This is a genomic window from Streptomyces tremellae (assembly GCF_039540215.1).
Classification (GTDB): Bacteria; Actinomycetota; Actinomycetes; order Streptomycetales; family Streptomycetaceae; genus Streptomyces; species Streptomyces tremellae.
Genome location: NZ_BAABEP010000043.1, coordinates 1 through 56,436 on the forward strand (window position 1 = coordinate 1; position 56,436 = coordinate 56,436).

Here is a 56,436-nt window from a genome sequence, read left to right on the forward strand (position 1 = left end):
GGCCCCGCCGCGCCCGCGCCGCCCGGTCCGTCGCGCGGCGCGGGCGCCCGCTTCGACCTGCTGCCCGGCAGCCCCACCCTGGCCCACTTCCCCCGCGCCCGGTGGCTGGCCGCCGCCCGGCGCGCTCTGACGAACGCGCCGTACGAGGCGTTCGGCTACGGCGACCCGCGTGGCCGGCCCGAGCTGCGCGCCGCGCTCGCCGGCTATCTGGCGCGCGCCCGTGGCGTGCGCGCCGACCCCGAGCGGATCGTGGTGTGCGCGGGCTTCGTCCACGGGCTGCGGCTGCTCGGGGCCGTACTGGGCGCGCGGGGAGCCGGTACGGTCGCCGTCGAGCCGTTCGGGGTGCCGCAGTACCGCGCGCTGCTGACCGGCGCGGGTCTGCGGGCGCCAGCGCTGCCCGCCGACGCGCGCGGCACCCGCACCGACGCGCTCGGCGCCGCCGACGCGGTCCTCCTCACGCCCGCGCACCAGTTCCCCACCGGCACGGCGCTGCCGCCCGAGCGGCGCGCCGCCGCGGTCGACTGGGCGCGCGCCACCGGCGGACTCGTCGTCGAGGACGACTACGACGGCGAGTTCCGCTACGACCGCCGGCCGGTCGGCGCCCTCCAGAGCCTCGACCCCGAACGGGTCGTGTACTGCGGCACCGCGAGCAAGTCCCTCGCGCCCGGGCTGCGCGTCGGCTGGCTCGTGCTGCCGCGCGCCGTGGTCGCGGACACGGTGGCCGCGAAGGGCCACACCGACTGGGCGCCCGGCGCGCTCGACCAGCTCACGCTCGCCGAGTTCCTCACGTCCGGGGGGTACGACCGGCATGTGCGCGCGATGCGGCTGCGCTACCTGCGCCGCCGCGACCAGCTCGTCGCCGCGGTCGCGGAGCGCGCCCCGGCCGTCCGGGTCACCGGCATCGCGGCCGGGCTGCACGCCGTGCTCGAACTGCCGTACGGCACCGAGGAGTCGGTGGTCTCGGCCGCCGCGGCGCAGGGCCTCGCCGTGGCAGGCCTGCGCACGTTCGTCCACGAGGAGGCCCGCGACCGGCCCGGGATCCGCGACCGCGACGCACTGGTCGTCGGCTACGCCACCCCGCCGGACAGCGCGTGGCAGCCCGCACTCGACGCCCTCTGCCGCGTCCTGCCCTGAGGCCGCGCCCCCGGGAAGATCGGCGGGCAGCCCCGTCAGCCGCTCCCGGTGCCCTCCGGCTCGGCGGCCGAAGCCGCGGCGCGGTAGGCGCCCGGCGTCTGCCCCATCGTGCGGCCGAACGTGTCGACGAACGCGCTGGTCGTCGCCCAGCCGCAGGCGCGCCCCGCCTGCGTGACGGTGGTGCCGTCGGCCAGCCGCAGCATGGCGTGGAAGACCCGTACCCGGGTGCGCCACTGCGGGTACGTCGTGCCGAACTCGGTGCGGAAGAGGCGCGCGAGGGGCCGCTCGCCCGCCCCGACCCGCCGCGCGAGCCAGGCCGCGGTCCGCGGGCGGCTCAGGTCCTCGGTGACGAGCCGGCACGCCTCGGCGAGCCGCGGGTCCTGCGCCGCGGGCAGCGTCAGCGGCCGTACGCGTGCGCGGCGCAGCCGGTCCTCGACCACGGCGCGCAGCCGGCGGGCCTCGCCCGCCGGCAGGTCGGGCTCCGTGCAGACCAGGAGCAGCTCGCGGAGCAGCCCGTCGACGGCCACGACGGTCGGCGCTTCGACCGGCAGGGGCGCGTCCCCCGGCGGGAACCCCATGGTGTGCACGCGGCTGTGCCCATAGACGCGGTGCTCGTGCCAGAGGCCCGCAGGCGTCCGCGCTGTGCAGCGGCTGGATCGGGCGGGTGCGCCGCCAGGGCGCCGTGCTCGCCTGCGCGGTGGTCGCGTGGGCCGTCGCGATCGCGCTCGCGGGCCTCGCCGGGTCCCTCTGGCTCGCGGTACTCCTGCTGGCGCTCGCCGGGGCCGCCGACCTGGTCAGCGCCGTCTACCGGCAGACCATCCTCCAGACCTACGCGTCCGACGGCATGCGCGGGCGCATGCAGGGCGTCTACACGGTGGTCGTGGCCGGCGGCCCGCGCCTCGGCGACCTGCGCGCCGGAGGCATGGCGGCCACCACCTCGCTCGGCGTCGCCTGGTCGGGCAGCGCCCTGCTGTGCGCCGTCCTGGTCGCCGCAGCCGCCGTCGCCGTCCGCCCCTTCTGGCACTACCGGCCCCCGACGGAACCTGTCCCGTACCCGGCCGCGACCGCCACGCCCCCGGCCGCCCCCGCCGGGTCCGCGACGGCCTCCACCGCGCCGCCGTACGAGGCCGCCCCGCCGCCGGGTGCCCCCGATGCGCCGCCCTGCGCGGCTCCCGCGTCGCCGCACGACGCCGCCGCGGGACAGGTGGAGTAGGCGACCACCGTGCGGCGCGCGGACAGCCAGGGGCCCGCCTCGCCCCGCCGCCCCGCGGCGCATGGGGGCCACGCCAGGCGCCCTCAGCCCGCGAGCACCTCGCGCAGCCGGCCGAGCCCCCAGTCCAGGTCCTCTTTCGAGATGACCAGGGGCGGGGCGAGGCGGATCGTCGAGCCGTGGGTGTCCTTCACCAGGACGCCGCGCTCCATCAGGCGCTCCGAGATCTCCCGTCCGGTGCCGAGGGCCGGGTCGATGTCGACGCCCGCCCACAGGCCGCGCCCGCGCACCGCGCGCACCGCGCCGCCGCCCGCCAGGGCGCCGAGCTCGCGGTGGAGGTGCGCGCCGAGCTCGGCCGCGTACCCCTGGAACTCGCCCGTGCGCAGCATCGCGAGGACCTCAAGGGCGACCGCGCACGCCAGCGGGTTCCCGCCGAACGTCGAGCCGTGCTCGCCCGGCCGGTACACGCCGAGGACCTCGGCGGAGGAGACCACAGCCGACACCGGGACCACGCCGCCGCCGAGCGCCTTGCCCAGTACGTACATGTCCGGGACGACGCCCTCGTGCTCGCAGGCGAACGTGCGGCCCGTGCGGCCGAGCCCCGACTGGATCTCGTCCGCCACGAACAGCACGTTCCGCTCCCGCGTCACCTCGCGGGCCGCCGCCAGATAGCCGGGCGGCGGCACCAGGACGCCCGCCTCGCCCTGGATCGGTTCGAGCAGCACCGCCACCGTGTGCTCGCCCACCGCCGCTTCGAGAGCCGCCGCGTCCCCGTACGGCACGACGTCGAAGCCCGGCGTGTACGGGCCGAAGTCGGCGCGTGCCTCCTCGTCCGTGGAGAAGCTGACGATCGTCGTCGTCCTGCCGTGGAAGTTGCCCGCCGCGACGACGACGCGCGCCTCGCCCTCCGGCACGCCCTTGACCCGGTAGCCCCACTTGCGCGCCGTCTTCACCGCCGTCTCGACGGCCTCCGCGCCCGTGTTCATCGGCAGCACCATCTCCATGCCGCACAGTGCGGCGAGCTGCTCGCAGAACGCGGCGAACCTGTCGTGGTGGAAGGCGCGCGAGGTCAGCGTGACCCGGTCGAGCTGGGCCTTGGCCGCGTCGATCAGCCGGCGGTTGCGGTGGCCGAAGTTGAGCGCCGAGTACCCGGCGAGCAGATCGAGGTAGCGGCGCCCCTCGACATCCGTCATCCACGCGCCCTCCGCGGACGCCACGACCACGGGCAGCGGGTGGTAGTTGTGCGCGCCGTGCGCCTCGGCCGAGGCGACGGCCGCTTCCGTGCGGACGGGGACAGTGGGCACAGGCTCCTCCGATCGTTCGGTGCGGCAGCGCTCCTGCGCCGGTTTCTACCGTGTTCCTGCCCTCCCGGCCGGAAAATCCATCCTCCGCGCCGACGGCGATCCGCTCCGGCGCCCCGCCCCGCTAGGGTGGGTCGCGCAGGGTGACTGGCGTACGCGGAAACGACCGCGGGGGAGCCCTGCGGGAAGCAGCCGTGCGGACGCGCACGTCCGCACCGAGGTGTCGCCCCGCCTGGGCACCGGGACCCGACCGCTGACACGGACCGTCCCGGAGGACACCGCCATGGCCAGGACAGCACCCGCACCCGCCGCCCCGACATCAAAGCGCCGCCCCGCGCTCACCGCGGCCGACCCCGAGATCGCCGCGCTCGTCACCGCGGAGGAGCGCCTCCAGGCCGAGACGCTCCGCCTGATCCCCAGCGAGAACTACGTGTCGCAGGCCGTGCTCGACGCCTCGGGCACCGTCCTGCAGAACAAGTACAGCGAGGGCTACCCCGGCCGCCGCTACTACGAGGGCCAGCAGGTCATCGACCAGGTCGAGACGCTCGCCGTGGACCGCGCCAAGGCGTTGTTCGGCGTCGAGCACGCCAATGTGCAGCCGTACTCGGGCTCGCCGGCGAACCTCGCCGTCTACCTCGCCTTCGCCGAGCCCGGCGACACCGTCATGGGCATGGCGCTGCCGATGGGCGGGCACCTCACGCACGGCTGGGGCGTCTCCGCCACCGGCCGCTGGTTCCGGGGCGTGCAGTACGGCGTACGGCACGACACCGGCCGCCTCGACCTCGACGAGGTGCGCGACCTGGCGCGCGAGGAGCGCCCCAAGGTGATCTTCTGCGGTGGCACGGCCGTGCCCCGCACCATCGACTTCGCCGCGTTCGGCGAGATCGCCCGGGAGGTCGGCGCGGTCCTCGTCGCCGACATCGCCCATATCGCGGGCCTGGTCGCGGGCGGCGCCCACCCCTCGCCCGTACCCCACGCCGACGTCGTCTCCACCACCACGCACAAGACGCTCCGCGGCCCGCGCGGCGCGATGCTGATGGCGCGCGCCGAGCACGCCAGGGCCCTCGACAAGGCGGTCTTCCCCGGCCTCCAGGGCGGCCCGCACAACCAGACCACCGCCGCCGTCGCCGTGGCGCTGCGGGAGGCGTCACAACCGTCGTTCCGCACGTACGCGCACGAGGTCGTCGCCAACGCGCGCGCCCTCGCCGACGAGCTGCTCGCCCGCGGCTTCGACCTCGTCTCGGGCGGCACCGACAACCACCTGATCCTGATGGACCTCACCCCGAAGGGCGTGCCGGGGAAGGCGGCGGCGAAGGCGCTCGACAGGGCGGGGCTCGTCGTCAACTACAACGCCGTCCCCTACGACCCCCGCAAGCCCTTCGACCCCTCCGGCATCAGGATCGGCACACCCTCGCTGACCAGCAGGGGCCTGACCACCGCGCACATGCCGACCGTGGCCGACTGGCTCGACCGGGGCGTCGCCGCGGCCCGCACGGGCGACGAGGCCGCGCTCGCCGCGCTGCGCGCCGAGGTCGCCGAGCTGATGGCGGCCCACCCGGCGCCCGGCCTGCCCCTCGGCTGACGACCCGGCGGCGCCCCGGGCGCAGCGCGTCTCACGGGCCGTACGGCACGGCCCGTGAGACGCACCTGAGACAATGGCGGCATGCCTTCAGACCGTCCCCGAGCCCTCTCCGGCATCCAGCCCACGGCGGGCTCCTTCCACCTCGGCAACTACCTCGGCGCAGTCCGCCAGTACGTCGCCCTCCAGGAGACCCACGACGCCTTCTACATGGTCGTCGACCTGCACGCCATCACGGTCCCGCAGGACCCCGCCGACCTGCGGGCCAACACCCGCCTCGCGGTCGCCCAGCTGCTCGCCGCCGGGCTCGACCCGCAGCGCTGCACGCTGTTCGTGCAGAGCCACGTCCCCGAGCACGCGCAGCTCGGCTGGGTGATGAACTGCATCACGGGCTTCGGCGAGGCGTCCCGGATGACGCAGTTCAAGGACAAGTCGGCCAAGCAGGGCGCCGACCGCACCACCGTCGGCCTCTTCACGTACCCGGTCCTCCAGGTCGCCGACATCCTGCTGTACCAGGCGGACGCGGTGCCCGTCGGCGAGGACCAGCGGCAGCACATCGAGCTGACCCGCGACCTCGCCGAGCGGTTCAACGGCCGCTTCGGGCACACCTTCACGGTCCCCTCGCCGCACATCGTCAAGGAGACCGCGAAGATCTACGACCTCCAGGACCCGACCGTCAAGATGAGCAAGTCGGCGTCCACGCCCAAGGGCCTGGTCAACCTGCTCGACGAGCCGAAGGTCACCGCGAAGAAGGTGCGCAGCGCCGTCACCGACACCGGCTCTGAGATCGTCTTCGACCCCGCGGGCAAGCCGGGTGTGAGCAATCTCCTGACCATCTTCGCCACCCTGACCGGCACCCCGGTCGCCGACCTGGAGAACCGCTACGCGGGCAAGGGCTACGGGGCGCTCAAGACCGACCTGGCCGACGTGATGGTCGACTTCGTCACACCCTTCAAGGAGCGCACACAGGCCTATCTGGAGGACCCGGAGACCCTGGACTCGGTGCTCGCGGCGGGCGCGGAGAAGGCCCGTGCCGTCGCCGCCGAGACCCTGGCGGCCGCCTACGACCGCATCGGCTTCCTCCCCGCCAAGCACTGAGCGGCCTCCGGCGGGGGCCTGGGCCACTTGGCCGCAGGGGCCCCGCCGGGACTGCGCCGCACGGGCGCAGCGCGGCCGGGCGCCGGCCCGGCCCGCGCCCGCCGTGCGCGGAAACGGCCGGCGATCACGGACACTGGTCAGGGACCCCGTGCCGGGGCCACACTGGCGTGCGTCCGGGACGTCGGCCGACAAGTCCGGACGAAAAGTCGAAAGTGAGGAGATCGATGTGGGGACCGTAACGCTCGGCGTTTCGATCGCGGTCCCGGAGCCGTACGGCAGCCTGCTCCAGCGGCAGCGCGCGAGCTTCGGGGATCCGGCCGCACACGGCATCCCCACCCACGTCACCCTCCTGCCGCCCACCCGGGCAGACGCCGAGGCGCTGCCCGTGGTGGAGGCGCACCTCGCCGCCGTCGCGAGCGCCGCCCGCGCCTTCCCGATGCGGCTGTCGGGCACCGGCACCTTCCGGCCCCTCTCGCCGGTCGTCTACGTACAGGTCGTCGAGGGCGGCGCCGCCTGCACATGGCTCCAGAAGCGGGTACGGGACACCTCGGGCCCCCTCGTGCGCGAGCTCCAGTTCCCCTACCACCCGCACGTCACCGTCGCCCACGGCATCGCCGAGGAGGCGATGGACCGGGCCTACGAGGAGCTCGCGGACTTCGAGGCGTCCTGGGCCTGCACGTCCTTCGCGCTCTACGAGCAGGGCGAGGACGAGGTGTGGCGCAAGCTGCGCGAGTACGCCTTCGGCGGCAGCGAGACCCACGGCGTGCCGACCCAGGGCGGCGCCCCCCACCACCGGGCGCCCGTACGGCGCTGACCCGGCGCCGCCCCGCGGCAAACGGGTGTGCGGACGCGGCGCAGGCTTGGCAGGCTGCGCCCATGGACCAACCGCACACCCCACCGCGCACCCCTGCCGCCGGCCCGGACGGCGACCGGACCGCCACCCCGGTCACCGCGGCCCTGCTGCGCGGCGCGCTCGACCTCGAACAGACGGAGCACGGCCTGCTGCCGCACCGCCTGCCCGCACGGGCGCGCGCCCAGAACACCGACGGGCAGCTCGCCATGGCCGAGTCCCAGCCCTCCGGCGTACGGCTCGCCCTGCGCACCCGCGCCACCGCCGTCGAACTCGACGCGCTGCGCACCAAGGTCGCCTACGAGGGCGTGCCACCGCGCCCCGACGGTGTCTACGAGCTGCTCGTCGACGGCGAGCCCACCGCGCGGGCGAGCGTGACCGGCGGCAACGTCCTGCTGATCGACCTCGCCACGGGCGCCAGGCACACCACCCAGGGGCCGGCCGGCACCGTGCGCTTCGAAGGCCTGCCCGCCCGGGAGAAGGACATCGAGATCTGGCTCCCGCACAACGAGACGACCGAACTCGTCGCCCTGCGCACCGACGCGCCCGTACGCCCCGTGCCGCAGGACGGCCGGCCGGTCTGGCTGCACCACGGCAGCTCCATCAGCCACGGCTCCGACGCGGCGGGCCCCGCGAGCACCTGGCCCGCGCTCGCCGCGCGCCTCGGCGGCGCCGACCTGGTCAACCTGGGCTTCGGCGGGGGCGCCCTGCTCGACCCCTTCACCGCGCGGGCCCTGCGGGACACCCCGGCCGACCTGATCAGCGTGAAGTTCGGCATCAACCTCGTCAACGCCGACCTGATGCGGCTGCGCGCCCTCGGGCCCGCCGTGCACGGCTTCCTCGACACCGTCCGCGAGGGCCGTCCCGCCACACCGCTGCTTGTCGTCTCCGCGCTGTACTGCCCGATCCACGAGGACACCCCGGGCCCGAGCGTCCCGGACTTCACCGGCCTCGCCTCCGGCCGCCTGCGGTTCCGCGCGGGCGGCGACCCCGCGGAGCGCGCCACCGGCAAGCTGACGCTCACCACGATCCGCGAGGAACTGGCCCGCGTCGTACGGGAGCGTGCCGCCGACGACCCGTACCTCGGGTACCTCGACGGCCGCGAACTCTACGGCGAGGCCGACCACGCGGAACTGCCGCTGCCCGACGGGCTCCACCCCGACGCCGAGACCCACCGCCGCATCGGCGAGCGCTTCGCCCGGCTGGCGTTCGGCCCCGGCGGACGGTTCGCGCACCCTGCCGCCTGAGCGGGCGCGGGGGCGCGGAGCGGCTCACTCCGGCTGGGCCGCCCGGTACAGCGGCCCCGGCAGGTGCCGCAGCGCCGCCATCACCAGGCGCAGCCGCCCCGGCACGTACACCGTGCGGGAGCGGCGCCGCAGCCCCAGTTCGACGGCGGTCGCCACCTCCTCAGGCGTGGTGGAGAGCGGGCCGGGGCCGGGCTCGGCCCCGGCCCTGGCCCGCACGGCGGCCGGCCGCACGGTCATGACGTGCACGCCCGTGCCGTCCATCGCCTCCCGCAGGCCCTGGGCGAACGTGTCGAGACCCGCCTTGCTCGACCCGTAGATGAAGTCCGCGCGGCGCGCCCGCTCGCCCGCCACCGACGAGAGCACCACGAGCGCGCCGTGCCCCTGCGTCTGGAGCGCGCCCGCGCACACCAGCGCCGCCGAGACCGCGCCGGTGTAGTTGGTCTGCGCGACCCGCACCGCGTCCGGCGGCGACGCCTCGTCGTGCGCCTGGTCGCCCGCGAGGCCGAAGGCGAGCAGCACCAGGTCGATGTCGCCCTCCGCGAACACCTTGCCCAGTACGTCCTCGTGGGAGGCAGGGTCCAGCGCGTCGAAGGCGACCGTGCGCACCTCAGGGCCGGAGCCCGCGCCCCCGCGCAGCGCCCGCAGTCCGGCCGCCGCCGCGTCGAGCGCCGGGGAGGGGCGGCCCGCGAGCCACACCGTGCGGGCCCTGCGGGCGATCAGCCTGCGGGCGGTCGCCAGGCCGAGCGCCGAGGTGCCGCCGAGCACCAGCACGGACTGCGGGGCGCCGAACGCGTCCTTCATGGGGAACTCCTGACTCGTGAAGAGGGCGGGCTTTCCGGTCGTGGCGGTCAGAGCGCCAGGCGGCGCGCGAGGTCGGAGGTGAGCACGCCCGCGGGGTCGAGCGCGGCGCGCGCCGCCCTGAACTCCGCGACGCGCGGGTACATCTCCGCGAGCAGGTCGGGCCGCAGCCTGGCGTCGTGCGCCAGGCACACCCGCCCGCCCGCGCGCGCCACCTCCTCGTCCAGCTCGTCGAGGAACCGGCCGAGGCCCCGCGCGCTCGCGGGGATGTCGAGCGCGAGGGCCCAGCCGGGCAGGGGGAAGGACAGCAGGCCGCTGCCCTCGGCGCCGAGGCGCTGGAGCGCCGCAGCGGCCACCGGCAGGCCGCGGCGCGCCACCGCGCGGGCGATCCGGTGCAGCGCGTCCTCGTGGCCGCTGCCGACCGCGCACTCGTACCGCACGAAGCCGCTGCGGCCGTACGCGCGATCCAGCCGCGGCGGCGGTGCGAGCGGCCGGGTCAGCGGCCACAGCCGCCGGCTCCTGCGCGGCGGCGCGGCCCGGAAGCGCAGCGCGTTCAGGGCGCGCGCCGCGCCGGTGCCCAGCAGGCCGTCGGGGACCAGCGCGGCGGGCAGCGCGGGCAACCGGGCCGCGTGCACGGCGAGCGCGGGCGGCAGGGATCCGGAGACCAGCCCGGCGCGCGCCCGGTACGGCTCCCTCGCGTGCGGCGGCAGCGCGTCGACCGGGACGTGCAGCGCCCGGGTCAGCACCCCGCGCCCGTGCGCGGGCCCCCGGGCGAGCAGGTCGAGCCACGCCGTGGCCGAGCGGTAGCGGTGGCCGGTCAGGCTCAGCAGGGAGAGCGCGTCGTCGAGGCCCGAGACCCGCTCGGTGTCCACGGCGAGCAGGGCCGTCGACACCCGCCTCAGCCGTACGGTGACCGACAGGATCACCCCCGTCAGGCCGAGGCCGCCCGCCGTCGCGTCGAACAGCGGCGTGCCCGGCACGACCGTGCGCACCGTGCCGTCGGCGGTGAGCAGCAGCAGCGAGACGACGTGCCGGGAGAACGAGCCCGCGCCCTCGTGGTCGCTCCCGTGCAGGTCCACGGCGAGCGCGCCGCCCACGGTCGCCCCGCCGGAGCCCGGCGGCGCGGACACGGCGGGCAGCACGGGCAGTGACCAGCCGAACGGCAGCAGCGCCTGTGCGAGCCGCCGCAGCCGCACCCCCGCGTCGCACACCACGAGCCCCTCCTCGGCGTCGACCGCCCGCACCCGGTCCAGCGCGGTCAGGTCGAGCACGGTGCCGCCCGCGTTGCGCGCTGCGTCGCCGTGCGCGAGCCCGAGGCCGCGCGCCACCGCGCCCCGCCCGTCCGGCGCGGCGCTCGCCCGCAGCGCGGCCGCGGTCTCCTCGTACGAGCGGGGGCGGGTGAGCAGCGCGGTGGTCGGCGCGGTGCGGCCGCGCCCGGTGAGCGACCCGAAGTCGAAGTCCGGCAGTGCGGCGCGTGAGCCGTGTGCGGCGCGGGATGCGTCAGGGGTCTGGGCAGCCATAGGGGCGACGGTATAGCCCATTCGCAACCGTAATGCCCATATTCGTGCGGTAGTCGCGGTACTCGTATAAACAGGTGGATCGCGCGGTGCCGCCGCGTACGCAACCGATGTCTCCGCGATCCGGGGGTAGATCTGCTTCATGGACTGGCTGAAAAAACTCCCCGTCATCGGCCCGTTCGCCGCCCGGTTGATGCGGACACACGCCTGGCGCTCGTACGAGACCCTCGAACGGGTGCACTGGTCGCGGCTGGCCGCGGCCATCACCTTCCTCAGCTTCATCGCCCTGTTCCCCCTGATCACCGTCGCCGCGGCGATCGGCGCCGCGCTGCTCAGCAAGGACCAGCTCGACCACGTCCAGCGGAGCATCTCCGACCAGGTCCCCGGCATCTCCGACCAGCTCAACGTCCACACGCTCGTCGACAACGCGGGCACCGTCGGCCTGGTCGCCGGCGCGCTGCTGCTGTTCACCGGCATCGGCTGGATCGGCAACATGCGCGAGTGCCTGCGCGCGGTCTGGGAGCTCGACGACAAGCCCGAGGGCAATCCCCTCGTGCTCAAGGCCAAGGACGGACTCGTCCTCGTCGGCCTCGGTGTGATCGGGCTCGCCTCGCTCGCCGCCTCGGGGCTCGGCTCCACGGCGCTCGGCTGGACCGCCGAGCGCCTCGGCATCCCCGAGGACGGCCCGACCGGCGTCCTCCTCCAGGGCGGCTCCCTGCTCATCGCCGTCCTCGCGGACTTCCTGCTCCTGCTGTACGTCCTGACGCTGCTGCCGCGCGTGCGGCCGAAGCGGCGCCGCCTCGTCGTCGCCGCCCTCATCGGCGCGGTCGGCTTCGAGGTGCTCAAACTCCTGCTCGGCGGCTACATCAAGGGCGTCGCGGGCAAATCCATGTACGGGGCTTTCGGCACCCCCGTGGCGCTGCTGCTCTGGATCAACTTCACCGCCAAGCTCCTGCTGGTGTGTGCGGCCTGGACCGCCACCCCGAGCAAGGACGAACCCAGCCGCGTCGAGCTCAACCGGCGCGAGGCCGAGGAGCACGAGCGCGCCGAGGCCGAGGAGGAGGCCGCCGCGACCACCGGCACCGCCCGCGCGGGGGGCGGTGCCGGTGGCTCGACCACGGGGTGAGCCGCGCCCAGCCACCCCCGGGGGCCCGCCCGCCGCCCCGGGCGGCGGGCCCCGGGTCCGGGCGGCGCGCCCCGGGTCCGGGGCGGCGCGCCCCGGGGCCGGGCGGCTCAGGCGCCGGGGCGCCGCGGCCAGCGCCGGTTGACGAACCAGCCCCCGACGCCGAGGACGACCAGCACCCCGCCGACGATCGCCAGCGCCGTCGTCCCCACCCCCGACGCGTCGTGCGAGGCCACCGCCTGCGCGGGCCGCCCCGAGGCCGCGCCGGGCGACGGGGCGGCCGAGGCCCCGGCACGCCGGGTGTCCCCGGCCGACCTCGGCGGCACGAGCCTGCCCACGGGTGTCACCTTGCCGTCCGCTGCGAAGCCCCAGTCCAGCAGCGACGACGCCTCCTTGTAGACCGCGTTGAGCTCCTTGGACGACGGGTTCATCACCGTCACGAGGACGACCCGCCCGTTCTTCTCCGCCACGCCCGTGTAGGTGTTGCCCGCGTTGGTGGTGTAGCCGTTCTTCACCCCCGCGAGCCCCGGGTACGGCGTCACGCCGTCCGCACCCGTGAGCAGGCGGTCCGTGTTCTGGATCTGGAACGACCCCCGCTTCGCGCCCTTCTTCTTCGGCTTCGCGCCGGGGAACTGCGCCGACACCGTCGAGCAGTACTGCCGGAAGTCCTTGTTCTGCAGCCCGGAGCGCGCGAACAGGCTCAGGTCGTACGCGCTGGAGACCTGCCCCGGCTCGTCGTAGCCGTCCGGCGTGACGACATGCGTGTCGAGCGCCTGGAGGTCGTCCGCGTGCGCCTGCATCTCCTTCACCGTGTCCGCCACCCCGTGGTTCATCGCGGACAGCACGTGCACCGCGTCGTTGCCCGACCGCAGGAACACCCCGAGCCACAGGTCGCGCACCGAGTACGTCTCGTCCTCCTTGACCCCCACGAGACTGCTGCCCGCACCCATCCCCTGGAGGTCGGCGGGCGCGACCCGGTGCTCCTCGGTGCTCGGGAACTTCGGCAGCAGCGTGTCCGCGAACAGCATCTTCAACGTCGACGCCGGCGGCAGCCGCCAGTGCGCGTTGTGCGCCGCCAGCACGTCCCCCGTCTCCGCGTCCGAGACGATCCACGACCGCGCCGTCAGCTTCTTCGGCAGCGCGGGCACCCCGGCCCCCGCCGTCACCTGGGTCCCGGGCAGCCCGAGGCGCGCCCCGCCGACCTGGGACATGTGCGCGGGCGGACTCGGCGGCTCGGCCTCGTGGGCGCCGTCCCCGGCGGCCGCCCAGGAGGGAGCCGCGGCGAACACGGGCAGCAGGGCGGCGCACACGGCGGCCACCGCGGACTTCTTCACAGCAGACACGACCGAGAACGTACAGGGCACCGCTGTGGGTTTCGACGCCCGAGGTGACGAGAACCACCCGCCCCGCCCCCGGCCCAGGGCCCGGCGCGCGGGCGGTGATACTGGAGCCATGAAGCTCAGCCGCCCGGTGTCCTGGTTCCTGCTCGCCTTCGGTGTCTGGAGCTGGTTCATCTGGATCACTTTCGCGAAAAACCTGTGGCAGGACGGCAGCGGCCTCGCCTTCGACGACGGCCGGCCGACCGCCTACTTCTGGGTCCACCTTCTCCTCGCCGTCGCGTCCTTTCTCCTGGGGACGGCGATCGGCGCCATCGGGTTCCGCGGCCTGCGCGCCCTGCGGGCCGACGCCACCGCGGCGGCGCGCGACTGACACGGGGTCACCCCGGCGAGGTTGTGAAGGAGCTGTGAGCGCCGGTCGCGCGCTGCCGAGGGGCGCGGTCCGCGGGCGCGGAGGCCCGTGTTCGCGGGCCCGTGGCGGGCGCGACGTCACGCCCCGGGGCCGGGTGGGCGCGGTCGGTCGATGGTGGTGGCGCGACGGTTGTGGAGTCGGCGTGTCCAAGGCATGATGCGGACGGATGCGGACGTGTCACGTTTCGGCTGGAGGCCGGGGCCGCGGCCGTGCAAAGGACCCGACTGCCGCCCGTTGTACCCAATCGTTACTTTTCCCTGCGAAGTGCGTGTGATTGGGTGACGCCATCGCGGTCCGGGGTGGGCGTGAAATGCGAGGGGCACAGCGAACATGCGGTCGATCCGTCTCCGAATACTGCTTACCTGCGTGGTACTCGCGATCATCGGCGTGGGCGGGTGGCAGCTCCTGCCGTCCGGTGACGACGGAGAGAAGCCGATCACGGTCGGCACGACGGACATCGTCAGCTCGCTCGACCCCGCGGGCGCCTACGACGCGGGCTCCTGGGCCCTGTTCAACAACATCTACCAGTCGCTGCTGACCTTCAAGCCCAGCTCGACCGTCCCCACCGGGGACGCCGCGCGGCGCTGCGGCTTCGAGGGCACCGGCCTGCTGACGTACAGCTGCACGCTCCGCGAGGGCATCGCGTTCTCCAACGGGGACGAGATGACCGGCGCCGACGTGGCGTTCTCGATCAACCGCGTCGTGCACATCAAGAACCCGCAGGGTCCCTGGTCGCTGCTGTCCACGATGAAGTCCGTCGAGGCGCACGGCATGACCGTCACCTTCCACCTCAAGACGCCCGACGCGACGTTCCCCTCCAAGCTCGCGACCGGCGCGGGCGCCATCGTCGACAGCCGGCAGTACCCGGCGGACCGGCTGCGCGGCGGACGGACCGCGGTCGGCTCGGGCCCGTACGTGCTCAAGGCGTACAAGCCGGGCGTGTCCGCGACGCTCGTGCCCAACCCGAAGTACGTCGGCGCAGTCGGCGACACCGGCGGCCCCGTGGATGTCGACTACTTCAAGACGCCCGACGACCTCAACACGGCGTGGCGGGACAAGAAGATCGACGTCACGCACCGGCAGATGCCGCCCTCGGTGGTGGCGAAGGTCGACGCGAGCTCCAACGACATGCACGTCACGGAGGCGGCGAGCGCCGAGATCCGCAACATGGTCTTCAACGTCCGCAAGAGCTCCCCGATGGGGACCACCGCGGTGCGCAGGGCCGTCGCGAGCGTGATCGACCGCAACAAGATCACCGCGAACGTGTACGACTCGACGGTCGAGCCGCTCTACTCGCTGGTCCCGCAGGGCATCACCTCGCACAGCACCGCGTTCTTCGACACGTACCCGAAGCCGGACCCGGCGAAGGCGAAGTCGCTGCTCGCGGACGCCGGGGTGCACACGCCGGTCGCGTTCACCCTCGCGTACTCGCCGAGCGGTTCCGCGGCGCCCGAGTCGGCGGAGATCAAGCGCCAGTTGGAGGCCACGGGCCTGTTCAAGGTGAAGGTCGTCAGCAAGGAGTGGGCGGCGTTCCAGAAGGGGTACGCGGACGGCGACTTCGACGCGTACACCATCGGCTGGCTGCCGGACTACCCGGACCCCGACGACTTCGTCGCGCCGCTGGTGGGCAGCGACAACACCTTCCACAACGACTACGCGAACGCCAAGGTGAACAGCCTGATCACGGCGACCCAGAAGTACTCGCAGCGCGGCCAGGCCTCCGACGACTTCAAGGCGGCGCAGCAGGCCGTCGCGGACGACGTGCCGCTGCTGCCGCTGTGGCAGAAGAAGGACTACGTGCTGAGCGCGGAGAACATCACCGGCTCGCAGTACCTCTCGGACGGCACCGGCATCTGGCGGCTGTGGGAGCTCGGCCGCATCTGACCGGGCTCCCCCCGCGCCCGCCCCGCGGGGCCGCTCAGGGCGTGTCGTGTCCGCCGCGGTCCCCGCGTCCGCCGCGGGCGACGGCCGTGCCGGCCATGCCCGGCAGGAAGTCCCCGCACAGCTCCTGGACTTCGCGCACGAGCGGTCGCAGGACCCGGAAGCGGGACAGCGCGATGCCCCGCGCGGTCAGCCGCGCGCCGCGGCCCGCGAGCCGGCGGGAGCGTTCGGTGCCGGGGGAGCGGTCGAAGACCCAGAACAGCACGAGCCCCATCTGCGCCAGCCACATCAGCTCGGGCAGCGCGTCCGCGAGGTCGTCGGGCACCCGGGTGCGGGAGCCCGCGAGGACCTCCCGGTGCACCGCGATCGCGGCCTCGCGGGCGTGCTCGGACTCGGGCGAGAAGGGGCTGAGCGGGCTGTCCGGGTCGGCCGCGTTCTTGAAGAACTGGCCGGCGAACTGGTGGTAGGGCTCGGCGATGTCGAGCCAGGCGCGCAGCACGCCCCCGAGCCGCTCCTCAAGGCCCGTCTCCCGGGCGAGCACCGGCACGACGGCCTCCCTGTGCCGCGCCGCGATCCGGTCGTAGAAGCCCTGGACGAGATGCTCCTTGGACGAGAAGTAGTAGTACGCGTTGCCGACCGAGACGCCCGCCTCGGTGGCGATGGCGCGCATCGTCGTCCTGTCGTACCCGCGCTCCTGGAAGAGGCGTAGCGCCGTTTCGAGGATCAGCGTGCGCGTCTGCTCGCTCTTGGGCGCCCTGCGCCCGGACCTGCCGGTGCCGCGCTCGGGTCCGCCCCGGTCGGCGGTGTGGTTCTCGTCCGTCACGCGACCCGAGCCTAACCGGCCGTCCCCGCGCCCCGTCGCGTACACCCGTGTCCCCGCGCTTACGGAGAGTGCCCCGGGCGCGGCACACTGTGCGGCATGGCTTCCGCTTCCCCCGCCCAGGACGCCCCGGTTCCGCTCGCCGCGACGGTGGTTTGCGCCGAGTTGACGGCGGCAGGCGGCGGGCCCGCGCCGTACGGGGCCCGCGCGGCCGTGCCCGCGCTGCTGCTCACCGCCGCGGGCCGGGCGCCGGACCCGCCGGGCGGCGCGGTGGACCTGCGGACGCTGCCCGCCGCGGTCGAGCGCGTGCAGTTCCGCGTACCGGCCGCCGATTGGGCGCCAGGGGCGCTGCTGCGCCTTCTGCGGGCCGACGACGCCGCCGAGTTGGCCGCGGTCGCGGTGCCGGGCGACGGCCCGCACGCGGGCGGCGAGCTCTACCGTGCGGCCGGCCGCTGGGCCTTCCGCGCGCTGCCGGCCGCCGGGGCGCACTCTGGGACCCACGCCGGGCCGCACGCCGGGCCCCGGGTGCCCGCGCAGGGCGGGCCGACCGGCGCGGAGTGCCTCGGGAGCGGCGCGGAGTGCCTGCCGCCCGCGCTGCGGCACAGGCTCGCCGCGCGCACCGAGCGCGCGGCCCTGAGCCTGCGCACGTACGGTGCCACCGGCGCCGAGGCCAGGGTCGTGCTCGTCCTCGACGCCTCCCGGCCGATGTCCTCGCTGTACGCGCGCGGCGCGGTCGCGGACGTGGTGGAGCGCGTCGCGGCCGTCGCCGCCGTGCTCGGCGGCCGGCCGCTGCGTGCCTGGACCTTCGCGACCCGCCCCGCGCGGCTGCCCGACTGCGTGCCCGGCGAGCTGCCGGAGTGGCTGCGGCTCCATGTGCGGCCGGGCCAGCTCGCGTTCCTCGGCCGGCCGCGGCGCCGACGCCGTGGGCTGCGCCCCGGGCAGATCGACATGCGGTGCGTCGGCGTGCACAACGAGACGCACCGGGCCGTCGCCGAGGTGCGGGCGCGGCTGCGGCGGGAGGCCGCACCCGTGCCGACGCTCGCCGTCCTCGTCACAGGCGGAAGCGCGCGGCGGGGCCCGGAGATCGAGCGGCAGCTGCGCGAGGCCGCGGCGGAGCCGGTCTTCTGGCAGGTCGTCGGCCTCGGCAGGGCCGCCGACTACGGGGTGCTGCCCGCGCTGGGTGCGCCGGGCCGCGGCCGCCTGGCCAACACCGGCTTCTTCGCGGTGGACGACGTCTGCCGCACGACCGACGCGGAGCTGTACGACCGGCTGCTGTGCGCCTTCTCGGGGTGGCTGGCCGCGGCGCGCCGCGCGGGCGTGCCCGGCTGAGGCCCCCGCGGGCGGCCGGCTCAGGCGCTGAGCGAGCGCGCGTACCGGAGCTGCCCCTTCACGTGCCGGACCGCGGCCGGGTGGGTGACGGGGACCACCGTCGAGTGGTGCCGCCCCGCGCTGACCACGGTGACCTGCACGAAGCCGGTGGTGGTCTTCTCCTTCACCAGCAGGAACAGCAGACCCAGGAAGCAGAAGACGAAGAACACGGCGGCGAGGACGATCGCGTACGGCGGGACGCGCTCCTCGGTGCGGGACAGGTCCATCGCGCTCCACACCGCGCCGCGCAGCGGCAGCGTGCCGGAAGGCGTCACGATCTGGCCGGTGTTGAGCACGGTGATGTCGCCGATCGCGACCAGCGGCGAGCCGCCCGCGAGGGCCGTGGGCTCCGGGCCGCCCGGCGGCGCCCAGGGGTGCTCCGCCTCCCAGAGGCCGGGCCAACCGCCCTGCCCTCGCCCGTTGTTGTCCGCATACGGATTGGGCTCGCTCATGCCTCTTCCGCCTCCCCGTGCGGCCTTGACCACGACCTGCGTGCGTCGATCCTGGCACAGAAGAAGCCCGCCCCCGCGTGCGGTGCACGAGGGGGCGGGCGCGGTGCTGCGGGAGCGTTCGAGCGGGTCAGAAACGACGCGTGATGAGCGCCCTCTTGACCTCCTGGATCGCCTTCGTGACCTCGATGCCGCGCGGGCAGGCGTCCGTGCAGTTGAACGTCGTACGGCAACGCCACACGCCGTCACGGTCGTTGAGGATCTCCAGGCGCTGCTCGCCGGCCTCGTCACGCGAGTCGAAGATGAAGCGGTGCGCGTTGACGATCGCGGCAGGGCCGAAGTACTGGCCGTCGTTCCAGAACACCGGGCAGGACGACGTGCACGCGGCGCACAGGATGCACTTGGTGGTGTCGTCGAACCGCTCGCGGTCCTCCGCCGACTGGTAGCGCTCGCGCGTCGGCTCGTTGCCCGTGGTGACGAGGAACGGCATCACGTCGCGGTACGCCTGGAAGAACGGCTCCATGTCCACGACCAGGTCCTTGAGGACGGTCAGGCCCTTGATGGCCTCGATCGTGATGGGCTTGGCCGCGGCGCCCGACTTGTCCAGCGAGACGATGTCCTTGATCAGCGTCTTGCAGGCGAGGCGGTTCTTGCCGTTGATCCGCATGGCGTCGGAGCCGCAGACGCCGTGCGCGCAGGAGCGCCGGAAGGTCAGCGACCCGTCGAGCTCCCACTTGATCTTGTGGAGCCCGTCGAGCACGCGCTCCTTCGGGTCGATGTCGATCTGGAAGTCCTGCCACTGCGCCTCGTCGGAGACCTCCGGGTTGAAGCGGCGGATCCGGAACGTGACGGTGAGCAGGTGGGTGGAGGCGGCGGAATCCGCCTCCACCCGGTCCATGGTCGGGGTAGCCATCAGTACTTACGCTCCATCGGCTGGTAGCGGGTCTGGACGACCGGCTTGTAGTCGAGCCTGATGGACTCGCTGCCGTCGTCGCCGACCTCGCGGTACGCCATCGTGTGGCGCATGAAGTTCACATCGTCACGGTTGGGGAAGTCCTCGCGGTAGTGACCGCCGCGCGACTCCTTGCGGGCCAGCGCGGACACGGCCATCACCTCGGCCAGGTCGAGCAGGTTGCCCAGCTCGATGGCTTCGAGGAGGTCCGTGTTGAAGCGCTTGCCCTTGTCCTGGATCGCCACGTTCTGGTAGCGCTCGCGCAGCTCCGCGATCCGCTCGACCGCCGTCTTGATGGTCTGCTCGGTGCGGAAGACCATCACGTTGGCGTCCATGCACTCCTGGAGCTCGCCCCGCAGCACGGAGACGCGCTCCTTGCCCGTCGAGGACAGCAGCCGCTCGACCTGGCCGAGGACGAACTCCTCCGGGTTGTCGGGCAGTTCCACGAAGTCGTTGCTCGCCGCGTACGCGGCGGCCGCGATGCCGGAGCGGCGGCCGAAGACGTTGATGTCGAGCAGCGAGTTGGTGCCGAGGCGGTTCGCGCCGTGCACGGAGACGCAGGCGACCTCGCCCGCCGCGTACAGGCCGGGCACCACCGTGGTGTTGTCGGCGAGGACCTCGCCCATCACGTTGGTGGGGATGCCGCCCATCGCGTAGTGCGCGGTCGGCTGGATCGGGATCGGGTCCGTGTAGGGCTCGATGCCGAGGTACGTGCGCGCGAACTCGGTGATGTCGGGGAGCTTGGCGTCGAGCTGCTCGGGCGGCAGGTGGGTCAGGTCCAGGTAGACGTGGTCCCCGGCCGGGCCGCAGCCGCGTCCCTCGCGGATCTCCGTGTAGATGGAGCGCGAGACCACGTCGCGGGAGGCGAGGTCCTTCATGACGGGCGCGTACTTCTCCATGAAGCGCTCGCCGTCCTTGTTGCGCAGGATGCCGCCCTCGCCGCGGGCGCCCTCCGTGAGCAGGATGCCCATGCGCCAGATGCCCGTCGGGTGGAACTGGAAGAACTCCATGTCCTCGAGCGGCAGGCCGCGCCGGTAGCAGGCAGCCTGGCCGTCGCCGGTGAGGGTGTGCGCGTTGGAGGTGACCTTGAAGAACTTGCCGGTGCCGCCGGACGCGTAGATCACGGCCTTCGACTGGAAGACGTGGATCTCGCCGGTCGCCAGCTCGTAGGCGACGACGCCCGCGGACTTCTTCACCCCGTCGACCTCGACCATGATCTGGTCGAGCACGTAGAACTCGTTGAAGAACTCGACGCCCTCCTTGACGCAGTTCTGGTACAGCGTCTGGAGGATCATGTGGCCGGTGCGGTCGGCGGCGTAGCAGGAGCGGCGTACGGGCGCCTCGCCGTGGTTGCGGGAGTGCCCGCCGAAGCGGCGCTGGTCGATGTTGCCCTCGGGCGTCCTGTTGAAGGGCAGGCCCATCTTCTCCAGGTCGAGGACGGCGTCGATGGCCTCCTTCGCGAGGATCTCGGCGGCGTCCTGGTCGACCAGGTAGTCGCCGCCCTTGATCGTGTCGAAGGTGTGCCACTCCCAGTTGTCGTCCTCCACGTTGGCGAGCGCGGCGGCCATGCCGCCCTGCGCCGCGCCGGTGTGGGACCTGGTCGGGTACAGCTTGGTCAGGACGGCGGTCCTGCTGCGCTTGGTCGACTCGATGGCCGCGCGCATCCCGGCGCCGCCGGCGCCGACGATGACGGTGTCGTACTTGTGGATCTTCATGGGTGTCGTCAGCCCCGGCTCTAGCGAATGTTCGGGTCGAAGGTGAAGATCACCAGCGTGCCCAGCAGGACGGTCCAGATGGTGGCCGCGTAGAGCAGGCCCTTCAGCCACATGCGGGTGGCGGGGCGCTCCGCGTAGTCGTTGACCACGGTACGCAGACCGTTGCAGCCGTGCAGCATGGCGAGCCACAGCATCGCCAGGTCCCAGATCTGCCAGAACGGGTTGGCCCAGCGGCCCGCCACGAAGGCGAAGCCGATCTTGGAGACGCCCCCGTCGAGCACGAGCTGGATCAGCAGGTGGCCGAGGACCAGGACGACGAGGACCACGCCGGAGAGCCGCATGAACAGCCAGGCGGCCATCTCGAAGTTGCCGCGGGTCGACTTGGGCGTCTTGCGGGTGCGGGCGCGGGGCGGCTCGATGACGGGGGCCGGGTGCTCGACGTCGAACAGGCTCGCGCCCTCGACCTCGCCGATCCCGGAGCCGGCCGCTGAGGTGGTGTCTGCGGACATGGGTCACTAGCTCCCGAACACTTGACGGAATGCGTGGCCGAGCACGGGGTAGAGGGCGCCGATCATCAGCACCAGCCACAGGACCACCGCGGACCACAGCATCTGCTTCTGGTAGCGCGGGCCCTGGGACCAGAAGTCCACGGCGATCACGCGCAGGCCGTTCAGTGCGTGGAAGAGGATGGCGGCCACCAGGCCGTACTCAAGCACCGCGACGACAGGGTTCTTGTAGGTCGCTACGACGTGGTCGTAGGCCTCGGGGGAGACACGGACGAGAGCGGTGTCCAGCACGTGTACGAACAGGAAGAAGAAGATGAGGACACCGGTGACTCGGTGAGCCACCCAGGACCACATGCCTTCCCGGCCGCGGTACAACGTTCCAGCCGGCACGGAAAACCCTCCGGAAGCGGGGATCGGGGCCGGCCGCCATCTTCTACTTGGTCAAGCACAGTGGTGTCGGTCGCGCCCGGCCGGGTACGGTCCACCGGCCCCGGCCATGTTAGCGACGAGTTGTCGGTCGGCTCGCCCGGGGGTCGCCGGTGTGATCGAACCCGCAGTCAAACAGCCACGGACGGGCTACCGGAGCGGGAGCTTTTCACTGTTTATCCGGCATTTCGGGCGCCTTGCCCTGTGCCGGGACCACGGGCGCCGGACCCGCGGGGCCACCACCGGCTCCCGCGTGTCGCGCCACCAGCGCCGCGAGGCGGGTACGGGCGAGGCCGCGCAGCTCGTCCCTGGCCACCGCGCGCTCCTCCTCGGGGTCGTTGCCGAGCCGCGCCCGCACGCCCGCGAGGACCTGGTCCAGGTACTCGTCGGGGGCCCGCCCCGCCAGGCTGATCACGAAGGTGTGGCCGAAGCTCGCCTCGTACGCGGCGAACGCGGCCCGCAGGGCGGTCAGCGCGGCCTGCGGCACCTCGGCTCCCGACAGCCGGGAGCAGCGGTCCGCCGCGGACTCCGCGGCGAGCGCCTGCCCGAGGTCGGCGGGGGAGAGGTCGTAGACCGCCTCGTCGGCCGCGGCGAGCAGCGCGGCGACATCGGGGTACGGTCGGTGCGCCGCGACCCTGCGGGCCCACCGCTCGCTGCCGCAGCACCCGAGCAGGGCCTCGTGGACGGTGTCTGCGGGAGCGCCGTTGAAACGGCGCAGCCCTGACTCCTCGCGGGACGGCAGGGGAGGCTCCTCGTACGCGTCGTGGGATACGGCCGGGGACATGCTCATCTCAGTGGGGGCGGGCGGTGCGGTGCCCCGACGCTAGCGGGCGCGCGGGAGGCCGACCGGTTCGCGCACACTCTTTCACTCGTACGAAGAAGTTTCGACATGCGGTGTGGACGCCGGCGTGGCAGGTTCGCACCAGGACTGCCCGCCCGAAGGGCCGGAAGGCCCGAGACGCGGCCCCGCGACGGCAGCTCAGGCACCACCCGGCGGCACAGGAGGACCCAGGATCATGAGGCAACCGCGCAGCACACTCGGCGCCGCCGCGGCGGCCGTCACGGCCGGCGCGCTGGCGCTCACCGCGTGCCAGGGGGGCGCGTCCGGCGCGAAGGGCACCGGATCCTCGCCCGCGGCGTCCAGGACCGCCGCGGCGGCGACCCCCGCGCCGACCCGCAGCTACCCCCTGTCGAGTGCGCCGCGCACCATCCCGTCCGTGCGGCAGTTCACCGCCGCCCACGGGCCCGGCTGGAAGCCGACCTCCTCCAGCGGTGTCGTGGTGGCCTCGGGGAGCGCGGGGCAGGGCCTCACGGACGAGGCGCGGCTCATCGCCAAGGAGCTGAAGATCCGCTACCGGGGGACCGCGGCGGCGCGCCCCGGCGACGTGGAGCTCGCGCTCGGCGGGGGCGGGGCCGCCGAGTCGTACACCCTCACCACCAGCGGCGGCCGGGTCGTCGTCAAGGGCCCCGACCAGTCCGGCGTCTTCTACGGCACCCGCACGCTCAAGCAGTCGGTGCGGGCCTCCGGCGACATGCCGGAGGGCGTCGTGCGCGACCGGCCCGCGAAGCCCGAGCGCGGCCTCAACCTGGACATCGCGCGCAAGTTCTACCCGGCGAGCTGGATCGAGGCGCGGCTGCGCGAGATGGCCGACCTCAAGCTCAACGAACTCGGGCTGCACTTCTCCGACGACCAGGGCTTCCGCATCGCGTCCACCAGCCACCCCGAGGTGGTCTCGCAGCAGCACCTGACGACCGCGCAGACCAAGCAGATCATCGCGCTCGCCACCCGGCTGCACATCACGATCGTCCCGGAGATCGACTCGCCCGGACACCTCGCCTCGGTCATCCACCAGCACCCGGGCATCCAGCTGCGCAACGCCTCGGGGACCACCTACCAGGGCGCGGTCGACATCTCGAACCCGGAGTCCGGGAAGATCGTCGACCAGTTGCTCACGGAGTACGCGAAGCTGTTCCCCGGTCCGTACTGGCACATCGGCGGCGACGAGTACCTGGCGCTCACCGCGTCCGACCCGCAGACGAAGTTCCCGCAGCTGGCCGCTGCCGCCCGCAAGAAGTACGGGCAGAACGCGACCGTCCAGGACCTCGCGACCGACTGGATCAACGCGCGCGCCGCCGTCGTCGAGAAGCTCGGCAAGAAGCCCAAGGTGTGGAACGACGGCGTCTTCCCGGACGGGACGGCCAAGCCGTCGAAGGACCTCCAGGTCGAGTACTGGACCGGCAAGGAGGCGGGGAAGATCCCGCCGGCCACGTACCTCGCCGAGGGCCGGCAGATGATGAACCTCAACGACGAGTACCTCTACTACGTGCTCGGCCAGCCCAACGGCTTCACCTACCCGACCGGGCAGCGGATCTACGAGGAGTGGAGCCCGCTGGTGGTGCGCGGCACCTCGCCCGTGCCGCAGAAGTACGACGGCCTGATCCGCGGCGCGCGCTTCGCGGTCTGGGGCGACGTGCCGGACGCCCAGACGACGGCGCAGGTCGCCGCGGGCATCAGGATGCCGCTCAACGCGCTGGCGCAGCGGCTGTGGGTGCCGGGCAGGCCGTCCCTGAGCTGGAGCGGCTTCACGGCGCTCGCCGACCGGATCGACGGCGCGGCCGGCTCGGTCGTGACCCCCGCGCCCAGCGCCCCGCAGACCACGGCCGGCTCCCCGTCCCCCGCGCGCCCCACCACCCCGCCGGAGTCCTGAGGCCGCCGCCGGGGCCGCCGGGCCCCTCGTGAAGCCGGGACCTCGTCCGCCGCGCAGTTCTCACGCGGCGGACGCGGCGCATGCGCGGGATCGACGGGCGGAGCCGCGGAGGGCCCCGGCGGCGCTTCGAACTGGTGTCCACGACGCATGGGCGCAAGGGCCGCGAGCAGAAGCCGTGTCGCTTTACCACGTTCATCGGCCGCCATGTGGGAGATACGTGATGACACGTCAGTGGCCGCTGAGCTAGCTGCTACGATCGCCACCGCTTGTGAGTCGGTTGGGGGGCCGTAGAACGATCGATGGTGACCCGCCGCTGTGAAGGGCGGTCGCCTCGCCCCTCCGGCGATGCTCCAACTCGGTGCCCGACCAGAGAGTCCTATGAGCGAAAACATACCCCTTCCGGCATTTCTGGGCGTCGTCGTCGCGGCGATCCTGGTCGTGATCTTCTTCGCGTGGCGTTCGCGCAACCTGCAACGCCGCCTACGGCTTGCGCAGGACGAACTGCGCTCCCGCGCCGGTGAGTACGAGGCGCTTGCGGCCAGACACCAGCAGCTGGAACGCCAACAGGAAGAGTTCGTCAGAGACCACGAGACGCGGATGGAGGAGGGCGCCCAGGACGCTCGCGACCGTGCGGCCGACACCCTGCGGCGCACCGTCGTCTCGCTGGTCCGCACGCTGCAGGGCGCCTCGGACGAGCAGGCGCACTCGATCGCGAAGTACCAGACCAAGTTCGGCCACGAGGGCGAACACCTGCGCGCCTGGCTCGACGTCGACCACGAGAACGCGCGGTTCGGACGCCTCGCCCAGGCCCTTGAGGTGCTGTCCGGCGGCACGCTGCGCGGCCGCAGCGAGCCGGCCTCCATCTATGACGTCGCGCAGAGCGCCGCCGGCCGCATCAAGCACTTCGAGCGGGTCGAGATCCGCATGACGTGCGCCGACGTGGCCATCGTCGCCCCCGCGGTGGAGCCGGTGGCCCTGGCGATCGCGGAACTCCTGGAGAACGCCGCCGAGTACTCGGCCCCGACCACCCCGGTCGAGATCGAGATCCGGGACGTCCCCAACGGGATCTGCGTCAGCGTCTACGACCAGGGCCTCGGCATGACCGAGGAGCAGCGGCAGGGCGCGATGAGCCTGCTCTCGCGCTCCCACGACATCACGGACCTCGGCAACCCGCCGCAGATCGGCTTCCGGCTGATCGGCGCCCTCGCCTCACGGCAGAGCGGCTTCTCCGTCTCCCTCAAGAGCTCGCCCTACGGCGGCGTCGAGGCGGTCCTGCTGCTGCAGCGCGCCATCCTGACCGAGGTTCCCAAGCGGCCTGCCTCGGAACTCCCGGAGGAGACGACGGTGCCCTCATCCCACGACTCCCCCGACCGGGAAGCCCTTCCCGCGGCGGAGCTCCCCGAGGACAACGTCATCGGGTTCACCAAGAACAACCTGCCGCGCCGGCGGCGCAGAGAGCCGACGGCGGCCGCTGCCGCCGCCGAGACGCAGGAAACGCCCGCGCTTCCCAACCCCGCCGCCGCGCGGAACCTGGGCGGGCTGCAGCGCGGGACCGCGGCAGGGCGTGCCACTCCCATTGGCGAAAGGCAGGAGGACCGGTGAACAAGCGAATCGAATCCTGGGTGCTCGAACCCCTGCTGGACGTCCAACACACGGACTTCGCCTGCGTCTTCTCCGCGGACGGCCTGCTCATGGGCAAGACGGAGAACGTCGCCCGCGACGACGCCGACCGGTTCGCCGCGGGCGCGACCGGCCTCCAGGCCCTCAGCCGCAGCGTGGGGACGGCGGCCAACGAGGGGGCTGCGTGGCTCCAGACGGTGGTCGAGACGACGGACGGGTACGTCCTGCTCGTCGCGGCCGGCGAGGGCGCGTACCTCGGCGTGCAGACCGGCCGCGACGTCGACCTGGAGAGGCTGACGTTCAAGGTGCAACAGCTGGTGCAGAGCATCAACTCGTACCTGTCCGCGGCTCCCCGCGAGGACGTGGGTCTGCCGTCATGAGCCACTCCGACGGTGTGAGCTCGGAGGGTTCGGACCAGACGGAGACCTCCTCGGTGGAGCCCGCCGAGGCCGACCCCCTGACGCCGCCCCTGGTGCGGCCCTACGTCCTGACCGGCGGGCGACCGCTGCCGTCGGACAACGAGTTCGATCTGACCCTGCTCGTCATGACGACCCGGGGCGCCAGGGGGAAGCTGCCCCTGGCGCGGGAGAAGAGCCGGCTGCTCGACATCTGCTCCGGCGGTCTGCTGTCCGTGGCCGAGGTCGTCGCGCACACGCAACTTCCGGTAGCGGTAGTGAAGTTGCTCCTGGCCGACCTGGCCGAGTCGGGTCACCTGCTCACCAGAGCTCCCATAGCGAAAGCGCAGCGTCCGGATCGGCAACTCCTCCAGGATGTACTCGATGGACTTGAAAGAAAATTCGCGCGTGGCTGAGCCCAGCTATCTGCCCGACTCGGTTCAGCGGACGGTCAAGATCCTGGTCGTGGGGCACTTCGCTGTGGGCAAGACGACGTTCGTCGGCACCTTGTCGGAGATCAGGCCCCTGCGGACCGAAGAGGTCATGACCGAGGCGTCCGTGTCCGTGGACAACCTGGCGGGCACGCCGGGGAAGGTCACCACGACGGTGGCCATGGACTTCGGGCGCATCACGATCAGCGACGAGTTGGTCCTCTACCTTTTCGGCACCCCGGGCCAGGACCGGTTCGTGAGCCTGTTCAGGGATCTGAGCCAGGGGGCCCTCGGCGCCCTGGTGCTCGTCGACCCGACCCGCCTCAGCGAGTCGTTCCCCGTGCTCAACCTCGTCGAGGACTCCGGGCTGCCCTACGGCGTCGGGGTCAACCACTTCGACGGCGGGCAGCGCTACGACCCGGAAGAGGTCAGGCAGGCCCTCGACCTGACGTCGGACACGCCCATCGTGCCGTGCGACCCGCGCGACGAGAGATCGGCCTCAGGCGCCCTGATCGACCTCGTGAAGTACCTGCTCGACCTTGATGTGAGGAGTCAGTGATGGGCTTTGAGGCAGAAGGCCAGACCCCGCCGCCGGGGTGCCCGGCGCACGGGGCGCCCGGCCCGGTACCGCTGTGGGGGCCGGAGTTCGCGGCCGACCCGCACCAGATCTACAGCCACCTGCGGTCCATGGGGGCAGCGGCCCCTGTCGAGGTGGCCCCCGGCGTGCCGGTCACGCTCGTCACCGGCTACACGGCCGCGCGCAGCGTGCTCCAGGACCCCCGGAGGTTCGTCCGCGACTCGGACCGCTGGGAGGCGTATCACAACGGCGGCATCCCCCACGACTCTCCCGTCCTCCAGCTGATCCTGAAGCGGCAGAACGCCATGTTCGCGGACGGCCAGGAGCACGTGAGGCTCCGTCAGGCGCTCACCGACAGCCTGAACCAGATCGACACGTACACCCTGCGCAAGCGCGTCGACCAGATCGGCGAGTACCTGATCAACCGCTTCTGCCAGGACGGCAAGGTCGACCTGATACCCGAATACGCGCGGAAGCTCCCGCTCCTCGTGTTCGCGTACCTCTTCGACTGCCCCCAGGAGGTCGGCGACCGGCTGATCACCGGGATCTCCGACCTGTTCGACGGCCGGGACGCGCACAACGCCAACAACATGCTGGTGGGCGCGCTCATGGACCTGGTCGCCCTCAAGCGGCGCTCTCCCGGTGACGACCTCGTCTCCTGGCTGATCGGGCACCCGAACGGCCTCACCGACGCGGAGATGGTGCAGCAGCTCGTCCTCCTCGTCGGCGGCGGCACCGAGCCCATCCAGAACCTCATGTCGAGCGCCCTGTGCCGGCTGCTCGACGACCGGTCCGTGCGCGTGGACGAGGCCATCAACGCCGTCCTGTGGAACGACCCGCCGATCGCGAACTACGCCATCCACTACCCCGTCACCGACGTGGAGGTGGAGGGCTCGCGACTCAAGGCCAACTCGCCGGTGATGATCAGTTTCGCGGCTGCCAACGCGGACCCGGCCCTGGCCGAGGCGCAGTCCTCCGCCAAGCGCGCCCACCTGGCATGGGGCGCGGGACCGCACGCCTGCCCGGCCAAGGACTGGGCGCACGTCATCTACGAGGCGGGCATCGAGCGCCTCCTCAAGCGCCTGCCGGACATCGAGCTCGCGGTGCCCGCGTCCGGCCTCTACTGGCGGCCCGGCGCCTTCCAGCGCGCCCTGGCCGAGCTGCCGACCCGGTTCACCCCGGTCGCGCCCGTCGACGCGAGGCCCGCCGCTGCGGCGCCCTCCAGCACCCCGCTCCCGCAGAGCGCTCCGCTCGTCGGCCGCCCCGCGGAGCCCCAGCGGACACCCGCGCCCACGCAGCCCCAGCGCCGCAAGGGCCTGTGGGGCGCGCTGGCCGACTGGCTGCAAGGGAAGTGACACATGTCACGAAGGGCGGGCAAGTTCAGGTGAATGGTTCACCCTGAGTTGCGGGTAGACACGGAGCGCGTTGGTCGTCAAGAAGGGGGCGCCGCTCCGTGACTACACCGCGGCTGGAACGCCGTACGGTCACCCGGATCTTCTCGCGGCTGCGAACAGCCGCAGGGCAGGCGGACCCGCTGCCCCTCTACGAGAGCCTTCGCAGCGGGGGAAGCGCGATACCCGCGCCCTGGGGAGGCGTCCTGGTCACCTCGTTCCGCCTGTGCTCCCAGGTCCTGGCCGATTCCTCCTGGGGTGTGCCCACCGCCGACTGGCGCGCGCGGCAGCCCAATCCGCGCTGGAGATCCGATTCCTCACGCGACATGGGCCACATGCTGCCCATGCTCGACCCGCCCCGGCACACCGCCGTCAGACGGTCGGTCGCGCCCATGTTCAACCGCTCCACCCTCCAGGGCATGACCGCCTCCATCGAGCAGACGGCCACGGAGCTGGTCGACGCCTTCCTCGACGCGGCGCACCGGGGCACCGCCGACTACGTCTCCATGGTCAGCGACGAGCTGCCCATCAGGACGATCGGCGCCTGGCTCGAACTCGATGCGGGGGACTACGGCCGGCTGCGTGAGCTCACCCACATCCAGTCGAGCACCCAGGAACTCTTCCCGTCCCCGAGCCGGCTCGCCGACGCCGACACCGCGACCCGCGAGCTGCGCGACTACTTCTGGCGCCTCGTCCTCGACCGGCGCGAGAACCCCGGCACCGACCCCGTCTCCACCTGGCTGGCCACCTGGGACCAGGCCGCGGGCGACCAGGACGCGAGCAACGCCACCGTGCACGCGCTGGCCTTCTTCGTCCTCCTGGCCTCCATGGAGACGACGACGCACCTCCTCTCCAGCACGATGCGGCTCCTCCTGGAGCACCCGGAGCACTTCGAGCTGCTGCGCGCGCACCCTGACGCCATACCGGGCATGGTGGAGGAGACCCTGCGCTACGACCCGCCCATCCACATGATCAGCAGGATCGCGCCGGGTGACGTCGAGTTGGGCGGAGTGCCTGTCAGGCGGGGCGAGATGGTCCAGCTCATGATCGGGGCGGCACACCACGACGAGACGGAGTACCCGGACCCCGGGAGGTTCGACCCGGGCCGCAAGACGAACACGCTCTCCTTCGGCCGCGGGATCCACCACTGTCTGGGGGCCTCCCTCGCCCGGCTCGAAGCGAGGGCCGTACTCTCCGCGCTGGCAGGCAGGGTGCGCGCCACCGGGTTCCAGCACTCCGCCGTCTGGGCCCCGCGGGTGGTGCTGCGGCGGCTGGCCTCCCTGCAGGTGACCGCCGCCCACACGTCATGAGATCCGTCAGGCCGAGCAGGAAACGAGGAGCGGAGTGAGCACGTACAAGCTGGTCAGGGTCGAGCGCACGCACAACGGAGACGTGCTCGAGGTGACGCTCGACAGCCCGGAGACCGGGAACGCCTTCTCGCTCGCGATGATCGAGGAGCTCACCGACGTGTTCACGTCGATGCAGGACGACCGCAGCGTAAGGGCGATGGTCCTGTCGGGCGCGGGCGAGAACTTCGGCCTCGGCGGCCAGCGGTCGGAGTTCGAGGGGCTGAACGCGTCCGACGGCGGGGACGACATGTGGACGCTGGGCAGGAAGGCCAGGCGGATGTGCAGCGTCCTCGCGGAAAGCGACAAGGTGAAGATCGCCAAGGTGCACGGCAAGGCGGTGGGCGCGGGCTTCGTCGTGCCGCTGCTGTGCAATCTGCGCGTCGCCACACAGGCGGCGACCTTCCGCCTCCCTGAGGCCGGCCTCGGTGTGCCGCCGGCCTGGGGCGGGATACTCGGCCGCCTCATCAAGGTCATCGGCCACTCCGCCGCCACCGAACTCGTCCTGACCTCGCGGGTCGTCCGCGCGGAGGAGGCGCGGCAACTCGGCGTCGTCCACGCGGTCGTGCCCGACGAGGAGGGGGCGCTCGACACCCAGGTCGAGCGGTGGCTCCGACCGATGCTGAGGCGCCGCGACAACGGCTCCCTCGCGACGACGGTCGCCATCCTCAACGCCTACGCGGACACGTCCGACCAGATGAACGGCGCGGGCCTCGACATCCCCCTGCTGGCCTCCTCCGTCGCCATGAATACGGAGAGGTGAGAGGCGCCGACGCGGACGGTCGCGGCGACCGGGCCCGGGTGGGCACCCCGGAGAAGTCCCGCAGGCACGATCCACGTCGCAGCGGGCCCGGCCGGCTGCCCCGGCGCGGTGGGCGGCCCCCTGCCGGGGTGTCGCGGCACGGGGCGGCCGGGAGGACCGTCCCGCCAGGGACGAGACGCCCCGGGCCGCCCGGCCTCCTCCGGGCGATCAGGGCGCGGCGGTCGGTCCGTGCGCCGTGGTGGGGGCCGGGCCGCTGTGAGGGGATCCCGCTGTGACCGGAGTGATCACGGCACCGGACGGCTACCGCCGCGCGATCTCCGCGTACCGCAAGGCCGCCCGGCCGTCATAGCCAATTGCCGTGGGCCACCAGAAGTGGAGCCAGGTGACCTGGGGCGGACCGGAGCCTGGCTCGGCGGATTCCTGGACCCCGCCGTCCCCCTGAGCGCCTCAAAGGTCCCCGCCGCTCAACAGCGGGTATTTGACCTTGAAGTCCAGGACGGTGTCTCCCCTGGCTTCCCGGTATCCGACGCAGCCCAGTTGCTCCGCCCGGCACGCGCCGGCGACGATGTCCGCGACCCACAGCAGCGGCCCCGTGCCTCCGGGAACATGATCGATACGGAGGCCGGTCCCCTTCGACAGCGCGTAGCGGCGAGTGTCTTCCCCGCAGGCGCGGGGGTGTTCCGTACGCACAGCGGGTGCTGAAGCTGGTCGGCGCGGTGGAGAACTCATCGGCGTTTCTTCCAGGTCCGGAACGGGCGGGTGAGGGGGTGCGTGGGCGGGTCAGCCGACGGTGAGGACGAGCTTGCCGCGGACCGCGCCGGATTCCCCGGTCCGGTGTGCCTGCGCGATGTCCTCCAGCGGGAAGGCCCGACCGACGGGGATCCGGAACACGCCCTCTTCGGCCAGCCGCATCGCCAGCGCGATCGCGTACTCGGCGCGACCGGAGTCACCGCGGCTGAACCGGACCCCGTACCGTTCGGCGCCGGCGAAGTCCGCGAGCGTGACGACGTTCTCCGCTCCGCCGGCGAGATCGGTCAGCTCCGGCAGGACGCCGCTCCCGGCCACGTCGAGGGCACGGTCCACTCCGCCAGGGACGATCGTGCGCACCCGGTCGGCCATTCCAGGGCCGTACGCGACAGGCTCCGCGCCGAGGCTCCGGAGACGGCCGTGCGATGCGGGGCTTCCGGTGCCGATCACGCGGGCGCCGCGGTGGACGGCGAACTGCACGGCCGCGCTGCCGATGCTCCCGGACGCACCGTTGACCAGCAGGGTGCTGCCCGCTGCGACCCCCAGCTGGTCGAGGGCGCGAGCGGCGGTCTCCGCCGTCGACGGCAGTGCGGCCGCGGCCGTGAAGTCCAACGAAGCCGGAACGGGAGCCCACGTCGACAACACCGCGTATTCGGCCTGAGCCGCCCCGCCGCCACCGATGCCGACGACCTTGTCGCCGAGCCGAACACCGGCGACGCCGTCTCCGATCTCGTCGACGACGCCGGCTGCCTCGTAGCCCAGCGTCTGGGGCAGCTCCTGATCCATCTGCCCGGACCGCTTCTTCCAGTCGCTGGCGTTCACCCCGGCCGCGCGCACCCGGACGCGCACCTCGCCGGGACCCGCGTGGGGCTCGGGAAGGTCCACGATCTCAAGGACCTCCGGGCCGCCGAACCGACGGAACTGCGCTGCCTTCATCATCGAGGTCCCCTTCCGGACGGCCGTGCCCGCGCCGGACACGAACGCAGCACACCTTATGTCACTAAACTTAGTCACACAATTATCACCGAGGAGGAGCGCATGGCCAGAACTGATCCCCGAGGCGGCCCGGAGACGCGGAAGCGGATCGCGGCCACGGCGTCGCGGCTGTTCGCCGAGCGCGGCTTCGACGGCGTCACCGTGGCGCAGGTCGGGGAGGCCGCGGGGGTGTCCAGCGTCACCGTGTTCAAGTACTTCCCGAAGAAGGAAGACCTCTATTTCGACCGGGCCGACGAGATCAGAGAGCTGCTCCTTGCGGCCCTCCGCGGCTGCGGCACGCGCGAGGAGGCCCTCGCCGCCCTCGGCGGGCTCCTGCTGGATCTGCTCGACCGGAACCACCCGCTCTCCGGTACCGACGAACGCTCCACCGTCTTCTTCGCCACGGTCGCGGGATCGCCCGCGCTGCTCGCGCGAGCCCGGCAGCTCGCCGCCGAGTCGCAACACGCGATGGCCCTCTCCCTCGAACGGGACGGCTTCGAAGGCGACGCCGCTCTCGTGGCGGCCTTCTTCACCGCCGGCTACAGCTGCGTCCTCACCGAGACGGCAACCGATCTCATCGCCGGGTCGCCCCGCGAGGTCCTCGTGGAGCGGCACCGGGCCCGGATCCGACGCCTTCTCCACGCCCTCGGCAACGGTGTCCTCTGACGGCGGACGAGGGCAGGGAGGTGAAGGAGGCACCTGCCCGGGGTGTTGAACGCGGGGGCGGCGGCCGGGGCCGCCGCCCCCGGCCGGACCGGCGCGTCAAGTCCACCTGACCCCGCGGGTCCGCAGCCCCGGCGCAGGCCCGCCGCTTCCGGCTCGACCGCCCCGCATCCCGGTATGTCCGCCTGCCCTGGGCGCTGCCGGTCACGGGCTGGTCGCGGGCCCGGCCGCCGGCGCGGTTTCCGCCGGACCGGCCCGGCGGGGACCGTGTCGCGTCGCCCCCGACCGGCCGGCGGCAGGCGCGGACAGGACGGCGAGACCCCGCTGGAGTGCTGGACGCGCGGGCCGAAGACCCCCGCCGCGCGGGATGCGTGCCGGGGAGCGGGCGGGCACGCCCGAGCGCCCCTGGGCGGTCAAGAACCGGGCGCGCGGCCCGGCAATCCGCCGGAAACGGTCAGCCCGCGATCACCGCCGACGTGAAACGCGGGCGTTCTGCGCGCGAAACATGTGCATGCGTCAATACATATCAACGTAACGACGTGAAGGGGGTGGGGCACATGAGGAGGCCGAAGGACGGCGTGAGTTCCGGTGAACGCGGGCGGCTGACCGCTATGGCGTTCGCCGTGATCGCCTTGAACCTTGGCGGCTGGGGTCTCTTCGCGGAGGCGGTCCATCAGGGCAGACTGGCCACGCTCGGGCTGGGACTGGGGGTTGCCTTCACGGCGTGGACGCTCGGCATGAGGCATGCGTTCGACGCGGACCACATCTCGGCAATCGACAACACCACGCGCAAACTGATGGCGGACGGCAAGCGGCCCCTGAGCACGGGGTTCTTCTTCGCCCTTGGGCACTCGTCGATCGTCGTCGCCGTCGCCGTCGGCATCATGCTCGCCACGCGGGTGCTGTTCGACGATCTGCTGGCTCCGGATTCCAGCGACAAAATGATCGCCGGGCTGGTCGGGACGATCATCGCCGTGACGTTCCTCTACCTGATCGCCGCGCTCAACCTCGTCGGGCTGAGCGGTATGTCCCGGGCTCTGCGCAAGCTGCGACGGGGCGAGTACGACGAGGCGGCACTGGAGCAGATCCTCGAATCCCGCGGACTCCTGTACCGCGTGTTCCGCCCGCTGATGCGCTCGATCACCCGGCCCGGGCACATGTACGTCGTCGGCGTCCTGTTCGGCATCGGATTCGACACCTCGACCGAAGTGGTCCTCCTGACGACAACGGCAAGCAGCGCGAGCGTCGGCCTGCCCTGGTACGCCGTTCTCTCGATGCCGTTGCTGTTCGCCGGCGGAATGACGCTGTTCGACACGCTCGACGGGTGCTTCATGAACTTCGCCTACGGCTGGGCGTTCGCCAAGCCGGTACGCAAGATCTTCTACAACCTGGCCATCACGGCGCTGTCGATCGCCGTCGCCCTTCTCGTCGGCACGGTCGAACTCTTCGGACTGATCGCGGACCAGTTCCACCTGCGCCATGGCATCTGGGGATTCCTGGGCGCTGTCGACATCAATCTCCTCGGCATCGTCATCGTCGGGATTTTCGTCGCCGCCTGGGCCGTCGCCGCAACCGTATGGAAGTTCGGGAAGTTCGACCAGCGCTGGGAGATCCGGTCGGCGTCCGACCTCACGTCCTCCGCGGGCTGAGAAGCCGCCCGAAACCGCCAGGGAGAAACCCATGACACCACCACACCCGACGACCGAGGACGTGCACCGTCTCGCCCGGCACTTCGCGTTCCACCTCGACGATCCGGCGGCTGCCGAGTACGCCGGGCTCGTCGCGGGCGGCCTGGCCGACTACGGCACGGTGGACGACCTGTACGCCCGGCACGTCGCGGTCGAACCCCCCGTGCGCTCGTACGAGACCCCCGCCGACAACCCGTTCGGTGCCTGGTACGTCACGGCGAACATCGCCCCCACGGGACCCGGGGCGCTCGACGGTCTCCGCGTCGCCGTCAAGGACAACATCGCGGTGGCCGGCCTGCCGATGATGAACGGCTCGGCGACGGTCGCCGGCTATGCGCCCTCCGTCGACGCCACGGTGGTCACGCGAGTGCTCGCCGCCGGAGGCACGGTCGCGGGCAAGGCCGTCTGCGAGGACCTCTGCTTCTCGGGATCGAGTTTCACCTCCGCCAGTGGCGCGGTACGAAACCCTTGGGACACGTCACGCTCGGCGGGGGGTTCCTCCAGCGGCAACGCGGCCCTGCTGGCCGGCGGTCAGGTCGACGTCGCTGTCGGCGGGGACCAGGGCGGATCGGTGCGGCTCCCCGCATCCTTCTGCGGGATCGTCGGGCACAAGCCGACCTTCGGCCTGGTGCCCTACACGGGCGCGTTCCCGATCGAGCGCACCATCGACCACCTCGGACCGATGGCACGCACGGTGGCCGGCGCGGCCCGCCTGCTCACCGTGCTGGCCGGCTCGGACGGGCTGGACCCGCGTCAGACAGGGCAGGAGCGTGCCGCGGACTACCTCGCGGGCCTGGAGGACGGCGTCTCGGGGCTGCGGATCGGCGTCCTGGACGAGGGCTTCGGCCTTCCGGGCGTGTCGGACCCGCAGGTGGACGAACTGGTGGCGGACACGGCGTTCGACCTGGGGCAGGCCGGGGCAGCCGTGCGCCGTGTGAGCATCCCCTGGTACGCCCACGCACGTGCCCTGTGGTCCGTCATCGCCACCGACGGCGGGACGTACCAGATGCTGGAAGGCAACGGCTACGGGCTGAACGCCGAGGGCTACTACGACCCCGGACTGATGCTGCACTACGGCACCGAACGGTTGCACCACGCCGACGACCTCGCGCCCACCGTCAAGGTCACGGCGCTCACCGGCGCATGGACCCTTGAGACCCGCAAGGGCTCCTCGTACGGCAAGGCGAGGGCGCTCGCCCGCGTCTTCCGCTCGCGGCTCGACGCGGCTTTCGCCGACGTCGACGCGCTGATCCTGCCGACCGCGCCGTACACCGCTTCCCTGCTGCCCACCGGTGGCGAGTCGCTGACCGAGCTGATCGCGAGCGGGCTCGGAATGATAGGCAACACCGCGCCCGTCGACGTCAGCGGCAACCCGGCCACCTCGGTGCCCGCCGGTGTGGTCGACGGCCTGCCCGTCGGCCTGATGGTCGTGACACCTCATTTCCAGGACGCCTTGGCGCTGAGGGTCGCGCGCACCGTGGAGGCTCGACGCGGACCGCTCGTGTTTCCCACCGGCGCCGGCCTCTCCGGCGCCAGGTGATCACCCCCGACACGGTCAGGAGTCCCCATGAATGGCATGCACGACATCGCCGGGTCTGACGGATTCGGCGCGATCGTCCCCGACCGGGACGAGCCCCTGTTCCGCAACGACTGGGAACGAGCGGCCTTCGCCTTCTTTTCCCAGGCGTTCGCGGCCGGCATCTTCAACCTCGACGAGTTCCGCTACGGCATGGAGGTGATGGACCCGGTCGAGTACCTCACACACCCGTACTACGCGCATTGGATGCACTCGTTCGAGTACTACATGCTCCAGCGCGGTTTCGACGCGAAGGAGCTGGACGAGCGCACCGACTTCTATCTCAAGAACCCGGCGGCCCCGCTGCCCGCCACCCGCAACGAAGGGCTGGTCGAGCTGGTCGAGACGATCGTGGCCCAGGGCGGCACGGCGCGGCGCGCGGAACAGTCGCCCGCCGGGTTCCAGGTCGGTGACGTGGTGCAGGTGGACAGCAGCAGCCCCTTCACCCACACCCGCCGAGCCCGCTACATCCGCGGCAAGGTCGGCACCATCGAGCTGCACCACGGGGCTTTCATCTACCCGGACTCCGCCGCGACCGGCGGAGGCGAATCACCGCAGCACGTCTACACCGTGCGCTTCGACTCCGAACACCTGTTTGGCTCCGGTTACGGAGACCCGAGGAGCGCTGTCCTGGTGGACCTGTGGGAGCCGTATTTGACGCCGCGCGGCGAGGCGGCGGCCGGGCGTTGAGCCGGTGGCCGCCCGACGGAGGAACACCACCCGGCCAATCCACCAACCAGAGAAAAGGAGCTGAACCGATGCCGGAGTACACGCACGGATTCAGTGGCCCGGTCGTCCCCGCGGGGACGGCGGAGTTCGACGAGAGGATGACCGCGCGCGTCAAGGCGCTCGAAGCCATCTTGATCGAGCGGGGGGTCGTGTCGGAGGCCGCGATCGAACGCATCGCGTCGATCTACGAGAACGAGGTCGGTCCCCAACTCGGGGCGAAGGTCGTCGCGAAGGCGTGGACCGACCCCGGTTTCAAGGAGCGGCTGCTGGCGAACGCCACCGACGCGTGCGCCGAGTTGGGCATCGGCGGTTTGCAGGGTGAGGACATGGTCGCCGTGGAGAACACGGACTCGGTGCACAACGTGATCGTGTGCACTCTGTGCTCGTGCTATCCCTGGCCGGTTCTGGGGCTGCCGCCGGACTGGTACAAGAAGAGTGCCTACCGCGCGCGCATCGTCCGGGAGCCCCGCGCAGTGCTCGCGGAGTTCGGTGTACGACTTCCCGACTCGACGGAAGTGCAGGTCTGGGACTCAAGTGCCGAGCTGCGCTACTGGGTGCTGCCGCGACGCCCGCACGGCACAGAGGGCCTCGGCGAGGAGGAGCTCGCGCGGCTGGTCACCCGCGATGCGATGATCGGTGTAGGTCTTCCGCTCGCTCCGGCGGGAGCCGCCGCGTGAGCGCCCCGGCGTCGTTCTCCGAGTCGGAGGTGCGCGACCTGCACGACTGCTCGGCCGCGCTCCCGCAGCAGCGGCCCGACGAGAACCCCTTCCGCATCCCGTGGGAACTGCGCGCCTTCGCGCTCGGTGTGGCCGGCCACGAAGGTGGCCACTACCCGTGGTCGGACTTCCAGTCGGCGCTGATCGAGAACACCGCCCACGCCGACGCCGCCGGGCGGGCCGAGCAGTACTACGCGCGCTGGATCGAGGCGTTCGAGCAGGTCATCCTCGACCGGGCGGGCGTGTCCAGGGCCGAGCTCGACGACCGCACGGCGACCATCCTCGCGACTCCGCGCGACGCGACGCACCAGCACGCCCACCCGGAGCCGATCGCCGTGGCGGATGCACACCACCACCACTGATCCGGTGTGCGGAGGCGACGCGGACGAGCGCGTGGTGTGCGCCCGCCTCGCCTCCGCACACGGCGAGTTGAGGGAGCCACGCGGTAAACTGGGCGGCGGACGTGCTCAGGCGCCGGCAGGCACAAGAGTGAAGAGGGCAGATGGGGACCGACACGGTGTTCGAGGCGATGGCCAGCCCCGTACGTCGCGACATCCTGTCGTACCTCGCACAGAACGGCGAATCGAGCGCGGGGGACATCGCCGAACACATCGACCAGGTCGCACGCACCTCGGTCTCCACCCACCTGCGGCTTCTGCGCACCTGCGGTCTCATCACGGAACGCCGCGACGGCCGGCGGCGCCTGTACCGCCTCGACCGCGAGGGACCAGCGACCGCGGCGCTGAGCTACTTCCAGAGCCTCATGGCTGACTCACTCCGCCACATCCCGGAATCGGTCTCCACCCCCGCGTTTCCAGCCGACCCCGCAACCACACACACAGGATGAGCGTCCATGTCCGACCTCGTACTCGCGGCGACCGAGACCGTCGCGTTCGAGCGCGAGGACGTTTTCGCGGGCTTCGCCGGAACGAACGGGTGGCTGTTCGGCTGTCGCTGTGACCGGCTGACGGTCGGCGGCACCGTGTCGCTGTCCGTGCCCTTCGGCGGAGAATCCGGCGCCTTCCGCATCTACGGCCGGATCACCGCGGTGATACCCGAAACGGAAATCGTCATCACGCACCATCAGCCCTGGTCCGGGCGCCTGAGGCTGCGGCTGAGCAGCGTCGGCCCGATGCGCACCCGTGTGCGGCTCACGGCCGAGATCGGCGAGGAAGGCGTGTACTGGCTGATGCGCAGAAGCGGTTTCCCCACCCCGGAGCCCGCGGCGAGCGGCGCGGTGCGGATCGGACTGCTCACCAGCAAGAGCGGCCCCGGCGCCGTCTATGCCCTGGCAACGGAGAACACGGCCCGCCTCGCTGTGGAGGAACTCAACGAGGACGGCGGCATCCGCGGAACCGCGGCCCAGCTCGTCGTGGGCGATGACGGGACGGACCCGTCCCTCGCGGCGATCGAGGCGGCACGGCTCGTGCGCGCGGGCTGCCGGCTGATCGTCGCGAGCGTCACCTCGGCCAGTTTCGGTCCGGTCCGCCGCGTCGCCGCGAGAGCGGGCGTGCCGGTCATCCAACCCCTGCTGAACGAAGGCGGCGGGTCGAACGCCTTCTCGATGCGGCTGGGCGAACGCCCCGCACTACAGCTGCGGGCGGCCGTGAAACCGATCATGCGCGCAACCGGCAGCCGTAACTGGTTCCTCGTCGGTCACGACTACTCCTGGTCGCTGGCCGCAGGCCGCCACGCGCGACGCCACATCCCGGAGAGCGGAGGCCGTGTCGCCGGCGAGGCGCGTACCCGGCTCGGCAGCCACGACTACTCCCGCGTCATCGATCAGATCCAGGCGTCGAGAGCCGACCTCGTACTGAGCACGCTGGTCGGGCAGGACGAGGTCGAGTTCGAGCGGCAGTCCTATGCGGCTGGGCTCCGCGCGCAGACGAACACACTGTCCCTCGTGTTCGAGGAGGGCACGCGCGAGCACGTCGGCGCGCCCGCCGCGCTCGGGGTGTGGTCGGCGCTCGGGTACTTCCAGAACCTCGAAGGCGAACACAACACCGAGTTCCTGCGCCGGTACCGGCAGCGTTTCGGCCGCTGGGCACCGCTCGTGTCCACCACATCGGAGTCGGTGTACACCGCGATCAAGCTCTACGCACAAGCCGCGGTCGCGAACCCCTCCGCGCCCGTCGTCGCCGGGATCCGCATGCAGAGACTCGACGTCCCCCGTGGGCGGCTGTCCTTCGGCGATCACGAGACCTACGACCACCGCATCAGCCTCGCTCAGTCGACACCCGACTACCTCAAGGTCCTCGGTTGAACGGAGCGCGTGGAGTCCCCCCGGGGCCCGGCACTCGCCGGCGCGTTGGTCACGCCGTTGGCCACACGGGGCAGGGGGGGGTGAAGAGAACACCTGGCCACAGGGGTGAGCGTAGAAACGACGACCGGGGCCGCCACCCCTGGCCCGACGGAAACGCGGCAGGGCTCTGAGCAGGCATTTCGGCGTGCGGGTGGATGTCCTTGCCTGTCGGCTGATCCAGTCGCTGACCAGGTGTTTCTGCCTGCTCCTTGCCACTGTTGGTCACGCGTTGGTCATGCGACCCGACGCCGACTCGCCCCAGGAACAGCACCAGACGTTCTCGGGTCCGCAGCCTGATCGCCAGGATGATTCCCAGTACGACGCTTTTCGTCGAAGTAGACTTGGACGGAAAGCGTCGTACTCAAGCTGCGGAGGGTGAGTGGAGAAGAGACTGCCGGCCAAGCCGGACGATGTGGTCGACCGGGACCGGGAGTGGGATCTGCTCGCGGAGTTCCTCCACGATGCGGACCCGGCGATGCGGCTCGGCATCGTGTCGGGGCGGCGGCGGCACGGGAAGTCGTACCTTCTGCAAGCCCTGTCAGAGCAGGTCGGCGGTCTTTACGTCACGGCGGTCCGGGAAGAGGGGCGGCTGCCCGCGATCCGACGGTTCAGTGACGCGGTTGCTACGCATGCCGGTCTGAGGCCGGGCAGTCTGCGTTTGACCGACTGGCGTGACGTGTTGTCCAACGCCCTTGATGTGACGTCACGCTCGGAACACCCACTCCTGGTGATCGACGAGTTGCCCTATCTCCTCCAGCACTCGCCCGAGATCCCGGGACTGCTTCAGCAGCTTTACGACGAACGCCAGCGCGGCGCCCGGCGTGGTGCCGGGCCGGGGCCGCGGCTGATCCTGTGCGGCTCGGCGATGAGCGTGATGCACGAACTGCTCTCGGGAACCAAGCCGCTGCGGGGACGCGCCGTGATCGATCTGCGCCTGGGCCCCTTCGACTACCGTGACAGCCGGGACTTCTGGCAGATCACCGATCCGCTGACCGCGCTGAAGGTGCACGCGGTCCTCGGCGGGGCACCCGGCTACCGACCGGTGGCTGGCCGTCCGCATCCGGACGACGGCTTTGACGTGTGGCTCACCCGAACACTCCTCGATCCGGGTCGAGCGGTGTATTCGCGTACCGAGACCGAGTATCTGCTGCGCGAGGATCCAAGGATCACGCAGCACACCCTGTACTACGACATCCTCACCACGATCGCGAACGGCGCCACCACGCCCAGCAAGATCGGTGCCGCCTTGGAGCGGCCGCGCAATGCCGTCGCTCACCCCCTGGGCGTGCTGGAGTCCACCGGCTACATCCGCCGGGAACAGGACATCCTCCGCTCCAAACACCCCGTGATCACCCTTGCCGACCCCGTCATCCGCTTCAACCAGCTCATCACCCTTCCCCAGGCCGCCGCCGTGGAACAAGGCTTCGCCGAGCAGGTCTGGCAGCAGGCCGCCCCGACCTTCAACTCCAAAATCCTCGGGCCGCACTTCGAGGATTTGGCCCGAGATTTCACTCAACGCTACGCGCACACCGTGCTTCCCGGTGGGCTTCCCGGGCCGGTCGGCACCACCGAGGTCGCCGACCAGGCCGCCCGGACCAAGCATGAGATCGATGTGATCGCGTTGGCAGCGGGCGAGCGTCCGCAGGCACCCCGAGCGAGGATCGCGCTGCTGGGCGAAGCCAAGGCGACCGCCGCTCGCCGTGGGACCGGCGACCTGGAACGACTGGAACGCATCCGCGGCCTGCTCGCAGATCAGGGGCACGACACCGCTGCCACCACTCTGGCCCTGTACTCCCTGCACGGCTTCTATCCCGACCTGGTCGACCTGGCCCATCGCCGTGACGACATTCTTCTGGTCGATCTGCCTGCTCTCTACGGCAGTTGACCCAGCCAGCCAACGCTCCTGCTGAGGATCGCCGAACCTTGGCGGGACAGCGCGATGCCGGCCTACGCGCAATGGCCGTTGGAGGGCCCTGGCCGGCCTTTCGGCCCACCGGCCGTTTCCTTGAGCTGTCCTGTCCCGCCGCGCGCAGATGCGGCCGGACCGGGCGCTCTCCAGCCCGGGCGGCAGTGTCCTCCCGGCGGCGTGAGCTGTGCCCCTGGTGTCTGCTGCAGACGTCGCCGAGACGGCAGGGGGCGGGCGCCCAGTCAGTTGTCGGAGGCGACGGACTGTACCGCCAGGGCTACCAGACGTGTGGAACTCACTACGTGGATCCGCATACGGGGGAGGGACGTCGGCGCGCACTCATCCCGTCGCGGACCGGCAGGAGAGCGCCGCGGCCATGCGCGTGCTCAAGGCCATCGTCGCGCTGCCGGACGGCAGCGCGACGACAAGCGGGCGGGGCCTGACGTGCGGCGACGCCGCTGACACCGTTTTCCGATCTCCTGGCACGGGGGTGTCCCTTACGGGACGGTCCAGCGCCTCGTACTGAACGCGATCACGCCGGGCTTACGCGAGGCGTCCGGCCGGTTGGTCACGTGGTGGCCATGCTGGTCACCGAGCCTGTGTATCGCCGCGGGCCAGATCCCTGAAACCGAAACGACGACCGGGGCCGCCACCCCCCACAGGAGAGACCCCGGCCGTCGCCGTGCGGTGCCGCGTTGCGACCCCGTCATTCAAGACAGCGCCGACCGTGCCGTTTCTGTCACACCTGGGCGCAGTAAATTGTTGCGGCTTGTACGAGTCATGGACGCGGGGCACGAAAAGGCCGTAGCGTGCAAATCGCGTGGGGTGGCGCGGCAATGACCAGCTGCGGATCAGGACGGGTTGTGGGTTGTGCTGGGGGATGACGCGGAGCTGACCGCCGCGGTGCACGCGGCTCGGGACGGGGACGAGGACGCCTTCCGTACCGTCTACCGGGCCGTGCACCCTCGGCTGCTCGGCTATGTCAGGACGCTCGTCGGCGACTTCGACGCCGAGGACGTCACCTCGGAGGGCTGGCTCCAGATCGCCCGCGACCTGGGCTCCTTCGAGGGCGACGCCGACCGCTTCAGGGGCTGGGCCGCCCGGATAGCCCGCAACCGCGCGCTCGACCACATCCGGATGCGCGGCAGGCGGCCCGCCGTGGGCGGCGACGACAGCGAACTGACCGGGTGGGCCGCCGACTCTGACACCGCGGACGAGGCCATGGAGGCCCTGGCCACCGGCCGCACCCTCGCGTTCATCGCCCAACTGCCGCAGGACCAGGCGGAGGCCGTGGTGCTGCGCGTCGTGGTGGGGCTCGACGCGAAGACGGCGGCGGAGACCCTCGGCAAGCGGCCGGGCGCCGTCCGCACGGCCGCCCACCGTGGCCTGAAACGGCTCGCCGAGCTGATGGAGGCGGGGTCCTTCGAGGCTGCGGGGCGCCCTGTCCGAGCCCCCGGCGCCGCCACGGAACCGGAGGACCCGCTCGGCCTCGCGGGCCGCTGCGGGCCGCTGGGCGGTGTGCCGGTGCAGCGCACCCCGGTGGCGGGGGTGTCGGAACCCGTGGGTGTGACGCATTCGCGCCCGCGGACGCAGAAGGACATGTGATGGCCGACGAGCGTGACCCGTGGCTCGACCAGGACACCGCGGAGAGGCTCCTGCGCGGTGACCTCGTCGGGACCACCGGCGCACACGCGGCGGCTGCGGCGCGTGCCGTCTCGGCCCTGCGCGCCCTCGCCCGCGTCGCACCAGCAAACACACCGCGTTCCCCGGCCCGCGCCGCGGCCGTGCCCGGCGAGACCCGCGGCGAGGCAGCCGCACTCGCGGCCTTCCGGAACACCACGCGCCGCCCACCGCACGACACGGCCCCGGCCCCCGGGGACACCGCGGCGCCCGGCCCGGACGCCTCCGGCCCGGACGCCTCCGGCCCGGACGGCGCGGGCCCGGACGCCTTCGGCCCGGACGGCGCGGGCCCGGACGGCGCGCGCCGGGCCCTCGGCAACCTCGCCGTACGCGGGGGCGGCGGGGGGGGCGGCGACCCGGCCCGCGAGAATCGCGCCGCGCGCGGTACGGGGATGCCCGCCGTGGGGGACGCGCCGGATCCCGTGGACGTGGCCGCGCGGGGCGTCGGGACGCCCGGTGCGTGGGACGGCGGGGCCAGACCCCGTAGGGGCGTGGCCACCGTGCGGTCCGTCCGGGTGCGTGGCCGGGCCGGGAAGCCGCGGGGACGCGGTGTCCGCCCGGTGCCCGTGGGAGCCGGCCGCGCGGAGAACGGCGGCCAGGGCCGTGGCGCGCGGCCGCGGGTGGGATTCGCCGCGCTGCTCGTGGGGTGCTTCGTCGGCAGCGCCGCCCTCGCCGTGGGGTCCGGGGTGTTCGTGGTGCCCGCGCCCGCCGGCAGCGACCAACTGCCGCGCTCGCCCGCCGCCGTGACCGGTGAGCCGCTCCCGTCCGCCACCGGGCACGCGGGCGGCGCGGAGCCCGCCCCCGGCCTCTCGCCCGGCACCCTGCCGGGCGGCGCGGAGAGCGCCGCGCCGGGGCCCTGGCGGACCGTGGGCAGAGAGCTGCTCGCGCTCGGCGGCGCCCGGACCGCCGTCATCGGCACCCCGACCTCCCGGGCGCCAGCGGCCGGGGTCTGGTCGGCCCCGCAGGCCGGCGGCACCTCCTCCGCCTGGTACGCGGCGGCCGTCGATGCCTGCGAGCACCTCAGGGACGGCACCCTCGACGCCCGCCACAAGGCGCAGCTGTTCCGTGCCGCGCGGGGCGCGGGGGCCGCCGCGTCCTTCTGCGACGGCCTCCTCGACGTCCGCACCCGCGACAGCGGCGGCTCCTCGGCGAGCGCGGGCGACCCGTCGCCGAGCCGCGGCGGCGGCTTCGGCGCGTACGACCCCGGCGGCAGCGGCAGGCCCGACTCCCCGCCGTCCGGCGGCTCAAGCGGCCCGGCGGGCCCCGGCAGCACGTCCCCTTCGTCCGAGCCGCCGACCTCGTCGGACCCGTCAGACGCTCCGTCGTCGGAGCCCGCGGGCCCACCGGCCTCTTCGGCCCCGGGCACCCCGGACGGCCCGAGCGTCCCGAAACGCCCGAGCACCCCGGCGGATTCCGCGAACTCCGCGGCGCCCACCGCACCCACGGCCCCCGCGGGAACCAAGCCCGCGCCCCCGCAGGGCGCCCCGTCCGCCGTCGCGCGCCCCTCCGCCGTACCGGCGGCGGCCCGGGACGCGGCCCGGGACGCGGCCCGGGGCGGTGACCCGGGCGGTGACCGGGACGCGGCCGAGGACGCGCGCCCACGGTGAGCCACGACGCCCGCGACCTGCGACTTCGCACCCCGCGCGCAAGGGTGTGACGTTTTTCCGCGCTACGGCGCAGTAGAAAGTGGGCCGACTGGTCATCGGCCGCGCAACGAGCCGGGGTTCCCCCCGTACCTTCGGCTCAGCGCACAGGCGCGGACGGGGCACGTTCCCCCGGTCCCGTCCGCGCCCCTTTCCCGCGCCGCGGGCGCCGCCCCCTGCCGGGCAGCCGCCCGTCGGGTGCGCGCGTCCGCGCTGTGAGCAAGCTCCCAGCGTGTGGCCCTCCACCGGCCGCACCCGCCCCACTACAGTCCGCCGGAGGACGCAGCCCGGGCGGGCCCGTGCCCGCAGCCGGGGCGGCGTCCGGCACCCAGGTGGACACCGAGGTCCACGCGAGTTTCCGAGGAAGGCACGGACCATGGCGCGCGAGCCCGGCAGCGGACGAGTGACCGAGAGCGGATTCCCCGTGCAGCCCGTCTACGGCCCCGGCGACCTCACCGGCTGGGACCCGGCGGAGAAGCTGGGCGAGCCCGGCGCGTACCCGTACACCCGCGGTGTCTACCCGAGCATGTACACGGGCAGGCCCTGGACGATGCGGCAGTACGCCGGGTTCGGCACGGCCACCGAGTCCAACGCCCGCTACAAGCAGCTCATCGCCAACGGCACGACGGGCCTGTCCGTCGCCTTCGACCTGCCGACGCAGATGGGTCACGACAGCGACGCGGCGATCGCCGCCGGCGAGGTCGGCAAGGTCGGCGTCGCGATCGACTCGATCGACGACATGCGGGTGCTGTTCGGCGGGATCCCGCTGGACAGGGTCTCCACGTCGATGACGATCAACGCGCCCGCGGCGCTGCTGCTGCTGATGTACCAACTGGTCGCCGAGGAGCAGGGCGTGGCGCCCGGTCAGCTCACCGGCACGATCCAGAACGACGTGCTGAAGGAGTACATCGCGCGCGGCACGTACATCTTCCCGCCGAAGCCGTCGCTGCGGCTGATCGCCGACATCTTCAAGTACTGCAAGGCCGAGATCCCGCGCTGGAACACCATCTCCATCTCCGGCTACCACATGGCGGAGGCGGGCGCGTCGCCCGCGCAGGAGATCGCGTTCACGCTCGCCGACGGGATCGAGTACGTGCGCACCGCCGTCGCGGCGGGCATGGACGTGGACGACTTCGCGCCGCGCCTCTCGTTCTTCTTCGTGGCCCGCACCACGATCCTGGAAGAGGTCGCCAAGTTCCGTGCTGCGCGCAGGATCTGGGCCCGCGTGATGCGCGAGGAGTTCGGCGCGAAGAACCCCAAGTCGCTGATGCTGCGCTTCCACACGCAGACCGCGGGGGTCCAACTCACCGCGCAGCAGCCCGAGGTGAATCTCGTACGGGTCGCGGTGCAGGGTCTCGCCGCGGTGCTCGGCGGCACCCAGTCGCTGCACACCAACTCCTTCGACGAGGCGATCGCCCTGCCCACGGACAAGTCCGCGCGCCTCGCGCTGCGCACACAGCAGGTGCTGGCGTACGAGACGGACGTGACCGCCACCGTCGACCCGTTCGCGGGGAGTTATGTCGTGGAGAAGCTCACCGACGAGGTGGAGGTGGCCGCTGTCCTGCTGATGGAGCGGGTCGAGGACCTCGGCGGCGCGGTCAACGCCATCGAACGCGGCTTCCAGAAGAACGAGATCGAGCGCAGCGCCTACACGATCGCCCAGGAGACCGACAGCGGCGAACGCGTCGTCGTCGGCGTCAACCGCTACCAGCTCGACGAGGAGGAGCCGTACGAGCCGCTGCGCGTCGACCCCGCGATCGAGGCCCAGCAGGCGGCCCGCCTCGCCGCGTTGCGCGCGGAGCGCGACCAGGGCGCCGTCGCGGCAGCGCTCGCCGAGCTCCAGCAGGCGGCGAAGGGCGAGGACAATGTCCTCTACCCGATGAAGAGGGCGCTCGCGGCCCGTGCCACGGTCGGCGAGGTCTGCGACGCCCTCCGCGAGGTCTGGGGCACGTATGTCCCGGCGGACGTCTTCTGACCAGGGGAGCGGTGGCGCGGTGCGTGCGCAGGAGCGCGGGGTCCTCGGGGTCGTGGGCACGGGGGCGGGCGGGGTCGAGACCCTGCGGACGGGGCTCGTGGAACCGGCCCTCGCCCGCGGCTGGCGGGTCGCCGTGACCCTCACGCCCACCGCGGGACGCTGGCTGCGCGCGACCGGCGAGGCCGACCGCCTCGCCCGGCTGACCGGCCTGCCCGTGCGCGACGCGCCGCGTCTGCCGGGCGAGGCCCGCCCCCACCCGGACGCGGACTGCTACGTCGTCGCCCCTGCCACCGCCAACACGGTCGCCAAGCTCGCGCTGGGCATCGCGGACAACCAGGCCCTGACCCAGCTGGGCGAGGCTCTCGGCATCCCTGCCGTCCCGGTCGTCGTGTTTCCCAAGATCAACACCGCCCACGCGCGCCACCCCGCATGGCAGGGCCACATCACCACGCTGCGCGAGGCGGGCGTCCACCTGGTCCAGGGCCCGGACGTCTGGCCCCTGCACGGCCCCCGCGCGCCCACGCCCCGGCAAGACCTCCCGTGGCCCGCGGTGCTCGCCGCCCTCGACCAGGCCACGAACTGACGCCCCCCGCCTGGCCCTTCGGGGCCGGGGCGGAGGAGCGTCACGCCGGGCCGGCCAGGCGGTGGACGTTCTTGGCCGCGTCGGTGACGCCCGAGAGGAAGCCCTGGGCGCGGGGGGAGGCGCCGGCCTTGAGCCACTCGGGGGCGATGTCGCAGACCGCGACCCTGACGCCGGTGCCCGCCAGGGCCAGGGGCAGGGTGTGGACGACCGTCGAGGGGAAGCTCAGGATCGTGCGGCTCGTGGGGCCCCTGCGGGCGATGAGTTCGAGGGGCAGGTCGGGGCGGACGATCTCCAGGCCGGTCGCCGCGTGGAGCGCGTGCAGCTTGTCGACGTGCTCGCGGCGGTGCGCGAAGTAGCGGATCGCGCGGTGCTCGCGGGCCAGCGCCTTCACCGCCTCGGTGTACCGGGCCTCGTCCACGACGCCCGTCTCCACCAGCGACGTGCCGACCAGGTCGGCGCCGTCGAGGAGCTTCGGCGGGCCGAAGGTGGCCCGGGTCCACGCGAAGCTGTTCTCCGTCACGTCTATGCCCGCGGGCGCCTCCCGCACCGGCATGGACGTGAACACCTCCACCGACCTGGCGGCCGTGGGGGTGAGACGGCGGCGGGCCGCCGCGGTGACGGGGGCGAGGGCGAGTTCACGCGGCCCGCGCGCGCCGCCGCGCCGGTGCCACCGCACCAGGCGCTCGCCGCGCGCGAGCTGGCCGACGAACTCCATCGTCGCCGTGCCGTCGTCCACGACGGTCAGCCACTTGCCGCCCGCCATCGTCAGCAGCAGCTGCACGTACCGGGAGAACGGGTCGCCGATCACGATCCGGCCCGCCCTGTGCAGCAGCGGCGCCAGCTGGCGCACCGTCTTGAGCGGGGCCCCCGCGCCGCCCCTCGCCTCCTGCCAGCGCACCGTGCAGCCCTGGTCGCGGGCGAGTTCCGCCATCCGGCGCAACTGTCCCCGCGACATCGGGTCGGTGGGGGAGAGGACCACGACGGTCAGGTCGTCCGCCCTCGTCCCCGTGCCCGCCCACTCCAGTACGTTCAGCAGCTGGACGGGGCTCTCCACGAACGCGATGGCCCGCTGGGCGCGGAGGTCGCGGCGGCGCGGGGCTCGTTCCCCGCTCGTACGCGGCACGGCCCGCGCCGTCAGGCCCGCGCCGCTTCGGCCTCGGCCACGACGCCCGGCACGCGGCGGAGCTTCTTCATCGGGCCGAGCTCGGACTCGTAGACCTTCTTCACGCCGTCACCGAGGGACGCCTCGATGGTGCGGATGTCGCGCACCAGGCGCTGGAGGCCCTGCGGCTCCACGGACGCCGCCTGGTCGGAGCCCCACATCGCGCGGTCGAGAGTGATGTGGCGCTCCACGAACACGGCGCCGAGCGCGACCGCGGCGAGCGTCGTCTGGAGGCCCGTCTCGTGGCCGCTGTAGCCGATCGGCACGTTCGGGTACTCGTTCTGGAGGGTGTTGATGACCCGCAGGTTCAGCTCCTCCGCCTTCGCCGGGTACGTCGACGTGGCGTGGCAGAGCAGGATGTTCCCGCTGCCGAGCACCTCCACGGCGTGGCGGATCTGCTTCGGCGTCGACATGCCCGTCGACAGGATGACGGTACGGCCCGTGGCGCGCAGCGTGCGCAGCAGTTCGTCGTCGGTGAGCGACGCGGACGCGACCTTGTGCGCGGGGATCGAGTCGAACTTCTCAAGGAACGCGACCGCCTCGGTGTCCCACGGGGACGCGAACCAGGCGATGCCCTTCTCCTTGCAGTGCTCGTCGATGGCGCGGTACTCGTCCTCGCCGAACTCCACGCGGTGGCGGTAGTCGATGTACTTCATCCGGCCCCAGGGGGTGTCGCGCTCGATGTCCCACTGGTCGCGCGGGGTGCAGATCTCCGGGGTGCGCTTCTGGAACTTGACCGCGTCGCAGCCGGCCTCGGCGGCGACGTCGATCAGTGCGATCGCGTTGTCGAGCTCGCCGTTGTGGTTGATGCCGATCTCACCCGTGACATAGACGGGACGACCGGGTCCTGCCGTGCGCGAACCCAGCGTGCGCAGGCGGGAAGAGGCGTCGGTGCTCATGGGACTGTCCTTAACTGTCGTTGCTGACTGGGGTGTTCGGGTTGTTCGGGTTGTTCGGGTTGCTCGGGGTGAGGTGGGGGGCGGGGGCGTGCAGCCCCGGTCCCAGCAGCCAGCCGGCGATCTCACGGATCGCTCCCTCGCCGCCCGGCGTGGTCGTGACGGCGCGCGCGGCAGCGCGTACGGCGTCGTGGGCGCTCGCGACGGCCACGGGCCAGCCGACGAGGCCGAAGCACGGGAGGTCGTTCACGTCGTTGCCGACGTAGAGCACGCGCTCGGGCGTGACCCCGTGCTCGTCGCACCACTGCTTCAGTGCGAGATCCTTGCGGTCGATACCGTGCAGTACCGGCACCTTGAGCTTTCTCGCGCGGGCCGCGACGACCGGGTTCCGCTCGGTGGAGAGCACCAGCAGTTCGAGCCCGGCCCGGCGCAGCGCGGCGACGCCGAGGCCGTCGCCGCGGTGCACGGAGACCATCTCGCGGCCCTCGGAGTCGATGTAGACCCGGTCGTCGGTCTGCGTGCCGTCGAAGTCGAGGACGACCGCGTCCACGTCGCCGTGGGCGGGCAGCACCGCCGGGTCGAGCAGCGGCGCGAGCGCGCGCGCCCGGTCCAGGTCGTGCGGGTCGTCGATCTCCAGGACGCGCGCCGCCTCCGTGGCGACCAGCTTCGTACGGCCGAAGAAGCGGTGCCCGGCGGCCCGGAAGCCGTCGGCGCGCATCGCGTACGCGGCGCCCGTCTCCAGGTACTCGGCAGGCCGGTCCTGGCGGCGCGGCCTGTCGGACTTGTCGTGGTTGACGCCGAAGCCGTCCTCCGCGCCCTCAGGTCCGCCCTCGCGCCAGAGGAAGCCATGCGAGGGGGCGACGGTCAGCGCGGTGTCGGCACCGCCCGCGGTGATCGCGGCGGCGACGCCGTCCATGTCCTGCGCGGTGACGAACGGGCTGGTGCACTGGACGAGCAGCACCACGTCGACGGTGGTGCCGCGCTCCGCCTCGAAGGCGTCCATGGCGTGCAGCACGGCCGCCTCGCTGGTCGCCGTGTCCCCGGCGATCGCGGCGGGCCGCAGCACGACGCCGGCGCCCGCGGCGCGCGCCGCCCCGGCGATCGCCGCGTCGTCCGTGGAGACGACGACGTCGGTGACCCCGCGGGCCGCGCGGCAGGCCCGTACGGCGCGCACCACCAGCGGCACGCCGCCGACCTGGGCGAGGTTCTTCGCGGGCACGCCCTTGGACCCACCGCGGGCGGGGATCACGGCGAGGACGGTCATAGGTGCTCCTTGGTGCACGGGCCGGTTCACAGCTCGCCCATCCGGCGGATGACGGGCGCGACGCGCTGCACGCCGTGGCGGTACGCGCCGCGGGCCGCGCCGCGCACGGCCTGCCGCACGGCCCGGCGCATGCCGGACGCGTCGCGTGCCGTGGCGCCGGCAGGCAGCGGCCTGCCGTCCGGGCCGAGGCGGTGCCTCGCGAGCAGCTGCGGCAGGTAGCCGGGGGCCGTGGTGCGGGTGTAGTAGGGGGCGATGGGCGGGAGTTCGGGTCCGTCGAGCAGCTTCGCGACGCGGTCGCGCGCCTGGTCGAAGGCGGCGGCGTACGAACCTTCCCCGGAGGTGGCGCCCCCGGCGGCGACGCCCTGCCGGTCGGCCCACACGGCGTCGGCGCGCGGCTTGAGGCCGCTGTCGAGCTGGTCGAAGGAGGCGAGGCAGCCTGAGCCGATGAAGTGGTGGTTGCCGAGGGGCTCGCGGATGCCGAGGTCGGTGAGGATCGCGGTCGGGATGCGCCGGTGCAGCGCTTCGAGCGCCGCGGTCGAGGAGACCGTGACCAGGAGGTCCGCCGCGTCCAGGACCTCGCCCATGTTCCCGTACACGAGGCGGAAGTTGGGTGGCAGGCCGCCGGGTGTGCGCTCGGCGAGCCGCTGATAGGGGAACTCCTCGACGTGCGTGGTCTGTTCGCCGACGCGGCTGCGCAGCTTCAACAGCACCTCGCGGCGCGGGTGCAGCCTGGCGTGCTCGATCAGCCGCCGCAGCACGTACGCGCGGTCGGCGCGGGTCACAGGGACGGACGGCTGGGCCGCGAAGACGACCGTGTCGCGGCCCTCCCGCGGCGCGTAGCGCGCACCGCCGAGGAACGGCAGCGCCGCCTCGGTGACGCACGCGGCGTCCGCCCCGACGCCCTCGTACACGTCGCGGAAACGGAGCGCGTCGTGGCGGGAGTTGGCGAGGACGACATCGGCGCCGTGCCGCAGCAGCAGCCCGTCGGCGAGCTTCTCGTAGACCACGCCGACATAGCCGGTGACGACGACGGGCCGCCGCGCGAGGCCGAGCGCGGCGATGCCGTGCAGCATCGCCTGCACACCGCCGCCGACGAGGGCGAGCACGACCAGGTCGTACGCCCCGGGGTCGGCCGCGAGCGCGGCGAGGAAGGCGGTCCCCGTGATCTCGCGGACCTCGGCGGCCTCCGCCCCCACCTCCGCGAGCTGGCGGGCGGTGGGCGTGGCGCGGCCGCGCAGCAGGAAACCGCTGAGCTCGACGGCGCGGCCGGCGGGAGCGATGCGGCGCGCGGTCAGCGCGCCCCACTTCCACCGGGTGTCGGAGTCGGCGAGCACGGCGACCCGGACCGCGTGACTGGTACGTGAGGGCACGTCCCGGACGTTAGGAAGCCACGTCGGTCAGCGGCCCAACTCCATGGCAACAAAGGGTTAACAGCCCGTCTACGAATGGGGAAAGCGCGCACTTCAGGAGGTGGTTAAGGGTTCCGTCATGTGCCGTTCACCCGTCGTACTCCGCCCCGTAGGGAACGGACCCGGACCAGCGCCTAGCGTCACCGGAGTGGTCAAGCTCTCCGTCATCGTGCCGTACTACAACGTGCGGCCCTTCATCACCGAAGCCCTGCGCAGCCTGCGGGCGAACCTCGGCGCCGACGACGAGGTCGTCTTCGTGGACGACTGCTCAACCGACGGCACGCCGGACGTGGTCGAAGCCTTCGCGCCCCAGCTGCGCTGCGAGGTCCGCCAGATCAGACACGAGCGGAACAGCAGCATCGGCACGGCCCGCAACACGGGCCTTCGAGCGGCGACGGGCGAGTACCTGACGTTCCTCGACGGCGACGACTGGCTGGCGCGCGACTACCTGCCCGCGCTGGTGACGGAGATCGAGCGGCTCGGCGTCGACTTCATCCGCACCGACCAGGTCCGCTGCACGGCACGCGCCCGCACCGTCTACCGCGCCCCGATCGGCCCGCGCGGCACCGTCCTCAGGCCCCGCGACCTGATCCTTCCCGACAACCGCTCCACCTCGGTCGACTACCCCTACTCGTGGGCCGGCCTCTTCCACCGCCGCCTGTACGACGCGGGCCTGATGGCCTTCCCCGAGGGCCTGCACACCGCCGAGGACCGGCCGTGGATCTGGAAGCTGCACCGGGAGGCCGAGTCCTGCGCCGCGGTCAACCACCTCGGCTACTACTACCGGCGCGGCGTCCAGTCCTCGCTCACGCAGATCGGCGACACCCGCCAGCTCGACTTCGTCGCCGCCTTCGACCAACTGCTGCGCGAGACCGCCGAGGACCCGGAGGCCGACCGGCTGATGCCGAAGGCCGTACGCACCTACTGCGCGATCATCACCCACCACCTGGGCCAGATCGAGCGGTTCGAGCCGGGCGTCGCCCGGCAGCTCAAGGCGATGAGCGCCGCGGCCCTGCGCAGGATGCCACAGGACGTGCTCGACGACACCCTGTCCTCTCTCGACCACCGGCGCGCGGGCCAACTCGCCAAGCTGCGCCGCCGCACGGCTCCCGCGGAGGCCGCCGCATGACCACCCGAATCCTCCTCGCGTCCACCCTCTACGGCGCGGCGACGCTGGCCGCCGCGCTGGACGCCGGGTGCTTCGAGCCCGCCTCCCGCACCATCCTGCTGGTGTCGAACAACGCGGCCAACCCCGAGACCACGCCGGGGCTCGACGAGATGTCCGGCTTCGAGCGGCTGCGCGACCGGTTCGACGAGGTGCGCTCCTGGAACGAGGCCATCCACCCCTTCCACCCCGGCTCCTGGTCGCCGCGCCCCGACGACGTGCCCCTGTGGGAGCGCCACCTGCGGCTGCTGTGGCAGCTCGGCGACGACCCGGTGCACCTCGTCGCCGAGTCGATCCAGGTGGTGCCCGCGCTCGCGGTCACCGACATCTTCACCGGCGCGCCGATCGACCTCTACGCGGACGGCCTGATGAGCTACGGCCCCACCCGCAACAGGATCACCCCGCTGATCGGCACCCGCATCGGCCGGGTGCTCCACCTCGACCTCGTACCGGGCCTGCGGCCCATGCTGCTGCGGGAGTTCGGCTCGGAGCCGGCCGTCGTGCCCACCGAGGCGTTCCTGAAGGTCCTCGCCGAGATCGGTGCCGACGCGCCCGACCTGCCGGGCATCCCCGCGGCGGCCCCGGCCGACGACACCGCGGACGCCGGTGTGCCCGCGGCCCGGCAGCCCGCGCTCCTCCTCGGCCAGTACCTCTCCGCGCTCTCCATCCTCACCGCGGACGAAGAGGAGGACCTGCACGTGAAGATGGTGCGGGGCGCGCACGCGCTCGGCCACCGCCGGGTCGTCTTCAAGCCGCACCCCACCGCGCCCGCCCGCTTCTCCCTGCGCCTCGAAGAGGAGGCGGCGCGGCTCGGCGTCGAGCTGACGACCGTCGAAGCGCCGGTCATCGCCGAGGTGCTCTACCAGCGGCTGCGGCCGGGGCTCGTCGTCGGTTGCTTCTCCACCGCGCTGTTCACCGCCGCGTCCCTCTACGGGCTGCGCGTCGCGCGCGTCGGCACGGAGCTGCTGCTCGAACGGCTCACCCCGTACGAGAACAGCAACCGCGTGCCCGTGACGATCTGCCACGAGCTGCTGCCCGACGTCACCGACAGGGCCGCGGTCGAGGCGCAGCGCCTCGGCGGCCGCACGGCGGAGCTGACGGAACTGCTCGCCGCGGTCGGCTTCGCGATGCAGCCGAAGGTCAACCCGGACCTGCGGGAGCGCGCCGTGCGGTACCTGACGAAGCATCAGGATGCCCGTACGATGCGCTACTTCAAACGCCGCAGGCTCACCGTGCTCGGCCTGCCGGGCGGCCTGCCCGCGCGCATGGCCTTCATCCCGCGCAACGCGCGCGTACGGGGCGTGGTGCGGCGCGTCAGGTCGCTCAAGCGGACCGCGGCGGGCGAGAACCGCGGCTGAGGTGTCCGCGGGCGCCGGTGGGTGCGTGAGGGCGCCGTCTCGCGGGTGGTGCCGGTCGGCGCGGGCGCCCGCCGGTCAGCGCAGGGGGCGGCGGCCCCAGGCTGCGACGTCCGCAAGGCACAGGTCGCTGAAGTCGGGGCTCTCCACCAGGGCGGAGAACGCGGCGAGTTCGCCGTGGCTGAGGCCGTGCACCGTGTGCAGGTCCTGGGCCATCTGCTCGGCCGTCAGCCGCCAGAACCTGCCCATGGGGCCGGGCCCGACGGTGGGCAGCGTGGCCTCGGCGCCCACCTGGACGAGCCCAAGGGAGCGCAGCGGCGAGGGGAACGTACGCGCCCACGCGCAGTCCGTGCCGAGGCGCCGCTCCACCGTCTCGCACATGCCGAGGCCCACCCTGCGGTAGAGCGGGTGGGGCGACGACTCCAGCGGGAAGCCCGCCATGTCCTCGACGAACAGCAGGCCCCCAGGGGCCAGCCAGCGCACCACCCGGGCGAGGACGGTGTCCCGGTCGCGGTGGTGGGAGAAGACCCAGCGCGCATGGACCAGGTCGAAGGACCCCTCGGGGAAGGAGTCGGCGGTCACGTCGTGCTCCAGGGCGCGCCAGCCACGCCGCCGCTCCTGCGGCGGGAAGTGCCGGGTGTCCACGTCCGTGGCGACGACCTCGCCCTTCGGGCACCGCAGCGCCAGCCACGCGGCGACCGTGCCCGCGCCCGAGCCGATGTCGAGGCAGCGCGCGTCCTCCGGCAGCCCGAAGCGCTCAAGGCGCCGGAAGGTCACCGGGTCGAGCGCCCGCGCGAGCGCCCCGAGGCGCTCGGCCTCGTCGCCATGGGTGTGTGAGAACAGCCGGTCGCCGTACCGTTCCGCCGCAGTGTCCACCGCGGACTCCCTCCCTCGCCCCGCCGGGGCCCGGCGAAGATCGCCGGGTCCATGGTTCGGGGCACGGCGGCGGCCGGGCAACGGCGCACGGGGGCACGCCGGGGCCCCGCGGGGGCGCCCGTGCCCGGCCGGGTGTGCGCCCCGGTGCGCGTCCCGCGCCGCTCCCACGCGG

52 protein-coding genes are annotated in these 56,436 nt (G+C 72.7%); 33 read left to right on the forward strand and 19 right to left on the reverse strand.

Annotation, left to right across the window (positions count from 1 at the left end; translation table 11 throughout):
- On the forward strand, window positions 1-1,134 hold a 1,134-nt coding region (locus ABEA77_RS24320), incomplete at its 5' end, for an aminotransferase-like domain-containing protein (RefSeq protein ID WP_345651490.1).
- 35 nt (window positions 1,135-1,169) lie between these two features.
- On the opposite strand, the gene ABEA77_RS24325 is transcribed toward ABEA77_RS24320, so the two are convergent.
- Entirely contained in the window at window positions 1,170-1,712 is a 543-nt protein-coding gene (locus ABEA77_RS24325) for a helix-turn-helix transcriptional regulator (protein WP_345651492.1), read from the reverse strand.
- A gap of 86 nt (window positions 1,713-1,798) precedes the next feature.
- Here ABEA77_RS24325 and ABEA77_RS24330 point away from each other — a divergent pair, with 86 nt between their 5' ends.
- The gene (locus ABEA77_RS24330; protein WP_345651495.1) at window positions 1,799-2,347 is read left to right on the forward strand and encodes an MFS transporter; all 549 of its coding nucleotides are present in this window, start codon (window positions 1,799-1,801) and stop codon (window positions 2,345-2,347) included.
- A gap of 83 nt (window positions 2,348-2,430) precedes the next feature.
- Here ABEA77_RS24330 and rocD read toward each other — a convergent pair whose 3' ends face one another.
- Entirely contained in the window at window positions 2,431-3,648 is a 1,218-nt protein-coding gene (gene rocD / locus ABEA77_RS24335; RefSeq protein ID WP_345651498.1) for an ornithine--oxo-acid transaminase, read from the reverse strand.
- A gap of 280 nt (window positions 3,649-3,928) precedes the next feature.
- Here rocD and ABEA77_RS24340 point away from each other — a divergent pair, with 280 nt between their 5' ends.
- From ABEA77_RS24340 to ABEA77_RS24355, 4 genes are all read left to right on the forward strand, one after another.
- The gene (locus ABEA77_RS24340; protein ID WP_345651501.1) at window positions 3,929-5,227 is read left to right on the forward strand and encodes a serine hydroxymethyltransferase; all 1,299 of its coding nucleotides are present in this window, start codon (window positions 3,929-3,931) and stop codon (window positions 5,225-5,227) included.
- 81 nt (window positions 5,228-5,308) lie between these two features.
- Window positions 5,309-6,322 (forward strand): tryptophan--tRNA ligase, encoded by a 1,014-nt coding sequence (trpS, locus tag ABEA77_RS24345; protein WP_345651504.1) that lies wholly within the window; start codon window positions 5,309-5,311, stop codon window positions 6,320-6,322.
- 226 nt (window positions 6,323-6,548) lie between these two features.
- Complete coding sequence (locus ABEA77_RS24350; RefSeq protein ID WP_345651507.1) at window positions 6,549-7,136, forward strand: 2'-5' RNA ligase family protein; 588 nt, start codon at window positions 6,549-6,551, stop codon at window positions 7,134-7,136.
- Between the two features lie 62 nt (window positions 7,137-7,198).
- On the forward strand, window positions 7,199-8,419 hold the full coding sequence (locus tag ABEA77_RS24355) for a GDSL-type esterase/lipase family protein (RefSeq protein WP_345651510.1): 1,221 nt from the start codon (window positions 7,199-7,201) through the stop codon (window positions 8,417-8,419).
- 24 nt (window positions 8,420-8,443) lie between these two features.
- On the opposite strand, the gene dprE2 is transcribed toward ABEA77_RS24355, so the two are convergent.
- The gene (dprE2, locus tag ABEA77_RS24360; protein ID WP_345651513.1) at window positions 8,444-9,220 is read right to left on the reverse strand and encodes a decaprenylphospho-beta-D-erythro-pentofuranosid-2-ulose 2-reductase; all 777 of its coding nucleotides are present in this window, start codon (window positions 9,218-9,220) and stop codon (window positions 8,444-8,446) included.
- 47 nt (window positions 9,221-9,267) lie between these two features.
- Window positions 9,268-10,737 (reverse strand): FAD-binding oxidoreductase, encoded by a 1,470-nt coding sequence (locus tag ABEA77_RS24365; RefSeq protein ID WP_345651516.1) that lies wholly within the window; start codon window positions 10,735-10,737, stop codon window positions 9,268-9,270.
- Window positions 10,738-10,876: 139 nt separating this feature from the next.
- On the opposite strand from ABEA77_RS24365, the gene ABEA77_RS24370 reads away from it, so the two are divergent.
- Window positions 10,877-11,860: a YihY/virulence factor BrkB family protein gene (locus ABEA77_RS24370; protein WP_345651518.1), complete on the forward strand. Its 984-nt coding sequence runs from the start codon at window positions 10,877-10,879 to the stop codon at window positions 11,858-11,860.
- A 107-nt stretch (window positions 11,861-11,967) separates the two neighbouring features.
- Here the strand turns inward: ABEA77_RS24370 and ABEA77_RS24375 are convergent, their stop codons facing one another.
- Window positions 11,968-13,200 (reverse strand): D-alanyl-D-alanine carboxypeptidase family protein, encoded by a 1,233-nt coding sequence (locus ABEA77_RS24375; RefSeq protein WP_345651520.1) that lies wholly within the window; start codon window positions 13,198-13,200, stop codon window positions 11,968-11,970.
- Window positions 13,201-13,309: 109 nt separating this feature from the next.
- Here ABEA77_RS24375 and ABEA77_RS24380 point away from each other — a divergent pair, with 109 nt between their 5' ends.
- Window positions 13,310-13,567, forward strand: coding sequence for an SCO4848 family membrane protein (locus ABEA77_RS24380; RefSeq protein ID WP_345651521.1), 258 nt, complete (start codon window positions 13,310-13,312; stop codon window positions 13,565-13,567).
- Window positions 13,568-13,936: 369 nt separating this feature from the next.
- A complete protein-coding gene (locus ABEA77_RS24385; protein WP_345651523.1) occupies window positions 13,937-15,490 on the forward strand; it encodes an ABC transporter substrate-binding protein in 1,554 nt (517 codons plus the stop codon).
- Between the two features lie 34 nt (window positions 15,491-15,524).
- On the opposite strand, the gene ABEA77_RS24390 is transcribed toward ABEA77_RS24385, so the two are convergent.
- Window positions 15,525-16,310 carry a TetR/AcrR family transcriptional regulator gene (locus tag ABEA77_RS24390; protein ID WP_425588380.1) on the reverse strand — a complete coding sequence of 262 codons (786 nt, stop codon included), beginning with the start codon at window positions 16,308-16,310 and terminating at the stop codon, window positions 15,525-15,527.
- Between the two features lie 96 nt (window positions 16,311-16,406).
- Here ABEA77_RS24390 and ABEA77_RS24395 point away from each other — a divergent pair, with 96 nt between their 5' ends.
- Window positions 16,407-17,636, forward strand: coding sequence for a VWA domain-containing protein (locus ABEA77_RS24395; protein WP_345651525.1), 1,230 nt, complete (start codon window positions 16,407-16,409; stop codon window positions 17,634-17,636).
- A 20-nt stretch (window positions 17,637-17,656) separates the two neighbouring features.
- Here the strand turns inward: ABEA77_RS24395 and ABEA77_RS24400 are convergent, their stop codons facing one another.
- The 6 genes from ABEA77_RS24400 to ABEA77_RS24425 all read right to left on the reverse strand — a co-directional run bounded on the left by ABEA77_RS24400 (window position 17,657) and on the right by ABEA77_RS24425 (window position 22,507).
- The gene (locus ABEA77_RS24400) at window positions 17,657-18,127 is read right to left on the reverse strand and encodes a hypothetical protein (RefSeq protein WP_345651528.1); all 471 of its coding nucleotides are present in this window, start codon (window positions 18,125-18,127) and stop codon (window positions 17,657-17,659) included.
- Between the two features lie 127 nt (window positions 18,128-18,254).
- A complete protein-coding gene (locus ABEA77_RS24405; protein WP_345651531.1) occupies window positions 18,255-19,037 on the reverse strand; it encodes a succinate dehydrogenase iron-sulfur subunit in 783 nt (260 codons plus the stop codon).
- Entirely contained in the window at window positions 19,037-20,791 is a 1,755-nt protein-coding gene (sdhA, locus tag ABEA77_RS24410; protein WP_345651534.1) for a succinate dehydrogenase flavoprotein subunit, read from the reverse strand. The genes ABEA77_RS24405 and sdhA overlap by 1 nt, the downstream gene beginning before the upstream one ends.
- Before the next feature lie 20 nt (window positions 20,792-20,811).
- Window positions 20,812-21,300 (reverse strand): succinate dehydrogenase hydrophobic membrane anchor subunit, encoded by a 489-nt coding sequence (locus ABEA77_RS24415; RefSeq protein ID WP_345651537.1) that lies wholly within the window; start codon window positions 21,298-21,300, stop codon window positions 20,812-20,814.
- Between the two features lie 6 nt (window positions 21,301-21,306).
- Entirely contained in the window at window positions 21,307-21,687 is a 381-nt protein-coding gene (gene sdhC / locus ABEA77_RS24420) for a succinate dehydrogenase, cytochrome b556 subunit (protein ID WP_345651540.1), read from the reverse strand.
- A 205-nt stretch (window positions 21,688-21,892) separates the two neighbouring features.
- Window positions 21,893-22,507 carry a 2-oxo-4-hydroxy-4-carboxy-5-ureidoimidazoline decarboxylase gene (locus tag ABEA77_RS24425; RefSeq protein ID WP_345651543.1) on the reverse strand — a complete coding sequence of 205 codons (615 nt, stop codon included), beginning with the start codon at window positions 22,505-22,507 and terminating at the stop codon, window positions 21,893-21,895.
- A 232-nt stretch (window positions 22,508-22,739) separates the two neighbouring features.
- Here ABEA77_RS24425 and ABEA77_RS24430 point away from each other — a divergent pair, with 232 nt between their 5' ends.
- The 8 genes from ABEA77_RS24430 to ABEA77_RS24465 all read left to right on the forward strand — a co-directional run bounded on the left by ABEA77_RS24430 (window position 22,740) and on the right by ABEA77_RS24465 (window position 30,954).
- Complete coding sequence (locus ABEA77_RS24430; protein WP_345651546.1) at window positions 22,740-24,431, forward strand: beta-N-acetylhexosaminidase; 1,692 nt, start codon at window positions 22,740-22,742, stop codon at window positions 24,429-24,431.
- A gap of 378 nt (window positions 24,432-24,809) precedes the next feature.
- The gene (locus ABEA77_RS24435; RefSeq protein WP_345651549.1) at window positions 24,810-26,033 is read left to right on the forward strand and encodes an ATP-binding protein; all 1,224 of its coding nucleotides are present in this window, start codon (window positions 24,810-24,812) and stop codon (window positions 26,031-26,033) included.
- Window positions 26,030-26,431 carry a roadblock/LC7 domain-containing protein gene (locus tag ABEA77_RS24440; RefSeq protein WP_345651551.1) on the forward strand — a complete coding sequence of 134 codons (402 nt, stop codon included), beginning with the start codon at window positions 26,030-26,032 and terminating at the stop codon, window positions 26,429-26,431. The genes ABEA77_RS24435 and ABEA77_RS24440 overlap by 4 nt, the downstream gene beginning before the upstream one ends.
- On the forward strand, window positions 26,428-26,862 hold the full coding sequence (locus ABEA77_RS24445; protein WP_345651553.1) for a DUF742 domain-containing protein: 435 nt from the start codon (window positions 26,428-26,430) through the stop codon (window positions 26,860-26,862). The genes ABEA77_RS24440 and ABEA77_RS24445 overlap by 4 nt, the downstream gene beginning before the upstream one ends.
- Entirely contained in the window at window positions 26,831-27,436 is a 606-nt protein-coding gene (locus ABEA77_RS24450) for a GTP-binding protein (RefSeq protein WP_345651556.1), read from the forward strand. The genes ABEA77_RS24445 and ABEA77_RS24450 overlap by 32 nt, the downstream gene beginning before the upstream one ends.
- Entirely contained in the window at window positions 27,436-28,809 is a 1,374-nt protein-coding gene (locus ABEA77_RS24455) for a cytochrome P450 family protein (RefSeq protein ID WP_345651559.1), read from the forward strand. Before ABEA77_RS24450 ends, ABEA77_RS24455 begins: the two co-directional genes overlap by 1 nt.
- Before the next feature lie 98 nt (window positions 28,810-28,907).
- The gene (locus tag ABEA77_RS24460) at window positions 28,908-30,155 is read left to right on the forward strand and encodes a cytochrome P450 (protein ID WP_345651561.1); all 1,248 of its coding nucleotides are present in this window, start codon (window positions 28,908-28,910) and stop codon (window positions 30,153-30,155) included.
- 34 nt (window positions 30,156-30,189) lie between these two features.
- Window positions 30,190-30,954, forward strand: coding sequence for an enoyl-CoA hydratase/isomerase family protein (locus ABEA77_RS24465; protein ID WP_345651564.1), 765 nt, complete (start codon window positions 30,190-30,192; stop codon window positions 30,952-30,954).
- A gap of 447 nt (window positions 30,955-31,401) precedes the next feature.
- Here ABEA77_RS24465 and ABEA77_RS24470 read toward each other — a convergent pair whose 3' ends face one another.
- Together ABEA77_RS24470 and ABEA77_RS24475 are read right to left on the reverse strand one after the other, a co-directional pair.
- On the reverse strand, window positions 31,402-31,644 hold the full coding sequence (locus ABEA77_RS24470) for a hypothetical protein (protein ID WP_345651566.1): 243 nt from the start codon (window positions 31,642-31,644) through the stop codon (window positions 31,402-31,404).
- Window positions 31,645-31,734: 90 nt separating this feature from the next.
- Window positions 31,735-32,637 (reverse strand): NADP-dependent oxidoreductase, encoded by a 903-nt coding sequence (locus tag ABEA77_RS24475; RefSeq protein WP_345651623.1) that lies wholly within the window; start codon window positions 32,635-32,637, stop codon window positions 31,735-31,737.
- 102 nt (window positions 32,638-32,739) lie between these two features.
- Between ABEA77_RS24475 and ABEA77_RS24480 the strand changes: the two genes are divergently transcribed.
- The 13 genes from ABEA77_RS24480 (at window position 32,740) to ABEA77_RS24540 (ending at window position 48,137) form a co-directional block, all read left to right on the forward strand.
- Window positions 32,740-33,342, forward strand: coding sequence for a TetR/AcrR family transcriptional regulator (locus ABEA77_RS24480; RefSeq protein WP_345651568.1), 603 nt, complete (start codon window positions 32,740-32,742; stop codon window positions 33,340-33,342).
- A gap of 575 nt (window positions 33,343-33,917) precedes the next feature.
- A complete protein-coding gene (locus tag ABEA77_RS24485) occupies window positions 33,918-34,988 on the forward strand; it encodes a HoxN/HupN/NixA family nickel/cobalt transporter (RefSeq protein ID WP_345651571.1) in 1,071 nt (356 codons plus the stop codon).
- A 31-nt stretch (window positions 34,989-35,019) separates the two neighbouring features.
- On the forward strand, window positions 35,020-36,567 hold the full coding sequence (locus ABEA77_RS24490; RefSeq protein WP_345651573.1) for an amidase: 1,548 nt from the start codon (window positions 35,020-35,022) through the stop codon (window positions 36,565-36,567).
- Window positions 36,568-36,594: 27 nt separating this feature from the next.
- A complete protein-coding gene (nthB, locus tag ABEA77_RS24495) occupies window positions 36,595-37,293 on the forward strand; it encodes a nitrile hydratase subunit beta (protein WP_345651575.1) in 699 nt (232 codons plus the stop codon).
- A gap of 68 nt (window positions 37,294-37,361) precedes the next feature.
- Window positions 37,362-38,009 carry a nitrile hydratase subunit alpha gene (nthA, locus tag ABEA77_RS24500; RefSeq protein ID WP_345651578.1) on the forward strand — a complete coding sequence of 216 codons (648 nt, stop codon included), beginning with the start codon at window positions 37,362-37,364 and terminating at the stop codon, window positions 38,007-38,009.
- The gene (locus ABEA77_RS24505) at window positions 38,006-38,410 is read left to right on the forward strand and encodes a nitrile hydratase accessory protein (RefSeq protein ID WP_345651580.1); all 405 of its coding nucleotides are present in this window, start codon (window positions 38,006-38,008) and stop codon (window positions 38,408-38,410) included. The genes nthA and ABEA77_RS24505 overlap by 4 nt, the downstream gene beginning before the upstream one ends.
- 140 nt (window positions 38,411-38,550) lie before the next feature.
- On the forward strand, window positions 38,551-38,895 hold the full coding sequence (locus ABEA77_RS24510; protein WP_345651583.1) for a winged helix-turn-helix domain-containing protein: 345 nt from the start codon (window positions 38,551-38,553) through the stop codon (window positions 38,893-38,895).
- A 6-nt stretch (window positions 38,896-38,901) separates the two neighbouring features.
- Window positions 38,902-40,311, forward strand: a complete 1,410-nt coding sequence (locus ABEA77_RS24515) for an ABC transporter substrate-binding protein (RefSeq protein ID WP_345651586.1) — start codon at window positions 38,902-38,904, stop codon at window positions 40,309-40,311.
- A 418-nt stretch (window positions 40,312-40,729) separates the two neighbouring features.
- Window positions 40,730-42,235: an AAA family ATPase gene (locus ABEA77_RS24520; RefSeq protein WP_345651588.1), complete on the forward strand. Its 1,506-nt coding sequence runs from the start codon at window positions 40,730-40,732 to the stop codon at window positions 42,233-42,235.
- Window positions 42,236-43,126: 891 nt separating this feature from the next.
- Complete coding sequence (locus tag ABEA77_RS24525) at window positions 43,127-43,861, forward strand: RNA polymerase sigma factor (RefSeq protein ID WP_345651591.1); 735 nt, start codon at window positions 43,127-43,129, stop codon at window positions 43,859-43,861.
- Entirely contained in the window at window positions 43,861-45,543 is a 1,683-nt protein-coding gene (locus tag ABEA77_RS24530; RefSeq protein ID WP_345651593.1) for a hypothetical protein, read from the forward strand. The genes ABEA77_RS24525 and ABEA77_RS24530 overlap by 1 nt, the downstream gene beginning before the upstream one ends.
- A gap of 412 nt (window positions 45,544-45,955) precedes the next feature.
- The gene (locus ABEA77_RS24535; RefSeq protein ID WP_345651596.1) at window positions 45,956-47,554 is read left to right on the forward strand and encodes an acyl-CoA mutase large subunit family protein; all 1,599 of its coding nucleotides are present in this window, start codon (window positions 45,956-45,958) and stop codon (window positions 47,552-47,554) included.
- A 19-nt stretch (window positions 47,555-47,573) separates the two neighbouring features.
- A complete protein-coding gene (locus ABEA77_RS24540) occupies window positions 47,574-48,137 on the forward strand; it encodes a flavoprotein (RefSeq protein ID WP_345651597.1) in 564 nt (187 codons plus the stop codon).
- 40 nt (window positions 48,138-48,177) lie between these two features.
- On the opposite strand, the gene ABEA77_RS24545 is transcribed toward ABEA77_RS24540, so the two are convergent.
- From ABEA77_RS24545 to ABEA77_RS24560, 4 genes are read right to left on the reverse strand one after another with little or no spacing between them, the layout of a single operon-like run.
- Complete coding sequence (locus tag ABEA77_RS24545) at window positions 48,178-49,260, reverse strand: hypothetical protein (protein WP_345651600.1); 1,083 nt, start codon at window positions 49,258-49,260, stop codon at window positions 48,178-48,180.
- 11 nt (window positions 49,261-49,271) lie between these two features.
- Window positions 49,272-50,198, reverse strand: a complete 927-nt coding sequence (locus ABEA77_RS24550) for an N-acetylneuraminate synthase family protein (RefSeq protein ID WP_345651602.1) — start codon at window positions 50,196-50,198, stop codon at window positions 49,272-49,274.
- Between the two features lie 10 nt (window positions 50,199-50,208).
- Window positions 50,209-51,459, reverse strand: coding sequence for a cytidylyltransferase domain-containing protein (locus tag ABEA77_RS24555; protein WP_345651605.1), 1,251 nt, complete (start codon window positions 51,457-51,459; stop codon window positions 50,209-50,211).
- A 26-nt stretch (window positions 51,460-51,485) separates the two neighbouring features.
- The gene (locus tag ABEA77_RS24560; RefSeq protein ID WP_345651608.1) at window positions 51,486-52,829 is read right to left on the reverse strand and encodes a DUF6716 putative glycosyltransferase; all 1,344 of its coding nucleotides are present in this window, start codon (window positions 52,827-52,829) and stop codon (window positions 51,486-51,488) included.
- A gap of 187 nt (window positions 52,830-53,016) precedes the next feature.
- On the opposite strand from ABEA77_RS24560, the gene ABEA77_RS24565 reads away from it, so the two are divergent.
- Together ABEA77_RS24565 and ABEA77_RS24570 are read left to right on the forward strand one after the other, a co-directional pair.
- Window positions 53,017-53,997: a glycosyltransferase family 2 protein gene (locus ABEA77_RS24565; RefSeq protein WP_345651611.1), complete on the forward strand. Its 981-nt coding sequence runs from the start codon at window positions 53,017-53,019 to the stop codon at window positions 53,995-53,997.
- Complete coding sequence (locus tag ABEA77_RS24570) at window positions 53,994-55,391, forward strand: polysialyltransferase family glycosyltransferase (protein ID WP_345651614.1); 1,398 nt, start codon at window positions 53,994-53,996, stop codon at window positions 55,389-55,391. Before ABEA77_RS24565 ends, ABEA77_RS24570 begins: the two co-directional genes overlap by 4 nt.
- Before the next feature lie 75 nt (window positions 55,392-55,466).
- On the opposite strand, the gene ABEA77_RS24575 is transcribed toward ABEA77_RS24570, so the two are convergent.
- Window positions 55,467-56,264 carry a class I SAM-dependent methyltransferase gene (locus tag ABEA77_RS24575; protein ID WP_345651617.1) on the reverse strand — a complete coding sequence of 266 codons (798 nt, stop codon included), beginning with the start codon at window positions 56,262-56,264 and terminating at the stop codon, window positions 55,467-55,469.
- Window positions 56,265-56,436: the final 172 nt, after the last annotated feature.

What these genes read in the sequence shown, in the direction of transcription:
- ABEA77_RS24325 (WP_345651492.1), bottom strand. Translation starts at nt 1,712, where the DNA reads ATGGGGTTCCCGCCGGGGGACGCGCCCCTGCCGGTCGAAGCGCCGACC.
- ABEA77_RS24340 (WP_345651501.1), top strand. Translation starts at nt 3,929, where the DNA reads ATGGCCAGGACAGCACCCGCACCCGCCGCCCCGACATCAAAGCGCCGC.
- trpS (WP_345651504.1), top strand. Translation starts at nt 5,309, where the DNA reads ATGCCTTCAGACCGTCCCCGAGCCCTCTCCGGCATCCAGCCCACGGCG.
- ABEA77_RS24355 (WP_345651510.1), top strand. Translation starts at nt 7,199, where the DNA reads ATGGACCAACCGCACACCCCACCGCGCACCCCTGCCGCCGGCCCGGAC.
- dprE2 (WP_345651513.1), bottom strand. Translation starts at nt 9,220, where the DNA reads ATGAAGGACGCGTTCGGCGCCCCGCAGTCCGTGCTGGTGCTCGGCGGC.
- ABEA77_RS24365 (WP_345651516.1), bottom strand. Translation starts at nt 10,737, where the DNA reads ATGGCTGCCCAGACCCCTGACGCATCCCGCGCCGCACACGGCTCACGC.
- ABEA77_RS24370 (WP_345651518.1), top strand. Translation starts at nt 10,877, where the DNA reads ATGGACTGGCTGAAAAAACTCCCCGTCATCGGCCCGTTCGCCGCCCGG.
- ABEA77_RS24380 (WP_345651521.1), top strand. Translation starts at nt 13,310, where the DNA reads ATGAAGCTCAGCCGCCCGGTGTCCTGGTTCCTGCTCGCCTTCGGTGTC.
- ABEA77_RS24385 (WP_345651523.1), top strand. Translation starts at nt 13,937, where the DNA reads ATGCGGTCGATCCGTCTCCGAATACTGCTTACCTGCGTGGTACTCGCG.
- ABEA77_RS24395 (WP_345651525.1), top strand. Translation starts at nt 16,407, where the DNA reads ATGGCTTCCGCTTCCCCCGCCCAGGACGCCCCGGTTCCGCTCGCCGCG.
- ABEA77_RS24400 (WP_345651528.1), bottom strand. Translation starts at nt 18,127, where the DNA reads ATGAGCGAGCCCAATCCGTATGCGGACAACAACGGGCGAGGGCAGGGC.
- ABEA77_RS24405 (WP_345651531.1), bottom strand. Translation starts at nt 19,037, where the DNA reads ATGGCTACCCCGACCATGGACCGGGTGGAGGCGGATTCCGCCGCCTCC.
- sdhA (WP_345651534.1), bottom strand. Translation starts at nt 20,791, where the DNA reads ATGAAGATCCACAAGTACGACACCGTCATCGTCGGCGCCGGCGGCGCC.
- ABEA77_RS24415 (WP_345651537.1), bottom strand. Translation starts at nt 21,300, where the DNA reads ATGTCCGCAGACACCACCTCAGCGGCCGGCTCCGGGATCGGCGAGGTC.
- ABEA77_RS24425 (WP_345651543.1), bottom strand. Translation starts at nt 22,507, where the DNA reads ATGTCCCCGGCCGTATCCCACGACGCGTACGAGGAGCCTCCCCTGCCG.
- ABEA77_RS24430 (WP_345651546.1), top strand. Translation starts at nt 22,740, where the DNA reads ATGAGGCAACCGCGCAGCACACTCGGCGCCGCCGCGGCGGCCGTCACG.
- ABEA77_RS24435 (WP_345651549.1), top strand. Translation starts at nt 24,810, where the DNA reads ATGAGCGAAAACATACCCCTTCCGGCATTTCTGGGCGTCGTCGTCGCG.
- ABEA77_RS24445 (WP_345651553.1), top strand. Translation starts at nt 26,428, where the DNA reads ATGAGCCACTCCGACGGTGTGAGCTCGGAGGGTTCGGACCAGACGGAG.
- ABEA77_RS24450 (WP_345651556.1), top strand. Translation starts at nt 26,831, where the DNA reads ATGGACTTGAAAGAAAATTCGCGCGTGGCTGAGCCCAGCTATCTGCCC.
- ABEA77_RS24455 (WP_345651559.1), top strand. Translation starts at nt 27,436, where the DNA reads ATGGGCTTTGAGGCAGAAGGCCAGACCCCGCCGCCGGGGTGCCCGGCG.
- ABEA77_RS24475 (WP_345651623.1), bottom strand. Translation starts at nt 32,637, where the DNA reads ATGAAGGCAGCGCAGTTCCGTCGGTTCGGCGGCCCGGAGGTCCTTGAG.
- ABEA77_RS24480 (WP_345651568.1), top strand. Translation starts at nt 32,740, where the DNA reads ATGGCCAGAACTGATCCCCGAGGCGGCCCGGAGACGCGGAAGCGGATC.
- ABEA77_RS24490 (WP_345651573.1), top strand. Translation starts at nt 35,020, where the DNA reads ATGACACCACCACACCCGACGACCGAGGACGTGCACCGTCTCGCCCGG.
- nthB (WP_345651575.1), top strand. Translation starts at nt 36,595, where the DNA reads ATGAATGGCATGCACGACATCGCCGGGTCTGACGGATTCGGCGCGATC.
- nthA (WP_345651578.1), top strand. Translation starts at nt 37,362, where the DNA reads ATGCCGGAGTACACGCACGGATTCAGTGGCCCGGTCGTCCCCGCGGGG.
- ABEA77_RS24510 (WP_345651583.1), top strand. Translation starts at nt 38,551, where the DNA reads ATGGGGACCGACACGGTGTTCGAGGCGATGGCCAGCCCCGTACGTCGC.
- ABEA77_RS24515 (WP_345651586.1), top strand. Translation starts at nt 38,902, where the DNA reads ATGTCCGACCTCGTACTCGCGGCGACCGAGACCGTCGCGTTCGAGCGC.
- ABEA77_RS24530 (WP_345651593.1), top strand. Translation starts at nt 43,861, where the DNA reads ATGGCCGACGAGCGTGACCCGTGGCTCGACCAGGACACCGCGGAGAGG.
- ABEA77_RS24535 (WP_345651596.1), top strand. Translation starts at nt 45,956, where the DNA reads ATGGCGCGCGAGCCCGGCAGCGGACGAGTGACCGAGAGCGGATTCCCC.
- ABEA77_RS24550 (WP_345651602.1), bottom strand. Translation starts at nt 50,198, where the DNA reads ATGAGCACCGACGCCTCTTCCCGCCTGCGCACGCTGGGTTCGCGCACG.
- ABEA77_RS24555 (WP_345651605.1), bottom strand. Translation starts at nt 51,459, where the DNA reads ATGACCGTCCTCGCCGTGATCCCCGCCCGCGGTGGGTCCAAGGGCGTG.
- ABEA77_RS24570 (WP_345651614.1), top strand. Translation starts at nt 53,994, where the DNA reads ATGACCACCCGAATCCTCCTCGCGTCCACCCTCTACGGCGCGGCGACG.